Here is a 57671-nt window from a genome sequence, read left to right as displayed (position 1 = left end):
ATCAGGCCCAGGCCGAGGACGTACGCGAAATCGTCGTCGAGCACGTCGCTGTCCGTCAGCGTGCCGGCCAGCATGGGATCGAGCACGCGCCGCACCCGAAGCTCGCGCAGCCGGGCGATGAGCGAGTCGATGTGGGAGCGGCGCTCCAGGATGAGCGTCTCCTTGGCCGCGTCGACGTGCGCCGTCGTGATCGGGACGGCGCGGTCCTCCACGTCGCGTCGGACGATCTGGTCGGCCATCGCGTTGGTCAGCCACGGGTGGCCCTGCCCCAGCTCCCAGATCCGCCGCACCGCCTCGGGCTCGAAGCGCTGTCCGGTCGCGGCGGTGTGCTGCGCGAGCAGCTCGGCGACCTCGGCCTCGGTGAAGGGGCCGAGCGTCGTCGCCTCGGCGGTGATGTTGAACGGCGACGTCGTGCCCAGCCACGCGACCGCGCGCCGCTCCTCCAAGGCGAGCGCGTAGTCGCGCACCTGGCGCTGGCCGATGAGGGCCACGCTCGATGGGAACGGGATCCGGCTCCGGTCGAGGTAGCCCTGGCGGAGCTGGGTCAGCAACGAGACCATCGCCGCCCCCACGAGCCCGTCCGCCTCGTCGAAGAGCACGACCAGCGGCCTGTCGCTGCGCGCCGCGAGATCGCGCAGGTAGCGAAGGACGAAGGTGCTCGCGGGATCGACGCGGCGGACGTCGTCCGCGGGGCGGCCGAGGTCGGGCAGGTCGCGGTCGACCGCGGTATCGAGCGCGTAGAGGACGGCCTCGAAGGCCTTCGCCGGATCGGGCTCTTCGCGGGCGATCTGGACGTCGACCCAGGTGGCGCGGCGGTCGCCTTCGCGGTTCAGGTGCTCGACGAGCCAGCGGGCGCTGGTGGTCTTGCCCGTCTGGCGGCCGGCGTGGAGCGTGAAGTACCTGCGTTCCTCGATCGCATCGAGCGCCGGCCCGAGCCGGCGCTCGGGCGGCAGCATGTGATGCTCGCCGGCGATGCAGGGGCCGGCGATGTTGAACGAGAGCTTCACGGGGAGAAAGCTACCACGCGACGGGCGGCCCCGCGGTCAGGCGGGAGGGCCGAGCGCGGGTCGGTCGCGCCGGCCGCGCCGTCGCCCTCGCTCGTGCCGCCCGTGGCGGTCGGGACTCCCGTGCTCGGATCAGCGGTCCGTGGTGTCGATGAGGCGCATGTCGCGCCCGCTGCGCTCGGGCTCCTCGGGCGGTTCCCACATGTCGCTCGCCAGCTCGAACATGTCCGGTGGGACCACCATGGAGAACGTCTCGCCCTTCTCGCGGTTGCGCTGCTCGACCCGCTCGCGACGCAGCTCGCGGGGCGCGTCGAGCACGTAAACGGTGAGCTCGTACCCGGCAGCGTCCACCCGCTGATACAGCCGCTCGCGATCGCGCCGGCGGATCAGGCCGATCTCCAGCACGACGTTCGTGCCCACGTCGATCGAGCTCCTCGTCAGGCTCCAGATCTGCTCGATGCACCGCGCGGTGCGCTCGTGATACCATTCCATGATCCCGTTGTCGGGCCGGTCGGGGCGGAACAGCCGCGCCATCCATTCATCCAGGTTCAACCGGAGGGCGGCGTGATCTCGGTAGAGCCGCTGTGCGAACGTCGATTTCCCTGCGCCCACGGGGCCGATGATCAGGTGGATTCGCGCCATTTCTCCCCGTCTCCCTGTCTAATTTCTCTCTAAAATGCCGACAAAAATGAGGGACTTGTCAGGTGGGGACGACGCCGCGCCTGGAGCAGCGCCTGGCGAGCCACAGGAAGATCGTGATGGCCACCGTGGCGGCGCCCATTCCGGCCCACGCCGACGGGGGCGCGTCGCGCAGGGCGTCGAAGACCCGTTGACCGAAATAGGCGGTCGCCAGGAGCGGCAGCGCGTACCCGGCCAGCGAGCCCCAGAAATGCGTCCAGAAGCGCACCCCGGAGATGCCGAAGAAGACGTGGAGCATGGGCGGCATCCACAGGACAAGGCGGAGCACGAACACCGTCAGGAACGCCCGCCGCCTCAGGGCCTCGTCGTAGGCGTGGAAGCGCGCCGGCACCCGCGCAGCGACCCAGTCGCGAGCGACGAAGCGCGCGAACGAGAAGCCCACGACGCTCGCCGCCATGGTGCCCGCCATCGAGAGCGCGAACGCCACGGGCCACGGCCAGATGAGCGGCGCCGCCAGGATGAACACCGTGCCCGGTACGCCGAACGGCTGGAGCGCGGCGTACGCCGCCACGAACGCGACATACCCCCACGGCCCGAGCGAAAGGAGCGCCTGCTTGATGCGCGCGGGCTCGCCGACGATCTCGAACAGCCCCATGCGCTGCGCGACGGCGAGCAGCGCGGCGGCCGCGGCGACCACGCCGATCTTCACGCCGAGGCGGCCGCTGGCGGGCGGGAGCGCGGGGTCGGCCGGGGAGGCGGGCTGGCGCACCCGACGTTATTTGCAGTCCGCGTACGCACCGTCAAGCATCCTGTTGACAATTTGGTCTAAATTTGTCAATATTGACCACCGTGAACGAGGGCGAGCCGAGCGCCACCGAGAGACCCGCCGAGGATCTGCGCCGCCGCAAGCTGATGGACGCGGCGCTCACGGTGTTCCTGCGCTTCGGCTTCCGGAAGACGTCGATGGACGAGGTCGCGCGCGCGGCGGGCGTCTCACGGCAGGGCCTCTACCTCCACTTCGCCACGAAGGAGGAGCTCTTCCGCGCGTCGGTGGGGTACTTCCTCGACACCGCGCTCGCGGCCGCCACGGCCGCGCTCTCCGACGCGGAGCGTTCCCTGGAGGAGCGGCTCGTGGCCGCGTTCGACGCCTGGGTCGGTCGGTTCGTTGGCGCGCTCGGGGCCGACGCGGCGGACCTCTCGACCGCCACGAACGAGCTCGTCGGCCCCCTCGTCGCCGAGCACGAGGGGCGGTTCGTCGAGGCCGTGGCCGAGGCACTGCGCGCCTCCGGGCTCGCGGCCGCGTACGAGCCCGCGGGGGTCACCGGGCGCCAGCTCGCGGACACCCTTTATGCCTCGGCGCGCGGCCTGAAGTACGGCGCCGCGACGCGCGAGGCCTTCGTCGAGGGCATGGCCATCGCCGCGCGCGTGATGTGCCTGCCGGAGCGGCGAGACGTGGAGGCGCGGCCGGGGCGACCACGGCAGACCGCGCAATCGAGGCGAGGCGAGCAGGCGGCGTCGAGCCCTGGCCGCGAGGGCAAGGCGCGCGGCAAGGCCCGCAAGACACGCCGTACGTCACGATAGCCGGAAGGCCAGCCGAGCACGGCACGGGCGAGCGCGCGCCGGAGAACGCCGCGCTCGGCGCGCTCTCCCGCGCTCACGCTCGCCCGGACGGCGCGGCGGCCCCGCGCCTCAGCCCCGGCTGAAGCGCAGCCGCGACCGCTCGCGCGCCTTGGTCGCCTCGACCTCCCGGTCCCGCGGCGTGGCGGTCGTGGACAGCGACTCCATCAGCGCGCGGGCGGCGGCCGCGACGTCGTCCACGGCGCGCGCGAACGCCGCCTCGTTGGCCTGCGACGGCCGGTTGAAGCCGCTCAGCTTCCGCACGAACTGCAGCGATGCCGCCCGGATCTCCTCCTCCGTCGCCGGCGGCTCGAAGTTGAACAGCGTCCTGATGTTCCGGCACATGGCGATCTCCCGAGGCTCGATGTCTGCGGGGAACGATCCTAGTCCCGGGCCGCGCCGGCGGTCCAGGCGCTCCGCGCGCCGGAGGCTCCTCCGGCGCACACCGCGGCCGTCGACGGAGCCACCGTGTAGGCAACTCGCGCAACCACGCGACGTGACACCACATGAAGGCGACACGGCCGCATCACGACGTCACCCTTGTTGGCTGCACAACAGTGCGCGCACTACCGATATCAGGAATATCTTGATTCCTTAAGGATAACCGTGCACTTCTAAACTGAGAAGACTTTTGCCTAAACCCCGCTGGCAATGAGGTCCGTATGCGCCCACATCGTGCACTGCGCTCCCAGAATGCCCTGCTCTTCACCGCCGCCACGCTCGCTTGCCTCACCCTCGGATCCCAGGTGGAGGCCGCTCAGTCGTACACCCTCTTCGAGAGTGGTCAGGTCCGACCGCTCGCGCTCTCGCCGAACCGTAACCTGCTCTTCGCGGCCAATACACCCGACGGTCGTCTGGAGATCTTTTACGTTACGCCAGGTGGTCTGGAACACATCTCTTCCGTGAGCGTGGGCCTGGAGCCCGTCGCCGTCGCCGCGCGCAGCAACGGCGAGGTATGGGTCGTCAATCACCTCTCCGATAGCGTCAGCGTCGTCGACGTCTCGTTCCCCTTGCGGCCGCGGGTGGTGCGCACGCTCCTCGTCGGGGACGAGCCGCGGGACATCGTCTTCGCCGGTCCTGGGCGCTCGCGCGCGTTCATCACCGCCGCCCACCGGGGCCAGAACGCGCCTTTCGATCCGCAGCTGACGACGCCCGGCGTCGGCCGCGCCGACGTCTGGGTGTTCAACGCGAACGCCGTCACGACCGATACGTCGCTCGGGGGCACGCCCCTCACGATCCTCTCCTTCTTCACCGACACGCCGAGGGCGCTCGCGGTCAGCCCCGACGGGGAGTCGGTGTACGCCGCCGGCTTCCAGACCGGCAACCGCACGACCGCCGTACACCGCGCGATCGTGGAGGAGGAGAACGGGATGCTGCCGCCGTTCACAAACTACCTCGGCGAGCCGCAGCCGACGACGTCGCTCATCGTCCAGCACGACGGCGCCCACTGGATCGACGCCGCGGGCAACCCCTGGGACGACGCGATCATGTTCTCGCTGCCCGACAAGGACGTCTTCGTCATCGACGCCATGGCCAATCCCCCCGCCCAGCGGCCCGGCAGCGCCGGCTTCTTCACCGGCGTGGGGACCGTCCTCTACAACATGGTCGTCAACCCGGCGAACGGGAAGGTCTACGTCTCCAACACCGAGGCGTTCAACCTCGAGCGCTTCGAGGGCCCTGGCACCTTCGCCGGCTCGAGCGTCCGGGGACACCTGCACGAGAGCCGGATCTCGGTGCTCGGCAGCGGCGGTTCGGTCCTTCCTCGGCACCTGAACAAGCACATCGATTACTCGACGTGCTGCGCTCCCGTGCCCAACGCCGAGAACGCGAAGAGCCTGGCCACGCCGGTCGACATGGCGGTGACGAGCGACGGAACCAAGCTCTACGTCGCGGCGTTCGGGTCGAGCAAGGTCGGGGTCTTCCAGACGGCCCAGCTGGAGAACGACACCTTCACGCCGAGCCTCACGAGCCAGATCCACGTCACCGGCGGCGGGCCGAGCGGGCTCGCCCTCGATCAGCCGCGCGGCCGGCTGTACGTGCTCACGCGCTTCGACAACTCCATCTCTATCGTCAACACGACCACCAAGGCCGAGACGGCGCACATCGCGCTCCACAACCCCGAGCCAGAGAGCGTGACCCGCGGGCGGGCGCTCCTCCACGACGCGAGCTTCTCGTCGGCCCACGGCGACTCGTCGTGCGCGAGCTGCCACGTCTTCGGCGACCTCGACAGCCTGGCATGGGACCTCGGCAACCCGGACGGGGACACCGCGACGAACCCTGGGCCGTTCACGAACATCAACCCGCCGTTCCCCGCCGATACCTCGCTGAAGCCCATGAAAGGGCCGATGACGACCCAGAGCCTGCGCGGGATGGCCAACCACGGGCCGATGCACTGGCGCGGCGACCGCACGGGGGGCAACGAGGCGTCGACCGCGCAGCCGGACAGCGGGGCCTTCGACGAGCGCGCGGCGTTCAAGAAGTTCCAGGGCGGCTTCACCAACCTGCTCGGCCGGCACGCGCCCATCCCCGAGGAGGACATGGAGGCGTTCACGGACTTCATCCTCCAGCTCAGTTATCCGCCGAACCCGATCCGGAGCCTCGACAACTCGCTGAACGCCGATCAGCAGGCCGGGCGCGATCACTTCTTCCGCGAAGGAGGCGCCGGGACCTTCTCGTGCAATTCATGCCACACGCTGGACCCTGACGGGAACGCCGGTACCAGCGAGCCTTTCCCCGGCTTCTTCGGGACGGACGGAGCGAGCATCGGCCAGGAGAACGGCCAGAGCTTCAAGATCCCTCACCTGCGCAACATGTACCAGAAGATCGGTATGTTCGGCATGGCCGCCGTCCCGAGCCTCTTCCACCCGGGAGATAACGATTTCAAGGGTGACCAGATCCGCGGCTTCGGGTTCATGCACGACGGCGTGATGGACACGCTCTTCCGCTTCCATCAGGCGATCGGGTTCGAGCAGAGCGAGTTCTCGCCGAACGGCTTCCCGCCCGGCGCACCCGGGGAGCTCCTCCGCGAGCAGGCCGTGGAGTACATGCTCGCGTTCGACACGAACCTCGCGCCGATCGTCGGGCAGCAGGTCACGCTCAGCGCGAACAACGCGACGGCGGCCTGGCCGCGCATCGATCTGCTCCGCCAGCGCGCCGAGGTCGGGGAGTGCGATCTCGTGGCGAAGCTCCCGTTCCTCCTCGAGGAGACCGGCCTCCTCTATATCGGAGGTGGCCAGTTCACCACGGCGCGCGCCGCGGCCCCGCCCCTGAACGATCTCGTCCTGCGCTCGCTCGCTGCGCTCACCGGCCACCCGGTGACGTACACCTGCGTGCCGCCGGGCGCGGGCGTGCGCAGCGGCATCGATCGCGACAGCGACGGGGTCCTCGACGGCGACGAGTGCGACGCGGGCACGGATCCCGCGGATCCGTCGAGCCACTGAGTGGAGCGAGCGCCGCGCCGCGCCCGCCGTGCGCGGGGCGCGGCGCGGCCGGCGCGGCGCTTCAGCCGCGCTCCACGCGGTAAGGCGCGGCGCCTCAGCGGCGCCGCGCGACCATGCACCAGCGCAGCGCCTCCTTCAGGCTGCGCAGCGTGTGGACCTGCGAGAGATCGAAGCCGAGGCCGACCATCGTCTGCGCGACCGGCGGGCGGATGCCGGTGACCACGCCCTTGCAGCCGAGCAGCGTCAATCCATTGATGATCTTGATGAGGTGCTGCGCCGTCGTCGTGTCGACCGAATCGAGCCCGGTGAGGTCGAGGATGGCGAAGGCCGCTTGCTTCTCCACCACGCGCGCGAGCAGCGACTCCATCACGATCGCCGCGCGGTCCGCGTCGACCGAGCCGATCAAGGGCACGATGAGCACGTCCTGCCAGACCTCGATGATGGGGCTCGACAGCCGCGCGATCGACTCCTGCTGTTCCTGCGTCAACCGCAGCTGCTCCCGCAGCTGCTTCTCGACGTGGAGCTGCTGCGTGATGTCCTCGCAGATGGCGCCGACGCCGGTGGTCTCCCCGAGGACGTCTTTCTGGGGGACGAACCTCGTCCGCCAGATCCTGCCCCACCGGTTCTGCTCGACCTGCGCGATCTCCCCGGAGAGGGCGTGCTCGAAGGCCGCGCGCACCTCCTCCGTGTCGCCGCACAGCTCGCGCATGTGCTTGCCCAGCTCGCCCTGCTCCGTACAGCCGATCTGCGCGAGCGCCCCGCCCTGCGCAACCACGCACCCGCCGGCCTTGTCGAACGCCAAGATGGCGATCGGCATGCTGTCGATGCAAGCGCGGAGCAGCTCCCCCCGCACGGCGAGCCGGACGTCGTCGGCCAGGTTGATGCCGAACGTCTGGACGCCTTCGACCTCGCCGTCCTCGCCGCGGCGGGGCGCGTAGTGCACGATCCAGTGCACGCCCCCGGCCACGGTGTCCGTGCGGACCGCCTCGCCTTCGAGGACGCGCTTGCACAGGCCCATGATCTCCGCGTCCGCGCCGTAGAGGTCGAACATGTTCATCCCGACGAGCTGACCCGGCTTGATCCCCATGCTCTCGAGCCCGGGGCCGTCGGAGACGTGGAGCGTCCCCGCCCGATCGCACCACCACACGATCGCATCCATGGTCTGGAACACGTCGACGAGGATGCGGGCCTGAGCCTCCCACGCCCCGCGATCGGGCGTCACGGCAGCCCAGAGCGCCGTGTCGTCGGCTCGCCACAGCGTCCATTGCAGCGGGGAGATCTTCCCGCGGGCACCCACGACCCGCGCCGCGGCGGAGACGCTGCCCGCGGCGGCGCGCGCGCCCGCGATCCGGGCCGATAGCCCGCCCCGATCGTCCTCGTGGACGCGCTCGAGGACCGGCCCGGACGGGCCCACGCTGCGCTCCCATGCGGCGTTGCAGGCGATCACCTCCCCCGCGCCGGAGAGCAACGCCAGCGGTGTGGGAGTACCGTCCAGCAATGTCTTACATGAGATCGAAGCGAGCCTATCGTCCATTGGGTCCTTGCAAGAGGCCAGAAGCGGCGACCCTCGGCACGCCAGCCCCAGGCCTCTCGTGACGGGTGAACAAGCGAGCGCCGATCGCCGTCAAGACACCCGGTGCGACGAGGTAGGATGCTGCCCTGATCCTTGGCGCTGGTGCGAACGAGCCTGGAACCACGGCGAGCTGTATCCTGGTGATATCATTTGAGGGCGCCGAGGTGCCAGCCTCATCGGCTGGCGCACCGCGGCAGATCGAGGCCCGGCGCCGGTCGGACGGCGAGCGACGCCGCCCCACGACATCGCCCCTCGGCGCTCGGCATGAAGCGATGGCCGACAGCGGTCCTGCCAGAAGGACGGTTCTGCTGCTTGTGCGAGGACGCGAGCGGGCGCGGCGCCTGGGGACGCGCGGGCGTCAGTCAAGAGGTGGGTTCGGAGTTTGTCGCCTGGCGAGCGTCCGCAGCCGCACGGCCGCCGAGCCCGAGGCGGGCGCGCGGGCTCCGGAGACGAGCTGCGATGGAATGGGTCTGGCCTCCTGCCGCGCTCCACCGGCCTGCCTTGTCGCGGGCGAGACCGCGCGTTAGACAGCACTCGGAATGGAACCCGACGGCCATCGGAAGCTCGCTGATCCGGGGAGTCAGGACCCGAGTTTTCGGCAACTCCATCCTTGCGAGCACCTGATCGGCGTCGTGCAGGACCTGTCGCTGGCCCGTGATCTCCAGACGATCATGCAGATCGTCGGCCGGGCCGCCCGGGAGCTCACGGGCGCCGACGGCGCGTCCTTCGTGCTCCGCGACGGCGACCTCTGTTATTATGCGCAGGAAGACGCGATCTCCCCGCTCTGGCAGGGGAAGCGGTTCCCCATGTCGGCCTGCGTCAGCGGCTGGGTCATGCTGAATCGGAAGCCGGCGGTCATCGGCGACATCACGCTCGATCCCCGCGTCCCGGTCGACGCTTATCGGCCGACCTTCGTGCGGAGCATGGCGATGGTGCCGATCCGCGCGCGCTCTCCCCTCGGGGCCATCGGGACCTACTGGGCGTCCACTCGAGCGATCGCGCCGAGCGAGCTGGCGCTGCTCCAGGCGCTCGCCGGGAGCGCGGCCGTGGCTCTGGAGAACGTCGCGCTCCAGGACGGGCTGGAGAAGGGCCGGGCGTGGGCGCGCGAGGTCGAGGCGGCGAACCGCGATCTCGCGCAGAGGCACCAGGCGATGCAGGAGCTCCAGCGGCAGAACGAGGCGCTGAGCGAGTTCCTCGCGCACGACCTGCGGAGCCCCGCCGCCGGCATCATGCTGGCCGCCCAGGCGCGGCTGCAGAAGCAGGATCTCCCGGAGCCCGAGCGGCGCCGATGGAGTGCCGTCCTCTCATCGGCCGAGGTCATCCAGCGGACCGCGCTGAACCTGCTCGACGTCGCGAGCCGCCAGCACGGGATGTTCGTGCTGCGGCTCGCCGAGCTCAACCCGGTGTCGCTGTTCGAGGGGGTGGCGGAGATCATGGAGCCGCTCGCCGCGTCGCGCGGGCAGCGCATCGAGCTCCACCCCAGCATGCCGAGCTGCCTTGTCCGCGCCGATGAGGATCTCGTGCGGCGGGTGCTGCTGAACCTCGTCGACAACGCGCTCCGTCACAGCCCGGCGCACGGCGCGGTGCGCCTCGAGGCGCGGGGGCTCGACCCGGGGTGGGTCGAGGTCAACGTGTGCGACGAGGGCGCGGGGATCCCGGTGCACCTGCGCGACCACATCTTCGACAAGTATGCTCGGCTCGCCGACGGGGGCCCCGCGTCATCGACCGGCCGCGGCCTGGGGTTGACGTTCTGTCGGATGGTCATCGAGGCGCACGGCGGCAAGATCGATGTGACGGACAACGGGGGGCGGGGGAGCCGGTTCTCCATGCTGCTACCGGCGGGCTGAGCGGGGCGCTGCGAGGCTCGATATCGCTCGGGCCGTTGCCTGTCCTGGCGGCCCATGACGCCTCGGCGAAGGAGGGCTTCGACGCCGTTCACGAGGGGACCAGCGCCGTCATCCTGGGCGCGAAGATGGGCAGAAATTAGGGCTTCTGGGCCTGCGATCAGAACCGCAGGAGATGCTCCGACGTGCCGGTGATCTTCTATTCGGCATACCGGGAAGCAGAAGACCGATACGATAGCTCCGCCGCGTCGACGACATCGCTCATGTCGTGTCGTGTCGCCCCCGCGATATCGCGCCTCTCCCAGGGCGCGGGCGTGCACCACCTGTGTTGGCTCGGGCGCGCTTGCGAGGAGACGAGGAGAGCCGCCTGGCTGCCGGGCGACACCGCTCGCGTCTTGCGGATCCGGGGGCGATCAGGTAGCGCAGGATCTACGGTGATATTTTCCGCGGACCTCGTGCACATCGTGACGCGCCCGCCGCGGGCGTGCCCTCTCTCCCTCGTGCTCGTGCCGCCGCCGCGAGGCGCCGCATGAGGGAGCGGCTCGAGAGCCTGCTCCTCGTCTTGGCCGTCGGCTCGGCCGTCGCGATCGGCGCGAAGCGCGTCGCGATTCCCTACAACGTCGCGCTCGTGCTCGTGGGGCTGCTGCTCGTCGTCGTCGACGTGCTCCCGAAGGCGCCGATGGACCCGGAGGTCATCCTCATCGCGTTCCTCCCGGTGCTCGTCTTCGAGGGCGCCCTGTTCGCCGACGCGGACAGCCTGAGGAGCGCGAGCCGGCCGATCCTCGCGCTCGCCGTGCCGGGCGTGCTCATCTCGCTGCTCGGCACCGCCGCGGTGGCGACGCAGCTGCTCTCGCTCCCGTTCGCCGCGGCGCTCCTCCTCGGCGCGCTGCTGTCGATCACCGACACCGTGAGCGTGCTGCTCGCCTTCCGCAGCGTCCGCGTCCCGCACCGGCTGGCGGCCATCATGGAAGGCGAGAGCCTCTTCAACGACGGCACGGCGCTCGTGCTCGTGGTGCTCGCGTCGCGCGTCCTCGGGAGCGGCACCTTCGACGGCGCCGAGACGTTCCGCGCGCTCGCCCTGGCGATGATCGGCGGGGCCGCCGTCGGGGGCGCGCTCGGAGCCGTCGGCGCCAGCCTCCTCCGCCGCACGCCGGATCACCTGACCGCGATCCTCGCCTCCATCGTGCTCGTGTTCGCCACGGCCCTGCTCGCCGAGCGGCTCCACGCCTCGCCGGTCATCGCCGTCGTGGTCCTCGGGGTGATCGTCGGCAAGGCCGCGCGCCGCATCCTCGAGCCCTCGCGCGTGCTCGCGCTCCAGGGCTTCTGGGAGACGAGCGGCTTCTGCCTCAACGTGGTGCTCTTCGAGCTCGTCGGCATGCAGATCCAGGCGGAGATGCTCGTGCGCGAGGCGGCGTCCATCGGCCTCGCGCTGATCGCCCTGCACGGGGGCAGGGCGGTGGCCGTCTACGGCTGCTTCGGCGTGCTCCGGGCCCTCACGGGCGAGGTCGTGCCCCTCCGCTGGCAGCACGTGATGCTGGTCGGCAACATCAAGGGCGCGCTCTCGATGGCCGCGGTCCTCAGCCTCCCGAGCGACCTGCCGTACCGCGACCGCCTGATCACGATCGTCTTCGGCGTGACGTTCGTCACGCTGGTCGCGCAGGCGCTGCCGTTCGCGCGGCTGCTCAAGTTCCTGCGGGTCGCGATCCCGACGGCCGACACCGTGCTCGACGCCGCGAAGGCCACGCTCATCGCGGCGCGGCGCGGCCAGGCCGAGCTCGACGATCTGCTCGCGGCGGGCCTCGTGTCCCGCAAGGAGCACGCCGAGCGCCGCGCCGCGTTCCAGCGGCGGGTCATCCAGGCGGAGGTCGCGCTCCAGACGCCGCAGGGCGAGGTGGTCCGCGATCACCTGACCGATCTCGCCCTCCTCTCGGCTCAGAAGGCGGCGGTGCTCGACGCGGCGAGGCGCGGCCTCATCGACGCCGACACCGCGCACGCCCACGCGAACGAGATCGACAGGGCCATGGTGGAGCTCCCCGGCGGGCATGCCGCGCACGCCGAGAGCCCTCACGAGCACGAAGGAGAGAGCTGACATGCGCGTTCTCATCGCGGGCGCCGGCCGCGCAGGGCTGAGCGTCGCGGTCCACCTCGCGAAGACGGGCCACGACGTGACGATCGTCGATCGCGACGAGTCGATCGCCAACAGCGCCTTCGAGCGGCACGGCCTCGTCTCGCTCGTGGGCGACGCGACCGACGCCGGGCTCCTCCAGGAGGCGGAGGTGGGGCGCGCCGACGTGGTGGTTGCGATGCTCCGCCGCGACGCCGACAACCTCGCCGTGGCGCTCCTCGCGCAGTCCGCGGGGGCCAGGCGCGTGATGGTGCGCATGCGGGATCCCGCCTACCGGAGCGTGTACGTGCGCGCGGGCGTCCACCGGATCCTCTCCGAGATCGACGTCTTCATCGGCGCGATGGCCACCGCCATCGAGCACCCGGGCGTGCGCCACGCGATGGTGCTCGGCGCCGGCGAGTCGGTGGCGTTCGAGCTCGACATCCCGGTCGACTCGGTGGTCGCGGGGCGCACGGTGAGCACCATCGCGGGCAGCGCGAGCTTCCCGGCGTCGTGCGTCTTCGCCGGCGTCTACCGCCCGGATGGCCGCGTCGAGGCGCCGCGCGGCTCCTCCGTCGTCGCGGGGGGCGCCACGGTCCTCCTCGTCGCCGCGCGCGACGAGCTCGCCGGGGTCATCGCGTTCTTCCTCCGGCGCGAGCCGGCGAGCGGCGGGGGCAGCGAGAGGCGCTGAACCGGGGTAGGGGTTTCATGACGAAGCGCGCGGGTACCACGGGCTCATGGGCATGGTTCGGCGCGGCGCTGGCGGTCCTCCCCGCGTGCGGCGGAGATGACGACGGGGCCGCGGCGGGCGGCGGCGATCAGGCCGCCGTCACGTACTACCGGGACGTCAAACCCATCTTCGACGCGCGGTGCGTGGGGTGCCACAGCGACGGCGGCGTCGCGCCGTTCGCCCTCGATCGCCACGAGACGGCGGCGTCCTGGGCCGCGCCCATCCAGCGGGCCGTCGTCGAGCGCACGATGCCCCCCTGGCCGGCCGACGATGCGTGCGCCGAGTACGTGGGCGACCGCTCCCTGTCCGAGCAGCAGATCCAGACCATCGCCGCGTGGGTCAACGGCGGCGCGGCCCTCGGCGACCCGGCGGACGAGGGCGCGCCGCTCGATCCGCCGCCGAGCGGCGCGCTCGCGCGCGTGGACCGGACGCTCGAGATGCCGGTCGAGTACACCCCGGTGGAAGGGCCCGACGAGTACCGCTGCTTCGTGATCGACTGGCCGGAGGAGGCCACGCGCTACGTCACCGGCTTCGGGATCAGGCCTGGCGAGGAGCGCATCGTCCACCACGTGATCGCCTTCATCGCGGCGCCGGAGCAGCTCGCCGAGCTCGATGCGCTCGACGCGTCCGACCCGGGCCCGGGCTATCCCTGTTACGGGGGCCCTGGGCTCAAGCCGCGCTGGCTGGGCGGCTGGGTGCCCGGCGGCGGGAGCATGATCTTCCCGCCGGGGGCGGGCACGCGGATCGAGCCTGGCTCCAGGCTGATCATGCAGGTCCACTACAACACGCTGACGGCGGGCAAGCTGCCGGATCGCACCGCCATCGACGTGATGCTGGAGAGCTCGGTCGAGCGGGAGGGCTCGATGCAGCCGTGGGCGAACCCGGCCTGGCCCGGCGGCGACTCCATGCTGATCCCTGCCCTGGAGCGCGACGTCGTCCACCGCTTCGCGGCCGATCCCGCCCGGGCGCTCGCGGGCAACGAGCCGATCGAGATCCACTGGGCGGGCCTCCACATGCACACGCTCGGCAAGCGCGCGCGCCTCGCGATCGAGCGCGCCGACGGCAGCTCGGAGTGTGTGCTCGACATCCCGCGGTGGAGCTTCCACTGGCAGGGAAACTACGAGCTCGCCGAGCCCAAGGTGCTCGATCCGGGCGACAAGCTCTCGATCGAGTGCCACTGGGACAACACGCCCGAGAACCAGCCGATCATCGATGGACAGCCGCGGGTCCCCAGGGATGTCGTCTGGGGAGAGGGCACGACCGACGAGATGTGTCTCGGCACGTTCTACATGACCGGGCGCTGAGCTCCGGCTTCCCTGGGGCGATCTTCGGGGATCGCGGCGTGATCTGCGGTTAGGACCCCCGTGACCGACGAACACCGGGCAACCGCCGCGCGGCGCGGCGTCGGGCGACGGAGCACACGGGGAACGCTCTGCTCGAGTATATTCGCCGGGCGCACGGCGCGAGGCGGGCCCTCGTGAAAGAGAAGATTGCTCCAACCCTCTCGCAGGCAATCCTGCGCCCCGGCGGCGCAGAGACGCTGCCACGGGCGGGCGATGTCCTGCCGCCGTCGAGCCTAGGCCCGTCGAGCTTCGGTCCGTCGAGCGCGGGTCCGTCGAGCGCGGGTCCGTCGAGCCTCGGTCCGTCGAGCGCGGGCCCGTCGAGCTTCGGTCCGTCGAGCGCGGACTCGTCGAGCGCGGGCCCGTCGAGCGCGGGCCCGTCGAGCCTCGGTCCGTCGAGCGCGGGCCCGTCGAGCCTCGGTCCGTCGAGCGCGGGCCCGTCGAGCTTCGGTCCGTCGAGCGCCGGCCCGTCGAGCGTCGGCCCATTGAGCTTCAGCTCGCCGAGCCTCGCCCCGTCGAGCTTCCACCCGCCGAGCCGGTTCGAGGAGTACCGGCTCCTCCAGAAGCTCGGCAGCGGCGGCATGGGCGACGTCTACCTCGCGCACGACACGCTGCTCGACCGCATGGTCGCGGTGAAGTTCATCCGCGCGGAGACCGCGGACGCGGAGGTGCGCGCGCGGCTGCTCGCCGAGGCGCGCGCGGCCGCCCGCATCCAGCACCCCAACGTCGTCGCCGTCTACCGCGTGGGCGAGCTGCGGGGGCGGATGTTCATCGTCTCGGAGTTCGTCCGCGGCCAGAGCCTCGATCGCGCCGACGTGCCGATGCCCTCTCGTCGCGTGCTCGAGCTCGGCGCGGAGCTCGCGAGGGGCCTCGCGGCCGCCCACCGCCGGGGGGTGCTGCACCTCGACATCAAGCCGGCCAACGCGGTGCTCACCGCGGAGGGCGAGGCCAAGCTCCTCGACTTCGGCCTCGCCAAGCTGCTCGAGCCGGCAGCGCGGCCCGACACGCGCGGAGCGCGACCGGACGTGCGCGAGGCGCGAGCCGACGCTCTTGGAGGGCGACCGGACAGCCCCGGAGGGCGAGCGGACAGCCCCGGAGCGCGATCCGACATGCTCGGCGCGGACGCGCTCGATGGCGAGGCCCCACGCGAGGCGCAGGGCGATGCCGAGGCGGCGATCTCGCCCGGCGATGAGCCGCTCGAAGGGGAGTTCCGCGAGGCGGCCAAGATGGCGGCGCGGCTGCTCGACGCGAGGACGAGCGTCGGCGGCGGCACGCCCCATTACCTGCCGCCCGAGCTGTGGCGCGGCGAGATGGCGACCCGTCGCTCCGACGTGTACTCGCTCGGCGCGCTGCTGTTCGAGCTCTGCGCCGGCGTCCCGCCGCACCACGACGTGCCGATGAACGAGCTCGCGTACGTCGTCCAGAGCGAGATGCCGCGGCCCCTCGCCTCCCTCGCGCGGGGCGTCGACGCGCGGCTCGCGGCCGTCATCGAGCGTTGCCTCGAGATCGAGCCCGCCGCCCGCTTCGCCTCGGGCGACGAGCTGCGCGACGCGCTCGAGCAGCTGCTCGCCAGGAGCCGCCACGCCTCCGTCGCCCCGGAGGGCAACCCCTACCGCGGGCTGCTCGTCTTCGATCTCGAGCACCGCGCCATGTTCTACGGGCGCAGCTCCGAGACGGGGACGATCCTCGATCGGCTCCGCTCCGAGCCGATGATCGTCGTCGCCGGCGACTCGGGCTCGGGCAAGTCCTCGCTCTGCCGGGCCGGCGTGCTCTCGCTCGTGCTCGAGGGCGCCCTCGGCGGAGGGCGCGCCTTCCAGGCGGCCATGATGGTGCCCGGCAGGCACCCGCTCGCCGCGCTGGCCGCCGCGCTCGAGCCGATCCTCGGCACCCCCGCCGAGCGCATCGCCGCGGCCGTGCGCGCCGCGCCCGGCTCGCTCGCGCGCGATCTCCGCGCGCGCCTCGGCGAGCGCGAGGGGCTCGTGCTGTTCATCGATCAGATGGAGGAGCTCGCGACGCTGAGCAGCCCGGCCGAGGCGGCGCTCGTCGGCGAGGTCCTCAGCGCCTTCGCGGCGCGATCGCCCTCCCTGCGCCTGCTGGCCACGGTGCGCGGCGACTTCCTCGCGCGCGTCGCCGGGATCTCCGGACTGGGCGACGACATCGAGCGCGCGCTCTACCTGCTCCGCCCGATGTCGCCGGACAAGCTCCGCGAGGCCATCACCGGGCCGGCGCGGGCCAAGGGCGTCGCGTTCGAGTCCGACGCGGTCGTCGACGCGCTCGTCGAGTCCACCGCGCGCGCCGAGGGCGGGCTGCCGCTCCTCCAGTTCGCGCTCGCCGAGCTCTGGGACGCCCGCGCCGCGCCCGACGCGCCGCTCAGCAGCGCCGACCTCGGGCAGATCGGCGGGGTCGAGGGCGCGCTCGCCCGCCACGCCGATCGCGTGCTCGGCCGCATGCCGCCCGAGGTCCACGCGGCCGCGCGGCGGCTGCTCGGCGCGCTCATCACGCCGCAGAACACGCGGGCGCGACGCGCCGAGGGCGAGCTCGCGGAGCTGGGCGGCGACGGGCCGGCGCGCGCGGCGCTCGACGCGCTCGTGCAGGGGCGCCTCCTGTTCGCCCGCGAAGGCGAGCAGGGGACGGTCTACGAGATCGCCCACGAGGCGCTGATCCACGGCTGGGGGACGCTGCGCCACTGGCTCGAGGAGCAGCGCGAGCAGCGCGCGACGCGCCAGCGCCTCGACGCCTCGGCCGCCGAGTGGGAGCGGCTCGGCCGGCGCCGCGACGCGCTCTTCAGCGCGCGCCAGCTGAAGGAAGCGAGGGGCCTCGACCCGGCCGACCTGCCGCCGCGCGAGGCGGCGTTCCTGAGGGCGTCGCGGCGCGCCGTCCTGACGCAGCGCGTGGCCCGGTGGGCCGTCGCCGTGGGCGTGCCGCTCGTCGCCGCGCTGCTCTACGGCGCGCTGGAGATCAGGGCGTCGCGGCACCTCGCCGCGCGGGCGGACAGGAAGCTCCACGAGGCCGCGCTGACCTCGGCCACCGCGGCGCGCGAGGGCGCCGAGGCGGAGGCGCTCCGCGCGGAGGCCCTCTCGGCGTTCGATCGCCGCTTCCGCGAGGAGGGGGAGGCGCTCTGGGAGCGCGCGCGCACGCGCGCCGCCGAGGCCGAGCGGCTCCAGCTGCAGGTGAGCCAGAAGCTGGAGGCGGCGCTCACGCTCGACGGCGCCCGCGCCGACACGCGCGCGCGGCTCGGCGACGTGCTCTACGAGCGCGCGGTCGCCGCGGACGCGCGGGGCGACGCCTCGCTGCGCGACGAGCTGCTCCAGCGCATGACCACGTACGACCCCGACGGCGCGCGCCGGCAGCGATGGAACGCGCCCGTGGAGGTCGCCATCGAGACCGATCCCCCCGGCGCGGACATCACGCTGGAGCGGTACGAGAGCGACGCGGAGGGGCGCCGTCAGCTGACCGGCCAGCGGATCCTCGGGGCGACGCCCCTCGCGGGCATCGCGCTCGCGCAGGGCTCCTACCTGCTCACCTGCGAGGCGCGGAATCGCGCCATCGTGCGTTATCCGTTTCTGGTCCAACGCGGAGAGTCATTGAGGCTCTCCATCCCGCTGCCGCCCGCAGGCGAAGTCCCTCCCGGGTACATCTACATCCCGCCTGGCCGGTTCCTCTTCGGCGCTGCGCTCGACGACATGTACCGGTGGGCGTTCCTCTCCACCGTTCCCATCCACGAGATCCGCACAGGCGCCTACCTCATCGCGCGGCACGAGACGACGTTCCAGGAGTGGCTCGACTACATCCAGGCGCTGCCGGGAGAGTCGCGCGGCCGCTCTCCCATCCAGGCGGGCAATGGCGCCATGACAGGGGCCCTCGGGCTGCGCCGCCTGCCAAGCGGTGTATGGCAGCTCACGATCCAGCCCACGGTGCAGGCCTATACGGCGCGCGCCGGGGAGCCGCTCGTCTACCCGTCGCGGGAGCTCCGGGCGCAGCAGGACTGGCTACGTTTCCCGGTCACGGGCATCTCCTTCGCTCAGGCGACCGAGTATGCCGCGTGGCTCCACAGGACAGGCCGCGTCCGCGGCGCCCGCCTCTGCACCGACTACGAGTGGGAGCGCGCGGCGCGGGGCGCCGACAGCCGCATCTTCCCACACGGGGACAGGCTATCTCCTGGCGACGCCAACTTCGATGAGACCTACGGCAAGGAGAGCTCCACGATGGGTCCGGATGAGGTCGGCTCGCACCCTGCCTCACGCAGTCCGTTCGGGGTCGACGACATGGCCGGGAACGTGCTGGAGTGGGCCATTTCTTCCATCGAGACCGACAAAGTCCTGTTGCGAGGTGGTGCATATCTCTATGATCAAACCTCGGTCCGAAGTGACAATCGGACCGTCGTTGACGGCACCTTCCTCGACCCGGTGATCGGGCTCCGCATCTGTGCCTCGTTCCCTCCACCTCCGTGAAGGGCGACGAGGCCTGCGGCGCTCGAGCCGCGACAGGCCTCGTCGCTCGCGTGATCGGGGCCCGCCGCCGGAGGGGAGATCGTCGATGCGCAAGGCGTCAAGGCTTTAGCGTCAGCGCTCGGAGGCGATCATGTTGAAGCGGTGGTTTTGGGCGGGAGCGATGGTCGGGCTCGCGCTCCTCGGCGCCGGTTGCGCCGCGGAGATCGACGGCGTCGAGGACGAGGAGGAGCCGGCGGAGAGCTCGCTCGCCCTGCGGGCGCTCAACACCCTGGCGCTCAACGGGGCGAACATCAACGGGGTCCGCTTCAACGGGGTCCGCTTCAACGGGGTCCGCTTCAACGGGGTCCGCTTCAACGGGGTCTCGCTGGACGCGACGACGCTGGTCGGGACGCGCGAGAGCGACGGCGCGCCGGTCGTCGGAAGCGACTTCATCGGCGCGGAGATGGCGGTGGTCCTGGACGATCGGTCATCGGTGGTCGTCCGCATCACGAACGTCGTCGCGCGCGGCGGGATCACGTATTACACGGTGAAGTACAACGGCGGCCCCGGGGTCTGGGTGAACGTCTGCGGCGATGGCCTCGAGGCGATCCCGATGAAGGGGACGTGGGACGCGGCGACGGGGGCCCACTCGGACGACGGGGGCATGTTCACGTTCGCCTGTCAGGGGGCGGCGATCGGGAAGTGCGCCGAGTGGGGCTACAGGGAATGGGCGGCCGAGGCGGAGTGCAATGCGAGCGGCTGCGAGGACAGGGATCTCTCCTACTTCCATCAAGCGTGCATCCGCATGGTGCGCGCGGACTACTGCGGCGACGGCGTGCCGCACACGCGGACCGGGACGGCGATCGACATCTGGGATGCGCTCGGCATCCAGACCGAGACGGCGGGCTCGGGCATGAGCCTGGAGGCCGAGTGGACGGTGGACGGCGCCGCCTGCGTCAGCCACACCCGGTGGAAGGGCTTCGGTGCCAGCAACCCGGATCGCGACTACATCCTGGCGCATTGCCCCGAGCGATGGGCGGGGGGCGATCCGAGCTGCGGCGGGAGCGGCTCGACCTTCCACAAGGAGAACGGCTTCTCGACGCCGCTCGGCCAGCGGCGCCTCCTGCGGAACGCGTCGTCCACGACCAACGTGAGCCCTCTGTAGGCGGCGCCGTCGCGCAGGTCCGGGCGCGGTCACGGTCGCGCCCGGGCCGCGGAGTGCCGGAGTGTGTCAGCGCTGCGGCACGACGATCGAGGGGAGCGCGCCGTGGTTCCCGCAGAGCGCGCAGGTCTCGATGCGATCGCGCCCTGATCGGCGGTGGTACGTGGCTTGCGATAGAGCCTGGCACAAGCCGCCCTGTTCCGAGCTCCTCGCCGTGCTCCTGAGGCAGCGGGCATGGGCTGGAGGTGCACATCATGCTGCTCGACCGATCGTTTCGACAAACGCTCATCGCCCGCCTCTTGCAGAGCGCCGGCCCCGCGACGGCCGCTGCGCTCCTCGTCGCGGCGCCGGGCTGCGCGGAGCCCGAGGCGGAGGCCGCCGATCTCCGGTGCTTCGCGTGGGACGAGGCCCTGGGAGCGTGCCTCGACCGCGCGCAGGCGCTGGACGAGCTCAAGAGCATCTACACGAGGTGCGACGACAGGATCGTGTCGGTGGAGAGCGACGGGGAGCTGCGGAACGGCGGCTGTTGCTACGAGGTGATCGCCGAGGATCAGAGCGATATCTGCCCGATGGAGGGCCGGCCGTTCACGCTCGAGGGGCACCGGGTCAGGGCGGCTCCGCGCGAGGCCGAGGCAGGGTGGCTCGCGCGGGCGACGGCGAGCGGCGCGAGCGGGCAGCAGCCTTCTCTCGCGGATCTGACGGGCGAGGAGCGGGAGACGCTCGCCGGCGGCTGGCTCCGGAGCGCGCTCGAGGAGCACGCGTCGGTGGCGTCGTTCGCGCGCTTCGCGCTGGATCTCATGGCGCTCGGCGCGCCGTCGTCGCTCGTCGAGGCCGCCCACATCGCCGCGCTCGACGAGGTGGGCCACGCCCGCCTCGGGTTCTCGCTCGCGAGCGCCTACCGGGGCGGTCCCGTCGGCCCGGCGGCCTTCCCCATGCCGCCCGCGGTGCCGATCGCCCCGGATCTCGCTGCGATGGCGCGCGCCGCCGCGGAGGAGGGCTGCGTCGGCGAGACCGTGGCCGCGCTGCTCGCCGCGGAGAAGCGCGTCCGCGCCGGGGACGCCGCGGTGCGGGCGGCGCTCGAGGTGATCGCGGAGGACGAGGCCCGGCACGCCGAGCTGGCGTGGCTCACGGTGGCGTGGGCGATCGGAGCCGGCGGCGAGCCGGTGCGCCGCGCCGTGGCCGAGGTGTTCGAGGCCGCCGCGGCGTCGCTCCGGCGCCCGCCCCCGCCGGAGGCCGAGCCGGGGGGCGGCCGCGCCGCGGCGCTCGCGGCGCACGGCCACCTCGGTGGGGCCGACGTGCGCGCGCTGCACAGCGCCGCGCTCGCGCAGGTGGTGCTGCCGTGCGCGCGCGCGCTGGGGCTCTGGCAGCCCGCGGCCGCCGCGGGGGCGGCTCGGCCGGAGGCGAGCGTGTAGAGCGCCGATCGCATTGATCAGCCGAGAAATGAACCGCCAAGTGCGCCAAGAGGTTTGTGGTTTTCTTCGCGTGCTTGGCGGTTCGAAATTCTGCTCTATTCAGGTGGTTTCAATCCGTTTGTCCCTCGAGCGATCTCCGAGGCGCTCGGGGAGGGGAGCTGGTGGTACAGGCGGTAGAGCAGCGCTGGCCAGAGGACAGGGCAAGTCGGTGAGGTGCGCCGCCAGGACGCCTGAAGACAAAGTCTTCTCGGAAGACATCGAGAGAGACGCCCGTCTCCTTGATGGCCCTGGGCAGGCGGCGATTCGGTCGCTCGTACGCCGCGTGACCACGCCGGCGCCACAACCAGGCGAGCAATGCTCTACGTCCTGACCGAAAGCTAAGGTACCACCCGATGCGCAGTCCACGCTATACATGCGCTGGCCATGCGCTGGACACCTGGGAAACGCAGTGCAAACCTCCGAGACCTCCGCGGTACGTCCGGCGGAGCGAAGCTCGGTGTCGGCGGGACGGTGATCCTGCTCGTGCTCTCGCTCGTCTTCGGGAAGGATCTCCTGTCGGGGTTCGGTCAGGGGGCCGCGAGCTCCGGTGCACAGAGCGAGCGCGCGAGCTCGCCCGAGGAGGAGCGGCTCGTCGACTTCGTCTCCTTCGTCCTCGATGACACCGAGGCCGTGTGGACGCAGGTGTTCAGCCAGACGGGGCAGCGCTATCCGGCGCCCCAGCTGACGCTGTTCACCGATTCCGTGAGGTCGGGCTGCGGTGTCGGCGAGTCGGCGATGGGCCCGTTCTACTGCCCGGCGGACCGGACGGCGTACGTCGACCTCGGCTTCTACCGCGAGCTCAAGGCGCGGTTCGGCGCGCCCGGCGACTTCGCCCAGGCATACGTGCTCGCCCACGAGATCGGCCATCACGTGCAGAACGTGCTCGGGATCGAGCGCAAGCTGCGCCAGCTGCAGGCCGCGCGCCCGAGCGAGAAGAATGCGCTCTCCGTGCGGATGGAGCTCCAGGCGGACTGCTTCGCCGGGGTGTGGGCCCACTCCACGGCGAAGCGCGACCTGCTCGACGCGGGCGACGCCGAGGAGGCCCTCCGGGCCGCGTCCGCGATCGGGGACGACCGGCTGCAGAAGGCCGCGACCGGCAGGGTCAACCCGGAGACGTGGACGCACGGCTCGTCGGCGCAGCGGGTCGCCTGGTTCAAGCGCGGCATGCAGGGCGGCCGCGTCGAGGACTGCGACACCTTCGCCGAGGGCTCGCGCTGAACAGGCTGCGCGCGCCGGCCCCCCCGGGGCTTCGCCTCGAACCCCGGCGGGCTGAGCCGTCCGCTCGCGCGCGCCGGGAGAGGCAGGTCCCGAAAACGGCGGCTCGCGGCGGCTCCGCGCGACGGTGTACCCTGCTCGCCCGCCGATGGTCTCGCTGCCCGGTGCCGCTCGCTCCTTGACGCAAGGCCGTACCCTTCGCCCTCGCGCGCGTACCCTTCGCGTTCGTGCGTGCGCGGAGGCGCCGTGAGCTCGCGCGGGGCGCCCGACCCCTGGACCTCCGCGCCGCGGTCGATCGCCGAGGTCGTCGAGGACAGCCTCCCTCAGATCGAGGTGCGGCTGCGCCCGCGCGCCATCGCCACGGTCGTCGCGCGCGTCACGGCCGACCTGGGCGACGACGAGTACCCGAGGCCCGCGCTGCTCGCCGCGCTCGCCCGGTGCGCCGACGGCGCGGTCGCCGAGGTCGATCGGCTGCGCAGCGCCGAGTCCGCGCTCGTGCTCGCCTACCAGTCGGCCGCCACCCCCGCCGAGCGGCGCGAGCTCCTCGCCCGCCAGCTCCGCGTCTGGGCGCGAGAGCCCAAGAAGGGCGGAGCCTCCATGCTCGCCTGGGCCGCCGCGCGCCTCGAGCAGGCCGGCGACCTCTCGGCGCTCGGCCGCAACCTCGACCTCGAGGCGGCCCAGGAGCGCTTCGCCACCGCCATCGCCGATCGCCTCGACGAGGTCGAGATCGCCTACCACGCGCTCACCCACCTCGCGCAGCACCTCGACGACCCGTCCGACGCGCTGCACGTCGCCCGCGACGGCGGCGTCCTGCGGCTCGCCATCGCGCACGCCGAGCCGAGCCGCCCCGCGCCCGTCCGCCGCGCCGCCCTGCTCGCCGCCGTCACCCTCCTGCACCGCCTCCCGGCGCGCGAGCGGCTCGCCCACCTCGGGCTCGACGCGGCCCGCTCCGTGCTGGCGTGGTCGCGCGGCGTCAACGCGTCCCGCTGGGTGCAGATCGCCGCCCTCGAGATCGGCGTCCTCCTCTTCCCCGACGAGGCGTTCTCGCTCTTGGCCGAGCGCCTCCGCGCGCGCGACGCCGCCGACAAGGACGGCCCCATCCTCCGCCGCAACGCCCTGCGCCTCCTCGGCGCGGCGGCGCGCCCGTCCGCCCCGGCGATCCCGCTCGACCGCGCGGCGCGCCGCTCCAGCGCGGCGTGGGACACGCGCCGCTGGAACGGCGCGCACGAAAGCCGCGCCAGCCGGTCCAGCGTCGCGCCCGAGGCCGCCGCCGGAGGCGCCCGCGAGGGCGCCGAGCTGCCCGACGCGCCCGCGCCCGACTCGGCGCCCCGGCTCAGCGCCGATCCCGCCGCCGGCGCGTCGCCTGCGCGCCCGGCGCCCGCGAGCGCGGATCCGCTCGCGATCGCGCTCCTCGCCCGAGACGACCCGAGCGAGCACGTGCGCCAGGAGCTCGTGCGCCAGCTCGTCGCGCTCGGCGGCGCCGAGGCCCTCACGGCGCTCGTCGAGCTCGCCGAGGGCGACGGATCGCCTCGCGTCCGCGGCTACGCGCTGCGGGAGCTCTCGCGCCACGCGGCCGACCACGCGGACGCCGCCCCGTTCGCCGAGCGCGCCGTCCGCTTCGCCCTCACGAAGCCCGGCCCGCCGCTCGCGTCCCGCGCTGCCCTCGAGGCGGTCCGCACGCTCTGCGCCGGGCCTTATGCCCCGCTGCCTCCGGGGACGTTCGTCGAGCTGCTCGCCGAGTTCGCGAGCCGCCCGGCGATCTCGCCGGACCTGTCCGACGAGGCGGCCGCCGTGCTGCGGCTGCTCGAGGTCGAGAGCCGCCCGGTCGCCGAGCGCGTCCGCCAGGCGCTCCTCGCCGCGGCCTCGGAGCTGCTGGAGGGCGAGAGCGCGCCGGTCGAGCTCCCGGCCGACGCCGAGCCCAGGGACGTCGAGCGCGCGCTCGCGGTCGCGTCGCGCGGCGACATGACGTACACGCTCCGGCGCCGCGCACGGGGCCGGTACGTGCTCACGCGCGGCGAGCCGCGCGGCTTCCGCCTGTGGCGGCTCATCCACGAGATGCGCACCCCGATGCCGGACAAGCGCAAGGGGTGGATCCACACGAGCGGCCGCCTGTTCGCGGGCGAGCTCGTCGCGCCGCCGGTCGGCATGGCGGAGGTCACGCCGACGCGCGTGCCGGGCGAGCGCCACGTCTACCCGCCCGTGGGCGGGTGGGGGCCGTTCGTCCCCCGCATCGACGACCTGCTCGCCGCCGCCAGCCTGACCCAGCGCGAGATCCGCCTCATCACGGCGCGCGGCACGGTCACGGTGCGCGGCCCGGCCAAGCTCGCGCACCGGCTGCGCGCCCGCGCCCTGATCACGCTGCGCTACGACCGCTACGCCCAGGCCCGCATGCGCGCGCTCGTGGCGCAGGAGCCGGCCGAGCAGAAGAAGTTCTCGCTGATGACGGGCGAGCTCGGCTTCACGGTCGCGCTCGGCGACACCGGGGGCGAGATCGAAGGCCGCCCGTACGAGATCGAGCCGCACCTGCCCGGCAAGTACCTCGCGATCGCGCTGCCGTCGGCGTTCCAGGTCGGCCGCGACTGGCTCTCTGGCCCGTCGGTGCCCGTCTGGATCGACGGCTTCTTCTCGTACCTCGTCTCGCCGGCGGGCAACGTCCCGACGCAGCTCGCGTGGATCGTGTTCCTCGTCCTCGCGTACATGGTGCTGCGGGCCGCGTGGATCGCGGCGCAGATCGAGCGCGCGCGCCGGGGCATCCCGCTCACGATCGGCGGCTGGGGGACGCGCGGCAAGAGCGGCTCGGAGCGGCTCAAGGCCGCGCTGTTCCACGCGCTCCGCTACGACGTCGTCGTGAAGACGACCGGCTGCGAGGCGATGTTCATCCACGCCATGCGCGACCTGCCGGCGCAGGAGATCTTCATCTACCGCCCGTACGACAAGGCCACGATCTGGGAGCAGCGCAACATCCTCACGGCCGGGCGGAACCTCCGCGCCCAGGTGTTCCTGTGGGAGTGCATGGCGCTCCAGCCGCTCTTCGTGGACACGCTCTGCTCCGAGTGGATGCGCGACGAGATCACGACGCTGACGAACGCCTATCCGGATCACGAGGACATCCAGGGCCCCGGGGGCGAGGACGTCGCCCGGGTGATCGCGCGCTTCATGCCCACGGACGGGCTGTCGTTCACGACGGAGGAGCAGATGCTCCCGCTGCTCAAGGACCAGGCGCAGCGCAAGGGGACGAACCTCGTCGCGATCCCGCCGATCGACGCGGACCTCCTGCCGGTCGATCTCCTCGATCGGCTCCCGTACCAGGAGCACCCGCGCAACGTGGCGCTGGTGCTGGCGCTCGCGGACCATTTCGGCGTCGATCGCGAGTTCGCGCTGGTCGAGATCGCGGATCACGTGATCCTCGATCTCGGCGTCTTGAAGACGTACCCGACGGTGCAGTACCGGGGGCGGAAGCTGACGTTCTCGAACGGGATGAGCGCGAACGAGCGCGCCGGGTTCATGTCGAACTGGACGCGGCTCGCGTTCGACAAGCACGACATGGACGCGACGCCCGGCAAGGCGACGGTGATGGTGGTGAACAACCGCGCGGACCGGGTCGCGCGGTCGCGCGTGTTCGCGCAGATCATCGTGGAGGACATCGGGGTCGATCACGTCGTGCTGATCAACTCCAACCTCGGCGGGATGATGCAGTTCATCACGGAGGGGCTCGACGCGCGGCTCCGGGACATGGTGATCACGGGCGACGGAGGCAAGGAGCGCGCGCTCGAGCGCTTCGACGAGCAGATGAAGAAGCTGGGCGTCCCGGCGCGGGCGGGCGCCTTCGAGGAGGATCTCACCCGGATGCTGCGCGCGCTGCCGGCGATCGACGAGGCGGCGGCGGCGGCGATCGTGGGCGGGCCCGGCGTGGCGGGGAAGAAGGGGGAGCCCGAGGCGATCGAGGCGGCGGTGAAGCAGGCCCTGGAGGCGCACGCGCCGCCGGCCGGGGAGGACGACATCCGCCCGGACATCATCCACCACGCGGCGCGGCTGTCGCGCCGGCTCGCCCGCCGCGACAAGGCGCGCGCCGAGGTGGAGGCGGCGCTGACGCGCGGCGCGGACGCCGAGGCCAACCAGGCGTTCCGCGCGGCGTACCGCGAGCTGTGCCTCGATCGCATCGCGGTCCTGTGGAACGCCGACGCGAAGGGCGACAAGGTGATCGACTTCATCACGCGCGAGATCCCGCCGGGGTTCGACGCGCGGCTGATGGGGTCGCAGAACATCAAGGGGACCGGGCTCGACTTCGTTTACCGGTGGCTCTCGATGGATCGCGTGAGGACCGCGATCGAGCGCATGCAGAGCAACGCGTCGACGCGGCGCGAGGTGCTGACGTTCTTCCTTTCGTACTCGGATTTCGGCCTGATCGATCTGCGCGAGGCGCTCGCCGCGGCGCGCGCGGCCAAGGAGCAGGGCGGCGCCGGGTGGGCGGAGCACGCGAACCTGATCGACGGGGCGATCCGCAGGCTCGAGGCGCTCGACAAGGAGAAGACGGCGGCCCTCGTGGTGACGGGCAAGACGGGGGTAGGGACGAAGGTGCTGCTCCGGATAGAGCAGTTCGTCGATCACATGGACTCGGTGCGCCGGACGCGGTGGGCGAAGATCGTGATGGACGATCTGTTCGCGATGCGCATCGGCCACGGCCAGGCCGCGCTGCTGCTGCGGGAGATCGTGGGTCGGCAGAAGGGCGGCTGGCTGGCGAAGGACCTCGCCAAGTGGGTCGAGAAGCGCAGGGCGTGGCTGGAGAGCCGGCGGAAGAAGCGGCCGAAGAAGGCCGAGCCCGCCGCGCCGCCGGGGGCGGCGGCGGAGCCGGGGTGATGGGGGTGGAAGCGAGCAGCTGGCGAGGGGAGCGCTGCTGCCGCCGGGGGGGGCGAGCGTGCTATCCTCACCAGCCGTGATGGCTGGCGCCGCCGTTGCTCTGGATAGCTCGGACCGCCTCAGCGATGAGGCGTGGATGGAGCTCGCCGAGGACGAGCCGGGCGAGCTCGTCGGTGGCGTGCTTGTGGAGGAAGAGGTGCCGGACTGGATCCACGAGACCGCCGTCATGTGGCTCATCCGGGTGCTCGGCGCGTGGGCGGCCGCCCGCGGGGGCTTCGTGGCCGGCTCGGAGCTCAAGTACCTCCTCCGCAAGGGCAGCGGGCGCAAGCCGGACGTCTCCATGGTGCTGCCCGGGCAGAGGCCCCCGCCGCGGCGCGGTCCCATGCGGCGCCCGCCGGACGTCATGATCGAGGTGGTCTCGCCGCGGCCGCGCGACGTCCACCGCGACCGCATCGAGAAGCTGCGCGAGTATGCGGCGTTCGGCGTGCGCTGGTACTGGCTGCTCGATCCGGCGACGAGGATGCTGGAGATCTACGAGCTCGGTCCGGACGGGCGCTACGTGTGGGCGCAGGCAGCCGCGGGCGGGCGCGTCGAGGCGGTGCCAGGGTGTGACGGGCTGGTGGTCGACCTGGACGAGCTCTGGGGCGAGCTCGACCGGCTGGGGGAAGAAGAGCCGGCCGAGTAACCAGCCCGCGGAAAAGGTCAGCTGCCGGGCTCGATGCGGGAGAGGATCCCCTCCAGCGCCTCGACCGCGCGCATCGGCAGCCGCACCGAGACCGCCGTGGAGACCGCGGTGGGCTCCGGGTTGATCTCGATGGTCGGAACCCCCAACCGCGCGGCCTCCAGGACCGGCCTCATGATATAGGGGAACAGGCTCGACGTCCCGGTCGAGACGACCACATCGAAGCCGTGCGCGAGCTCCCGCCGGAGGACCTCGACCTTCTCCAGGGGGAGCATCTCCCCGAAGAGGACGACATCGGGCCTGAGCGTGGCGGCGCACTCGTGCCCGCGGATTGGTCCGGTGCGCGACCGAGAAGCGCTCCTCGCGAGCGCAGGGCCGGCGGTGGTCGGCCGCGGCCTCGCCGTCCGGGCCCGCGGCCCGGCGCGCTGGCCGCCACGGACCCGGCCAGCCAGGGCGCGATTACAGGCTCTTCCCGTCGAACTTCATGATCTTGACGGCGTCGATATCGACGCCGTCCAGGCAGCGGACGTTGATGGCGCACATCTCCTGCCCGTTGGGAGCGATTCCCCGCGCGAACGACTCGACGCCGCAGACCGAGCAGAACACATGGTGAATGACCTTCTTGTTGAACTGGTAGTCGGTGAGGAAGTCGCCACCCTCCTTGAGCGTGAGCTGGTCCACCGGCGCGAAGGCCAGCATCGCGCCCAGCTTCGAACAGCGCGAGCAGTTGCACACGACCACGGGAGCGCTCAGGTCCACCTTTACTTCGTAGCGAACCTTCCCGCAGTGACAGCCACCTGTATAGGTCTTGAGCTCCGTCATGTGCGCATGGTGCCACAACGAGCCGTCCGCGCGCCGCAAAAACGCGGGGCGCCGTGGCGAGCTGCGCGCGGGCGAGGAAGGTGCCCGCGTCGCAGCGGCAGGTGAGCGGCGCCGGGCTCAGCCGCCGCGCATTGCGTCCTGTTGAAAACTCTTCTCGGTGTATGGACTGCCAGCGTGACCCCGCCTCTCCGTCTCAACCAGGCGGCCGTGTCATGGCTACTGCTCTTCGTAGTTCCAGGTCAGCCCGCCATCGATGAAATACGTCGAACCGGTCACGTAGTCGGCGTCCGCCGAGGCGAGGAACACGGCGAGCCCGGCCACGTCCTCCGGCTTTCCCAGGCGGCCGAGCGGGATCTGATCGAGCAGCGCGCTCACCTTGTCGTGATCCTTGAGCAGGTTGGCATTGATCTCCGTCTCGATCGCGCCGGGCGCGATGGCATTCACGGTGATCCCGGCGCCGCGCAGCTCGACGGCGAGCGTGCGCGTGAGCATGCGGACGCCGCCCTTGCTGGCGCAGTACGACGCGAAGTGGGGAAACGGCAGGTCCTCGTGTACCGAGCTGATGTTGATGATCTTGCCGGGGCGCCCGGTCTCGCGCAGGTGACGGACCATCGCCTGGCTCCCGAAGAACACCGCCTTGAGGTTGGTGTTCATGACCGCATCGTAGTCCTCCTCGGTCGCCTCCCAGAACGGCGCTCGCTTCTCCATCCCCGCGTTGTTGACCAGCACGTCCAGCCGGCCAAAGCGCGCGACGACGTCCCGGATCAGCCCCTGCACGCTTTGGACGGAGGCGACGTCGACGGCGAACAGATGACCTTGCCGTCCGGCGGCCTCGACCTCTGCCAGCGCTGCCTCGGCGCCCTCCTTGCTCTTGTGGTACGTGAGCGCCACGTCGGCGCCTTCCCGGGCGAACCGGACAGCGATGCTGCGGCCGATCCCCCGGCTGCTGCCTGTCACGAGCGCGATCTTGCCTTGCAATCTCATGGCGGCCTCCTGTCTCCATGAGCAGCGTGCCCCCCGCGATCGCCAGCAGAGCGTCGCTCACCGTTCGTCGCGAGCCGCTCGCGCCTTCCAGCACGCTGCTCCTCTCGGGCATGGCCTCTCTCCGGCCCGATCTGCTCTAGCACGTTCGTGGTGCAGGCCAGCGGCACGCCCTCGACGAGGGATGACCTGGGCGCTCGACACCTGCAGCCGCTTTACCGCGCAGCTCGGCCGGTTGCCCTGGCGGCCGTGGACGCCGGAGGGTGCGCCTGCCGTGCCGAGTCGAGCTCCTTGCGGAGCGCCGCGAGCTCACGCTCGAGGGCGGCGATCTGCTTCTGCTGCATCTGGATCGCTGCCACGGCCATGCTCGTGTATCCGTACAGATCGACGTGGTCGCCGTCGCGCGCGACCGCCGGGCTCGCCGGATTGTCGTCGATGATGAACCCGAGGTGCTCGCGGCCGCGCTCGCCCTCGTGGTTGTAACGCCAGGTCGCGAGCGGCGTCGCGACGAGCTCGTCGCGCACGCGCTCGAGCTCGGCCTCCTGCAGATAGCGAATATCGTGTTTGTACCGGGCGCGGGATCTCGGGCAACCCCCTGGCCCCTGCCTCGGATCGTCGCTCGTACAGAGCAGGTGGGCGTTGCAGTCGTTCGCGGGATCGCACGTCGCGTCCGGCGCGGCGCAGGGCTCCCCTTCCTTCTCGTCGGTGCACGGCTTGACCCCGTCGCGGGGGCGGTGACCGCTGCACACCGGATCGCCGCACGTGAGATACCACCTCAGCTCCTCGGCTCCGCCGCCGCTGCCCGCGCCCGCGCCGCCGCTGCCGGCTTCTGTTCCACCGCTGCCGGAGCCCGCGCCGCCGCTGCCGGCGCTCGCTCCGCCGGTTCCTGAGCCCGCGCCGCCGCTGCCGGAGCCCGTGCCGCTGGCGCTCGCTCCGCCGGTTCCCGAGCCCGCGCCGCCGCTCCCGCTGTCCCCTCCGCCGGAGCTGCAGCCTGCCCCTGCGGCCAACGTGAGCGCGCAGAGGAGCGCCATCGTCCCTGTACCGTGAATGCGCATGAGAAGCCTCCTTCGATCGACTGCCCCTGACCGACCAGGGAATGATGTCGAACGAGGGCAGGCGACGGCAAGAACCGTGCGCTGCCGGCCGTGTGCGCATTGAGAGGCCTGCGCGTGGCTCACCGGTCGAGGAGCCGCTCGCCGGGGCCTTCGCGAGGCCTAGACTCAGTGTTTGCCGAGGCGCCTCACCTCGCCGCCCGCGAGCAGCGCGTGCGCCTCTGCCAGCACCTCGAGGATGCGGTGCCGCTGCGGCGCGTCCGCGAGGGCCTGCGCGAGGTCGAGCTCCCGCACGCGATCGGCGCGGTTGCCCGGGAACCAGTGGTCGCCGTTGCCGAGGAGGTTGTACCGCATCTTGCCGTAGGCCGTCATGTCGAGCGCCCGGGCGTAGTTGTACAGCCGCAGGATCTCGCGGATGTTCACGTGCCCGGGGACGGCTTCCCAGTCGGGGAGGCCGACGTGCCATGTGTCGACCCACGCGCGGCCGAGCACCCGCTCGAGCTCTTCGTCGATCCTGCGCAGGATCGGCGCCAGCGCGGCCTGCGCGGCGCCCTCGCCGTCGAGCAGCGGCAGGGCCTTCATGTGCTCGTCGAAGTCGGACGGGCGCGCCGCCCCGACGCTGATCGTGTGGACCTCCGGACGAGCGAGGCAGAAAAGGTCGTTGAACACGATCGGCGAGAGCGGGGCGCAGAGCCGCACCAGCTTGTCGCTCGGCTCGTACAGCTTGCCCCCCTTGTCGGTCGGGCTGATGATGAAGACGCCCATATCGCGCTCGGCGGCGGCCTGGATTGCAGGCCAGGCGATCTGGTTCACGTAGTACCAGTGCAGGTTGACGTAATCGCAGCGGCCGTCCTGCACCATGGCGGTGATCACGCGCGGCGCCCCGTGCGTCGAGAACCCCACCGCGCGCACGCGGCCTTGCCTCTTCAGCTCGAGCGCCGCGTCGAGGCAGCCCCCTTTGCGCACCGACCACGAGAGGCGCGTCTCGTCGTTCACGCCGTGGAGCGCGAACAGGTCGACGTAATCGAGGCGGAGGAGCTTCATCGACCGCTCGAATGTCTCAAGGAACTTCGCTGGATCCGCCTCGGGGCTGACCTTCGTCTGGACGATGATCCGCTCGCGCGGCATCGACGGCAGGATCTGCCCGAGCTGCTCCTCGCTCGTGCCGTACCCTCGCGCGGTCTCGATGTGATTGATGCCGAGCTCGAGCGCCCGCATGATGCACGCCTCGAGGTTGCGCTGGCTCGCGGGCGAGACGGGGTCCTTGTCGTTCCAGGATTGCTGGTACCGCATCCCCCCGCACGAGAGGACAGGCATCTTGATCTCGGTCCGACCGAAACGGCGATAGAGCATGCGTGTTGATCTCAGGCTCGGAAGGGGGGTTACCGTATCGCGCCAGTCTTCCGCAGGCGCCGCAGCGCGAGGAGAGCGAGCGGCGAGAGGAGCGGCAGCTGCCGCCACGGAGACCCGCCGCGGGGTTCGCCGGCGTCGACGGCGCAACCGCCGCTGTTCGTCTCTCCCTCGTCCGGGGCGCCGCCGCCCGCGGAGCCCGCAGAGACAGCGGGGCTCCCGGCGTTTCCGGCGCTTCCGGCGCTCCCGACGCTCGCGGCGGTGCCCCCGCCGCTCCCGCTGCTGCACGTGCCGCTCGGGCAGCCCTCGCCGGGTGCGCAGAGGCCTGGGTCCTCGTCGACCTCGCCGTCGCAGTCGTCGTCGAGCGCGTTGCACACCTCGGGGCTCGGCTCGCCGGGCGTGCACGATCCGGGGGTGCACGCGGTCGCTTCACGCGCGCACATCCCGACGCCGCACACCTCGCGCACGCCCTCGTCCACCCGGCCATCGCAGTCGTCGTCGGCGAGATTGCAAGTCTCGGTCGCGTCCGGGTGGACGTCAGGGGACCTGTCGTTGCAGTCGTTGGAGGTCGGCGCGTACCCCTCGGGGGGGCACTTCGCCGTGACGCTCGCGCCGAAGAACGAGCCGTACCCGTCGCCATCGGCGTCTTCATAATGCGTGGTGACCTCGAGATCCTCGTCGATCTCGCCATCGCAGTCGTCGTCTCTCTCGTTGCAGATCTCGCCCCGGTCGGGATGGATGTCGACGCTGTAGTCGTCGCAGTCGCCGCCGCGGTCGGCGTGATCGGCCGGCCGGGTGCAATCGACCCTCGGCGCGCTGGAGTCGCCGTATCCGTCGGCGTCGCGATCGAGGTAATACGTCGTCCCGGCGCACCCGTAGGCAAACGCGGTGTCGGCGGACGAAGCGCCGTCTCCGCGCGGCCCGTTGTCGCCGTTGGCCGCGAGGGCCCACACCGCGACGACGACCCCGCCCGGCGCGCCCGGCGCGGTCCACTGCGCGTCGAAGCGGACGACTCCGCCGCTCGCCCGCTTCGGCGCGTCGTGGACGAGCTGGTGCTCGTCGATGAGCCTGGTGCCTTGACCGCCGATGGGGGAGAGCCGACCTGCGTCGGTGAGGAGATAGAAGCCCCCAGCGTTGATGTTGGCAGACCGGATCTGCACCTGCAGAGTCACCGTCGCGCCGGCCGCCGGGTTCTTCGGGCTATAGTCGATGGTGATATCCGGCTCCGCGCCGCCGGTGTGGCAGCCGTTGCACCCCTCCACCGCCAGTCCGGCGCGGCGGGCGTGGGCCTGCGACGCGGCCAGGGTGGTCAAGAGGGCCAAGCTCACCGAGAGGACCGGTGAAGAAAGCGATGTACTCCGCATGCGCCTCGCCGCGCAGCCCAGGCTCGCGAGCTCCGCGCGCTCCGCTGCGACGCTCAGGGATAGCTGGGCTCGCCGGGTGCGCAAGTGAGTATGCACAGAGTGTAATGTTGCGACGCGACTGCCCAGGGTGGCTGTTCTTCGACATCGCCGTGACGACGGATGTCGCGAAATGCACTGCCACGCGCTGCGACGCGTTATCCGCGTCCGAACCGAACGTGCTGCGGCCGTGTCACGTCGCTGACGACACCGTGGTACTTGAGGAGCCCTTCGTCGAGCGTCACCACGGTCGCATCCGCGCGGTGGGCCGCCCACAGATAGATGAGGTCGGTCGCGTTGGCGAAGGGCCTGCGGCCGCGCATGCGCCTCGTCAGCTGGTCGAGGAACTCCACGATGGCGCCCGTGTCCGCGGGCGCGACCAGCTCGATCGCGAGGCCTCCCAGAGGGTTCGTGTCCGCGGGCGCGGCCCGTCGCGACGCCGCGAGCCGTTGCTCGGCGACGTACACCTCCAGCCATAACTCGGGCGGCGCGAGCACGCGCGCCGCGCCCGCGGCCACGGCCGCGCGGGCGCGCTCGAGAAAGGCGAGCGCGTCCGCGTGCCCGGGCTCTCTGGGCTTCATCGAGGCGATGGCGACGGAGCTATCGAGCACGATCCGCATAAGGCCTCACCTGCGGCATGGGCCGCGAGCATGGCGACGGGGGACGACGATGGCACACGCTGGCACGGCGGGGTCCCCCCGGCGGCCTAAAACACGTGTGTCCGCTCGGTACATGCCTTGCTTGGCGCCGTCCATGCGAACCTTCCTGCGTCGAATCCTGGTTGCGTCCCAGTGGGGCGCGAGCCTTGCCGTCGTGTGCGGGTCCGGCTGCGGCACGCACGTCGAGTCCGGCGCCAGCGCGACCTCGTCTGAGGGTGGAACGTCGGAGTCGAGCTCCAGCTCGAGCTCGCCTGAAGGTGCGACGTCGGGGGTCGGCTCCGGCTCGAGCTCGTCTGGAGGCGCGACGTCGGCGGCCGGCGGAGGCGGTGAAGTCGACCCTCCCGACGCCTCGGCGCCGCTCGATCCCTATCCGGATCCGACCTGCGTCGGGCCGTTTCACGATGGTGGCTATTATGGCCAGTGCTGTTACGAGGTGCATTGCACGGCGCCGGTCGGCGGCGCCTGCCCTGCGGCCTCCGAGGCTCCGCCGCACATCCAGGACCTGCCGCCCGGCTCGGGGACGTGCACGTGCAGCGCCGACGGCGAGGGCGGGGTCGGGTGGATTCAGGGCCCGTACGCGAACCGCACGGCCTCGGATCCGGCGAGCTGCTGCTACCTCGTCGGCTCCATCGCCTGTGAAGGGCGGCCTCTCCTGGTCCGGGGCGAGCCGCGCGTCGCGCCGCTCGCGCGCGGCCAGAGCGCCTGGTCCGAGACCGCGTGGGAGCGCTTCCAGGGAGCGCTCGCGGACGCCGATCGGAGCGCGCTCTCGCCGGCCGAGCGCCGCGAGCTCGCCCGGCGCTGGGCCGAGCGCGGCCGGAACGAGCACGCCTCGGTCGCCTCCTTCGGCCGCTTCGCGCTCGCGCTGATGGCGCAGGGCGCGCCTCCCCAGCTGCTCGAAGCGGCGCACCGCGCGGCGATCGACGAGGTGCGGCACGCGCGCCTCGCGCTCGCGATCGCCTCGGCGTACGCGGGGGAGCCGGTGGGCGTCGGCCCGCTGCCCCTGCACGGCGCGCTCGACGACATCGCCTCGCTCGAGGCCCTCACGCTCGCCACCGTCGTGGAGGGCTGCGTCGGAGAGACCCTCTCGGCCATCGAGGCGGAGGTCGCGGCGCAAGCGGCGCAGCCTCCGGCGGTGCGCATGGCGCTCCAGGCGATCGCGCGCGACGAGGCGCGCCACGCAGAGCTCGCCTGGGCGTTCATCCGCTGGGCCGTCACGACGGGCGGCGCGGGCCTGCGAGAGCGCGTCGCCGCGGTCTTCGCGCGCGCGCTCGATCAGGTCGGCTCCGAGGCGGCGGGCACCGCAGACCGCGATCTCCCGCCCTCCCACGGGTTCCTCGCGGCGGACGAGCTCCACCGGCTGCGGCAGCAGGCTCTGGCCGACGTGCTCCGCCCCGCAGCCGCCGCGCTCGTCGCCGAGGGGGGCTCATCCGCCGAACGAGAGTTCAACGGCGCTCGCGGGAATGCCGTGCTGCGCGCCGGCGCGACCTCCCTGTCGACGTGAGGTCGCGCCGGGCAACGCCGCTCCTCGGCGCGGCGGGGCCGACCTCGCGGCCGCCCTGCCGAACGCCGGCGCGCGCTGACGGGGCGTCCTAGGGGCGGGGGGCGGCCGGGGCCTCCGTCGCCTCGCCGTCGCCCGCCGCCGCGAGCGCCTCGCGCGCGGTCGCCTCCTCGCGCCGCTCCTGCCAGAGCATCAACATGCCGAGCGCGTAGATCGCGAGCAGCACATACAGGTTCATCGAGAGCGCGAGCTGAGGCAGAGGCCCCTTGAAGCGCGAATAGATGTACGGAAAGTCGACGGTGGCGAGCGGGAGCAGGACCACGAGCGCGCCCATCTCGACCGAGCGCTCCTGCTTCGCCGCGCGGTCCAGCGCGTAGAGCGCGGCCGGGAAGAGGAAGAGCACGTGGTGCACGTAGGTGAACGGGCTCGCCACGATCATCGTGACGAGCAGCGGCAGGAGCATCCGCAGCGAGCGCGACGGCGAGGGGGAGCGGCCGCCCAGCGCGAGCACGCCGCCGAGGAGGAGCAGGAGCGTGATCCACGAGGCCACCTTGATGGCCGTCGCGTGCTCGCCGAAGAGCCGCGCGTAGAAGCCGGCGACCGAGAAATTCGGCGTCGTCCCCGGGTCGAAGAGGCCTGGGATCTTGGCGCCGTGGGACATGCGCGGCAGCCGCCGAAGGAACTCGATCCACGCCGGCGCGGCGCCGAACGGCAGGCTCAACAGGACGAGGGCGACGAGCCCCGCGGCGAGCCCGGTGAGGGCGCGAAAGCGCCGCTCGATGACCCAGGGGATCGCGAGCAGCACCGGGGTGACCTTGATCCCCGCGGCGACCGCGAGGGCGAGCCCCGCGGCGGCGTCTTTGCGTGAGATCGAGAGCGCGAGCGCGGCGCAGATGAACAGCAGGACCAGCGGGTTGATCTGCCCCATCCCGACGCAGTTGCGCAGGTTGAGGGTCCACGCGAGGAAGGCGATGAACGCGATCAGGAGCGTCGGGATCGCCGGCCGGCGGACCGCGCCGAGCGCCGGCGGCGTCGCGCGGCGGATCGCGGCCACGGCGAACGTCGCGGCCAGGCCGTAGCTGCACACGGCGATGGTGGACCAGACCTGCTGGGCGGCGCTCGGGCGCAGGCGGGCGAGCCACGAGAAGGCGTGCGCGAAGAACGGCGGATACAGGTAAGGGTACGTCGGGCCGCGCGGGAGACGCATCTCCGTGGCGATCGCCTCGAGGACCTTGACGTCGTAAACGTCGAGGCCGCGACTGGCCGCGACGGCAGCCGCGTAGAACGACTTGAAATCGACCGCGACAGGCTGCTTGAGCACGATATCGAGGACGCAGAGCCAGGCGGCGCCCGCCGAGAACGCGAAGAGCGCCATGGAACACAGGAGCTCTTTCGAGAACCGCTTTTTGATGGCCGCTGCGTTCGATGACACGGCGCGCACGTTCTGGTGTGTCGGTCCACGAAGTCAAGTGTCTTGGGCGGGGGCCATCGCCGCCGCTTACCCAGGCGCGCTCGCGTGTCTTTGGGCGGCGTCCTCTCGCCCGCGCCCGCGCTCGAGCGAGGGCGTACCGTCGACCCCCAGGCCGGCGTGGCGCGGAGCGGAGCGGCGCGGCGGAGCCTCGTGCGCTCGGGCGGCCGGGCGTCCGCTCGCCCGACCAGGCGAAGGCGCCGCTCGCTGCCGAGGCGGCGCGCCTGCGACGCCCTGGATCACGGCGCGCCGTCGGGCCCTGGGCACGATCTTGCTTGGAGCGTCGCGGCGAGGTGGAACGACATGGCTACACTCTCGACGTCTGCATGGGTGCTGCATGAGCTCGGTCTGGCCGCGGGGTTCGGCGGCCCCCTCTTCGGCCGGCTGGCGTTGCGCCAGGCGGTCAAGGACATCCATTCCGAGGCCGAGCGGGGCAAGGTGCTCTCGGATGCCTGGCAGCGGTACAACCTCGTCAGCGCGATCTCGCTCGGCACCGCCGCGGCGACCTGGTTCATCGGGCGGACGATGATCTCGGGGCGATCGATCGACCGGGAGACCCGCGATCTGGTGCGCCTGAAGGATATCCTCCTCGGCGCGACGCTCGCGACGAGCATCGCCAGCATGGTGGGCGGACGGCAGATGAGCGAAGAGGCGCCTGACCGCGCTGCGCCCCTCCTCGAGGAGGGCGAAGCGCCGGCGCAGCGCCCGCCCGCGAAGGCTGCGGCGCGAAAGCAGCTCCTCGGCGCCATGGGGCCGCTCAACATCGCCCTCACGGCGGGGGTCATCGGGGTGACCACCGTCCTCGCCATGAAGTCCGGTCGTTCGGCGAAGTGGAGCCTCCTCTCTCGGCTGCTGCCTTGAGCCGCGTCCTCCCCGGGCGGGAGGGCGGCCGGTCGATGCCTGCGCGCCGCCCGGGCTGCGGCGCCTCCCCCCGGCGCCCACCCGGGCCGCGCCCGCGCGCGGCGCCGCGCTCGTGATACGCTGGCCCGATGAAGGTGATGACAATGATGGTCCTCGCCCTCGTCGCCCTGGGCTGCAGCGAGAGTCACGGCGAGGAGGGTTGCCCCGAGCTCTGTGAGCAAGCCGTGGAGTGTCCGGGCGACCCCACGACGGAGGAGAGCTGCCTCGCGACCTGCAGCGCCGATACGGAGGCCGCGGAGGACGCTGGCTGCCACGATGCCTGGGAGTCGTACCTCGAGTGTCGCAACCACGCCGAGGACAGCTGCGATCCCGCGAAGTACGACGAGGAGTGCAGCATCCAGAAGGAGTCCCTGAACAGCTGCCTGGACCGCGGCTGAGCCGAGGTGCCCGCGGGCGCCTCGACCCGGTGAGCAACGCCTGCCCGGCCCGCGGCTACTCGAAGTCGTGGACCTCGCGCCCGCTCGGGAGCTCCTCCGGGATGAGCGCCTCGAGCCGCTCCGGGGTCGCGCGCGGGTCGAGCAGCGCCTCCCCCACGAAGGCGCAGAGCCAGCCGATCTCCTCCTCCGTGAGGTCGATCGGCTGCTGCAGCAGCGGGTCGACGGCGGCGAGGACGGGGGCGAGCGGGCCCATCTCACCCTGGAGATCGGGGGCGAGGTGCTCGTTCGTGTACTCCGTGGCCGACGTGTAGACGTCGAGGTGGTGGCGGATGGCGCCCTCGAGCGACGTGAACGAGCCGTTGTGGAAGAACGTGGGCTGGAGGGCGACGTTGCGCAGCGGCGAGGTCCTGAACTTGTACCGGTCGGCCTGGTTGCCCGTGACCTGCTCCAGGCCGAAGTCCTCATCTGCGTTCGGGCCGTCGAACACCACGTTCGAGAGCGCCGGATCGTCGGTCGGCGCGATCTGCGGCACGCCGATGGCGTGCTGCTGGAAGTCGCTGAACATCTCGTTCGACTCCCCCGACACCGCGTGGCACTTGACGCACCCCGCCTCGCCGAAGAAGAGCAGCGCGCCGCGCTTCTGCTCGAGCGTCATCGCGTTCCGGCGGCCCCGGGCGAACCTGTCGATGGGCGCGTTCGCGAGCGTGAGCGACATCTCGAACTCCGCGATGGCGGCCGCGATCATCTCGTAGGTGATGTCGTCGCCTCGCTTCACCGCCCGGAAGCTCTTGCTGAAGCGCTTGCGGTACGCCTTCACGTCGTTCACGCGCGCCGTGACCTCCTCGCGCACGACGTCGTGCGACGGCGGCGCCTTGTGCCCGGTCATCTCGGTGATCTCGGTCGGCGGGATGAACGCCTGGGCGTCGAGGAGGTGCGGCAGGGAAGAGAGCGACATCCCCTCCGGCGCGGTGAACGAGAACCCCTGGCTGTTGTCGAAGGGGTCGCCGGACACCGCGAAGAACCGCGAGTTCCACATCAGCGTGGGATAGAAGGCCGTGTTGACGACGGTGGGCGCGCGGCGCTGGTTGCGCGGCCCTGTGCGGTGCGGCCCGACGACGCCGTTGTTCTCGATGCCGATGGCGATCGACTGCGTGTCGGCGAAGCCCGCAGAAGGCGCGTGGCAGCCAGAGCACGAGTTGTCGTCGTTCAGGCCGAGGAGGCTGTCGAAGAACAGGTCACGCCCGAGCTTCGCGAGCTTCTTGTCGAGCTTCCGGCCGAGCCGCGACTCCAGCGTCGACTCGATCTCTCCGGTGAAGCCGTGTCGGGCGAGCACCTTGGCGAGCCGCTCATCGACGGAAGAGCCCTTGGCGTGCGCCGGTCGCGCCAGGAGGAGCGTGAGAACGAGACATGCCGTCAGGGCGGCGAGCGCGCGCCCGAGGGATCGCAGGGTCATGGTGCCTCCAGGTCCCCCGGCGGGGGAGGCGCGCGTCGGTGTGCGCGCGAGAGATCAACCAGTCCTGCCCAGATCCTGACCGAGCGGTGGTGAATCGGATGATGGGAATCTAACGTCGTGACCTGACGATCGGCAAGGCAAATTAGATGAATATTCCATGATTCAAAGGGCTTACTGAGTGTCCTCGCGTCTCCTCTCGTGCTCTTGCGTGTCCTCGCGTGCCCTCCCGTGTTCTTGCGTATACGGCGGTCTGTTCATCGCGTTATCTGCGGTAGTCGCGCCTACATTCGGCGGGCGCGCCGGGGCGCGCCGCGGCGCGGCGGGCGTGGCGGCGCTGTAGGTGTGTGGCCGGCGCTCCGCGTCCGTGCGGCGCCCTTGCGCAGCGCCCCTCCGACGTCGCGCGACACTGATGCTTTGTGGGGCGCGATGGGCCGTCGTATGCTTGAGCGCATGGGCCGGACAGCACCTCTGGCGGATCCGACGGCGCTCGTTGGGGGCGCGCTCACCGGCGGATATCGGATCGCCCGCGTCCTCTCCGCGCAGGGGTTCGGTGTCGTGTTCGAGGCCCGGGGCCCCTCAGGCCGCCGCGTCGCGCTGAAGGTCTTGCGGCCCGAGGTCGTCACCGAGGACACGCTGTCGCGGCTCACCCGCGAGGCGAGCGTCACCGCGAAGCTCGACAACGCGCATGTCGTCCCCATCGTCGACGCCGGCCACGACCTCGAGCGAGATCTCGCCTACCTCGTGATGCCGCTGCTCGACGGGACCGACGTCGCCGCCCTGCTCGCCGAGACGGGCCCGCTCGCGCCCGAGATCGCCGTGCGGATCGCGCTCCAGGCCGCCGCGGGGCTCTCGGCGGTGCACGCCGCGGGCCTCGTCTACCGCGACGTGCGGCCGCCGCGCATCTTCCTGGAGCACCTCCCGAGCGGAGAGATCCTTGTCCGCGTCTTCGGCTTCGGGCTCTCGAAGGGCTGCGACACGGCCACCTCCGCCCCTGGCAAGGCGAGGAGCACCGGCCCTCTGCGCGACGAGTCGGGGCCGCGGGACCGCTCCGCCGATGTCCGAGGTGACGTGTTCGGCCTGGCGGCGACGCTCTACGAGATGCTCTGCGGCGTCTCGCCGTGGGCCGAGCTCGACATCACGCCGGACACGGCCGAGCTCGACCCGACCGATACGGCGGCGGACGCGGCGGCGTCTTCCCTCACGCAGCTCCCGTCGATCCAAGATCGCGCCCCGTGGATCGAGGCGCGCCTCGCGACCGCGCTCTCGCTCGCGCTGCACAGCGACGTGGACCGGCGTTATCCGTCGATCGAGGCGTTCGCCGAGGCGCTGCGCGCCGTCTCGGGTGGCGAGGAGCGCATCACCATCGACATGCTGAGGCCGCTCGATCCCGAGCTGCGCGAGGCCATCGCCGAGCGCGCCGGCGCCGAGACCGATCCGCTGGTCGGCCGCGAGCTCGGCGGCCGGTACGCGGTGCGCCGGCTGCTCGGGCGCGGCGGGATGGGCGCCGTCTACGAGGCGGAGTCGCCCGAGGGGCGGCGGGTCGCGGCCAAGGTGATCTTCAAGAGCGCCGTCGGGCAGGACGACCACGCCGTGCGCCGCTTCATCCGCGAGGCGCGGGCGGTGACCGCGATCCAGAGCCCCCACGTGGTCAAGACGTTCGAGCTCGGGACGGATCTCACGCTCGCGACGCCGTTCATCGTCATGGAGCTCCTGCACGGCGTCGACCTCGCCAAGCTCCTCAGGATGCGCGGGCCGCTGGAGCCGGCGCCGACCGTGCGCGTGTTCATCCAGGCGGCGCGCGGGCTCGCGGCGGCGCACGCCGAGGGGATCGTGCACCGGGACATCAAGCCGGCGAACCTCTTCCTGCACGTGCCGTACGAGGGCGCGGCCCAGCGACCGTCACCCTCGGTGGCGCCGCCGTCCACCCGGCTCGGCTCGCTCGCTTCGGGGCCGCCGTCCACCCGGCGCGGCTCGCTCGCTTCGGCGCCGCCGTCCACCCAGCGCGGCTCGCTCGCAGCGGCGCCGCCGTCGGGCCGCCGCTCACCCGGCTCCGTCCGCCCGCCGCCGTCGGGCCGCCGTCCGTCCGGATCCATCCGCCCGCCCTCGTCGACCGATCGCCGGATCGTGGTCAAGGTGTGCGATTTCGGCATCGCGAAGCGCACCGGCGATGGCGTCTCGCACGAGCTCACGCGCGCCGGCGGCGTGCTCGGGTCGCCGATCTACATGTCCCCCGAGCAGGCGAAGATGGCGAAGGACGTCGATCACCGCTCCGATATCTGGAGCCTGTCGGTCTCGCTGTACCAGGCGCTCTGCGGGAGCTGCCCCTGGGATCCCGACGCCTCGCTCGCCGAGCTCCTCCTCGCGATCTGCACCGAGCGCGTCCCGCCGCTCGGCGGGGCCGCGCCGTGGGTCTCTCCGGCCCTCTCGGCCATCGTTCACCGCGGCCTCCAGCGGGATCCTGCGGAGCGCTGGCAGAGCATGGAGGAGCTGATCGCCGCGCTCGAGCCGCACGCGGACGGCGCTGGCCCCGTCACGCTGGATCAGCTCCGGGGCATCGACCCGGAGCGGCGCGCCGGCGCCACCCCGATCTCCGCGCTGCGCCGCGAGTCCAAGCTTTTGCGATCGATCGAGGGGGAGGAGCGCTCCATCGGCGGCAGCTCCTTCACGGCGGTGAGCGCGCCGTCCGGCGCGGCGCGGAGGCGCTTCGTCGGGGCGGCTGTCACGGCGGTCGCCCTCGCCGCGATCGGCGGCGGCCTCGCGCTGCGCGCCTCCACGGGCGATGGGGGTCGCGCGACGCCCGCCGCGCCGAGCGAGCCCGCGCTGCCCGTTGCGCCTGCGCCGGCGCCGACGCCCGCGCCTTTCACCGCGGTCGTGACGCTCCCCAAGGAGGCGACGGCGCGGGTCAACGGCGCGGCGCGCCCGGTCAACGATGGCCGGCTCGACCTGACGGGCAAGGCCGGCGACACGTTCGAGATCGAGGTGAGCCGCGGCGGCGCCACCACGAAGGAGACGGTGTTCATGCTCAGCGACGGCAGGCTCCGCCCGGATCGCATCGATCTCCCGTCGCTCGCGCCGGCCGCTTCTGCATCGGTCGCGGTCTCCGAGCCGGCCCCGCGCCGTGACAAGAAGAGCCGCGCCCCGCGCGGCGCCCCTGCCTCGGACGACGTTGCCACGCCCTCCTCCACGGGGGCGCCTGCAGCTTCGCCGGCTCCGACCGCGGTGGTGCCGGTCGACCGGTGGTGAGCCCGAGGCCGCGCGCCCGTCGCGCCATCCGGCGCGCCTTCGCGGCGTGCGCGCTCGCCGCGGCGAGCGCGGCGCCCGCGTCGCCGGCCCGCGCGCAGCCCGCGCCGGCGGCGGCGCCTGCCCCGGGCGCGCCACCCGAGCCGCCCGCCTCCGCCGCGTCGGCCGACGAGGCGCTCGCCCGTGCCAAGGCGCTCTTCCAGGAGGGGAACGAGCTGCGCAAGATCGGCGACTTCCAGCGCGCGCTCGAGCTCTACCTGAGGTCGCGTGAGATCGTCGCGTCGGTGCCCAACACCCTCAACGCGGCGTTCTGTCTCGATCAGCTCGGGCGTTACGACGAGGCGCTCGAGCTCTACGAGGCGCTGCTCACCGAGCTCCGCGCGGACCTCGGCGAGCCGGAGCGCCGGAGCGTCGCGTCCGCGATCGCCGCGCTGCGGGCGCGGATCGGCAGCGTCGTCGTCTCGTCGAACGTCGACGGCCTGGTGCTCATCGACGGGAGGCCGCGCGGTCGGCTGCCGCTCGCCGGCCCGATCCGGCTGCTCCCCGGGGGTCACACGCTCCGCGTCGTCAAGGACGGCTGGCACACGTTCGAGAGGATCCTGACCGTCAGGGTCGCCGAGACCACGTCGGTGGACGCGAAGCTCGATCCGCTCGCCAGCACGGGCCGGCTGAAGATCGAGGACGAGCGGCTCGTCGGCGCCGATCTCACCATCGACGGCGCGCTGATCGGGCAGCTGCCGTGGGAGGGCGCGCTCGCGCCTGGCCCGCACTTCTACTCGGTGCGCAAAGGTGATTTCGGCTCTGCGCCCCGCGAGGCGAACGTCATCGCGGGGCAGCTCGCCGTCGCCACCGTCGAGGCGGGGCCGCTGGGCGACGAGGTCCGCGTCGTCGCCCAGCCGCTGAGCGCGGATCTGACCATCGACGGCGTCCCGGTCGGCAAGGGGCAGTGGCGGGGGGCGCTGCCGCTCGGGCGCCACACCTTCGAGGCGCACGAGCCGGGCTATTTCGCGCGCACGCTCCGCGCGACCGTCGACAAGACGACGAGGGGCGACATCGTCCTGCCGCTCGCCATCGACGACGCGCACCCGCGCTGGGGTCGGAGGGTCGGCATCTTCCGGCTGGAGGCGACCGGCGGCTACGCCTTCGCCTCGTCGCTCGAGAGCGACGCCGAGCGGAGCTGCGGCAGCTTCAGCTGCTCGGGCATCTCGCGCCCGTCCGGCGTCCTCGCCGGCGTGCGCGGCAGCTACGAGTTCCCGATCGGCGCCGCCATCGAGCTCACGGCCGGGTACCTGAGCCTCCACACGTCGCTCGATCGCTCGCTCGACGCGACGTACGCCGCTCCGGGCGGGGGCGACGTCAGGCTCCCCATCCGGTACAGCTTTCACGACGACATCGGTCTGGCCGGCGTGACGGTGATCGTCGGCGGCAGCTATCACTACGGGCTGTCGTCATGGCTCGACGTCGGCGGCGCGCTCGGGCTCGGCGTGGTGCTGGCCGAGATGCGCGACGAGGTGACCGGCACGGCGTCCGACGCGCAGAGGACCGTCGGCGTGGCCGTGCAGAGCGCGGGCAGGGCCGTCCGCTCCGCCGCCCCGTTCGCGATGCCCGAGCTCCGGCTCCGGCTGAAGCTCGGGCGCCTCAGCGCCAGCGCGGGCCTCGGCGTCGGCTTCTTCCTTGTCGACGGCCCGCCGCTCGAGACGGGCAACACCTACGTGGTCGGGGCGGCCGAGTGCGACGAGGCGCACCCCACGGTCGACTGCGCGCCGGGCAAGAAGGTCGTGTTCGAGGAGCTGGCCCACGGCACGTTCACGATGTTCTTCCCGAACGTCGCCGTGGGATACCGGTTCTGAGCGGCGCCGCGCGCGGCGCTCACCGGTTCGCCTGGTCCCTCGCGGCGCGCGCCTGCTCGCGCACGAGGTCGAAGAGGCTCGCCGCGTCGAGCAGCGAGGTCGTGAGCCGGCCGAACTGGATCACGTCGCCCACCGCGACCTCCTGCGGCTCGCCCTCGGAGAGCAGCTTGCCGTTCACGCGGGTCCCGTTCTGCGAGCCGTTGTCGACGAGCGCGAGCTGCCCCTGCTCGTTCCGTCGGAAGTGCGCGTGCAGCTTGGACACCGAGGGGTGGCGCAGCACCACGTCGCAGTTGCGTGTGCGGCCCACCGAGATCTGATCGAGATAGGGATTGCCCTTCGCCTTGACGATCTGGAGCACCTCGCTCGCTGGACCGGGCGGAGGCGGCGGCTTCCGGTGTGCCGCCGGCGATGCAGCGACCGTCCTGAAGGCGATCTGCTGGTTGTCCGGACCAGCCTCGGACACCACGAGGAGCAGGTTCGTCACCTGGCGGACGAAGCGGTCCCGAGGCATCACACGCGCTAGCTCGATGATGTCCCCTGAATCTTCCACGATGCGCCGAGTATAAGCGGATCCGGAGCCGCGGACCGTCCACGGGGGCACTTTTGCCGCAGCGTCTCGCGCACACATGCGTCCCGGCGAACGTGGAACGGCGAGCCCGTGCGCCCATCGCCGCAGCGCAGCGCGCGAGGCACCCTGAGCCCCGGGCCGCATCCCGGCACGGGGCGCGAGGCCGCGATGTCGCGCAGCGTCCCAATTGCCGTGCGGCAGTAAATCTGTGGCGTTGCTGCGGGGTCGGCGGACAGCTTGTGCTCGAAAACGGCGGGATCTGACGTACCTTCGGCGGCTATGCACGCACCCGTTCGTGGACGCATCTCGGTCAACCCCCGTGGCTTCGGGTTCCTGAACATCGAGGCCTCTCCGGAGAAGGCGGGGGGGCCGGGCAGGCCGGGCTGGGCTGCCCTGGGCTCGGCGACCGCCTTCATCACGCCGCCCGATCTGAACCCGTTCCTTGACGGCGACGTCGTCGACGCGGTGGTCGTCGAGGCGGAGCCGGGCCGCTTCAGCGCGTCGCAGCTCGCCCTCGTCCATCGCGATCGCACCGAGCTCTTCGGGACGGTCGTATCGCACGCGAAGCGGCCGCACCTCCGGGTCGATCGCCTCGTCTCCAACACGGACTGGCCGTTCAAGCCGGGCAGCGCCGACGACCTCCCCGAGGGCGCCGCGGTGGTCGCCGTCATCGAGGGTGCGGCGGTCGTCCCGGCGCGCGTCGTCGCGTCGAGCGCCGACCTCGGCATCGAGCGTTGCCTCGCCCGCAACGGCGTGCGCGCCGTGTTCGCGGGCGAGGTGATCGAGGCGTCGCGCGCGGCGGCGGCGGCGGTGTCGGTCGAGCGTGAGCTCGCGCGCGGCCGCCGCGACCTGCGCGACGTCGTCACCGTCACGATCGACGCGCCCGTCACCACGGACATCGACGACGCCGTCTCCGTGTTCCCGGCCGGACCCGACGGGGCGCTCCGCGTCCTCGTCTCGATCGCCGACGTGGACGCGTTCGTCCCCGAGGGCTCGCCGCTCGATCTCGAGGCCCGCGCCCGGGGCACGAGCGTCTACCTGGCCGGCCGCGTCATCCCGATGCTCCCCGACGCGATCTCCAGCGAGGCGGCGAGCCTGCTCCCGGGGGTCGATCGGCTCGCGGTCACCGTCGAGCTGCGGATCGACCCCGAGGGCGGCATCACGTCGATCGATCTCCACGAGAGCGTGATCCGCTCGCACGCCCGCCTCTCGTACGACGCCGTCGAGGAGTTCCTGACGACGGGCCGCTCCGCCGGCATCCCCGAGGCGGCCCGGCCGGTCGTGCGCTGGCTCCGCACCGCGGCCGCGCGGCTGTCGACGGTCCGCGCGGCGCGCGGCGGCGTCGAGCTCGATCGCGAGGAGGCGTATGTGACGCTGGACGCCGAGACGCGCGAGCCGACCGGCGTCTCGCCGCGCGCCGACACCGGCGCGCACCGCCTCATCGAGCGGCTGATGGTGGCGGCGAACGAGGCCGTGGCCCGCTGGCTCGTGGCGCGCGGGCTCCCCTGCGTCTTTCGTGTCCACGACGAGCCCACCGAGGATCGCGTCCGCGCGCTCGAGCAGTTCGCGCACAACTTCGGCGTCGAGGCCGGCTTCGGCGCGCGCTTGAGCCCGCTCGGCCTCGCGGCGTTCGAGGCGCAGTACCGGGGCTCCGAGCTCGCGCCCGCCATCCGCACCGTGCTCGGCAAGGCGCTCGGCCCTGCCCGCTACACGGCCGTCCCCAGCCTGCACTTCGGCCTGGGCGCCCCGCTGTACCTGCACTTCACCTCGCCGATCCGCCGCTACGCCGACCTCGCGGTGCACCGCGTGGTCAAGCGCTACCTCCAGGGCCACCGCGACCAGCGCGTCGACTCCGAGGCGCTCGCGTCGCTCGCCCCTCACCTGAACGCGCGCGCGCGGAGCGCCGCCAAGGCCGAGACGGAGCGGCACCGGATGCTCGTGGCGCGCCTGTTCGCCTCCCGCGTCGGCGAGGAGATCGAGGGCAACATCGTATCCATCAAGCCGTTCGGCCTCGTCGTCCAGATGGTCGAGTCCGGGGCGACGGGCACGATCGCGCTCGACGCGCTGCCGGGCGGCCCGTATCGGATCGACGTCGCCGCCCAGGCGCTCGTCGGCGCGAGCCGTCGCTACGGCGTCGGCGAGCCGATCCGCGCCGCCATCGCGGCGACAAACGAGGAGCTCGGCCGCGTCGACCTCGTCCCCGCTGGCGCTCGCGGCGCTCCGTGACCGGCGCCGCGGCTCCGGTCTACGGCGACAGGAGCACGACGAACGCGTCGGAGCCGTTCGCCGCGTGCTCGCCGAGGCCGAAGTCGATCTTCCCCTCGGCGGCGCCGCAGAGCGCGATGGCCCTCGTGCCGGGGGCCACGGCCGCCGCGTTCGACTTCTGGTTGCCGGCGGCGCCGAGCACCTTCCCCCAGAGGTGGTTGCCCGCGGGGCCGAGCTTCACGACGAAGGCGTCGAAGCCGCCGCCGCTGGGCAGCGGCCCGCCGCCGAGGTCGATCACGCCCTGGACCGAGCCGGTCACGACCACGTTGTTCTCCGCGTCCGTGACGATCGACGTGCTCTCCTGCGCGCCGTCTCCGGCGAACCACCGCGCCCATACGGGCGAGCCGTCGGGGGCGAGCGACGCCACGAACGTCGTCTGCACGTCGTTGGCGGGGAGCCTGCCGGCCGGTCCGAAGTTGATCTCACCCATGTACGTCCCGGTCACGAGCACCGCGCCCGAGGGAGCGACGGCGATCCCGGTGCCTGTCTGGGACGACGTGTCTCCGTAATCCGAGAGCCAGGCGCCGTTTCCGCCGCTGTCGAGCTTCAGGACGAACAGGTTCGGTCCGAGCCCGGTGTTCTTCACCTGCCGGGAGCCGACGGCCAGGGTGCCGTTGTACCGGCCGGTGACGAACACGCTGCCCTCGCCGTCGACGGCGACGCCGGTGGCGAACTGGTTTCGATCGTCTCCGTAGATCTTGGTCCACTGGACGGCGCCGAGCGGATCGTACTTCCGCACGAAGATATCGGTGCCGCCTGCGCTCTCGGCGCAGACCGGGACGGGCGGCGCCGAGCAGAGCAGCTTTCCGCTGAAGTAGCCGGCGATCACGATGTTTCCGGCCCTGTCCACCGCGATCGATCGCAGCGTCTGATCGGCCGCGTCGCCGATCTGGCGTGCCCAGCCCTGCTCGCCCTTCTCTCCGCTCATCGTGACCACGAAGCTGTCGAGCGCGTTGACGCTGCTCAGCGTCGTGCCGCCGAACGCGAACGAGCCGTAGAACGTCCCGCCGAGCACGAGGTTGCCCTCGGGCGTCACCGCGAGCCCGTTGAGCGTCTCGGCGCCGCTGCCGCCGAACCTCGCGCTCCAGCGGTGCTGTCCGGACGCGTCGAAGCTCGCGACGTACACGTCGGAGGTGCCGATGCTGACGAGGGTCCCCGTCTCCTTGCCGGTCAGGTTGATGGTCCCCGAGAAGGTGCCGCCGATATAGATGTTTCCCTGCGCGTCGACGCCGACGCCGGTCGCGCTCTGGGTGTTCGGGTCACCGTAGAGGGCGGCCCAGAGCGGCGCGCTGCAGGCGAAGCCGTCGCAGTCTTCGTCGATCTCGTCTGTGCACGTCTCCGTTTGCGGGGTGACCTCGCCGCTGCACGGCCGCCACGAGGTGCCCGAGACGTCACACATCTGCAGCCCTGCCGCGCAGAGCCCCACGCCGCTCGTCCGCTCGGGGCCGCTGTAGCAAGTCCTGACCTGGCCCGGGGTACACTCGCAACCTGCGTCGGGCTCGTTCGTCGCGCCGTCGCAGTCGTCGTCCACCGGGGTGCCGCAGTCCTCGGGCCCAGGGACCACGGCCCCTTCGCACTCGCCGAAGCTCTGGCCGTCTGGCTGGCACCTCCGCACGCCCGGCGCGCACACGCCGACTCCCTCGGTCTCTTCGGGGCCCGGATAGCAGGGCTGCACCTCGCCGACGCTGCAGAACGGCGCGCCGCCGCCTCCGCCTCCTCCTCCGCCACCGTCGCCGCCGCCACCGTCGCCGCCGGCGTCGGGGCGTGGCCTGATCGGCACCGGGTCCGAGCACGCTCCCGAGAGCGTGAGCACCAGCGCGGACCCGACGAGCATCGATCGAGCGCGCAGGGTTGTCCTCGTCACCATGAGGGGGCGGAGCTCCATGTTCGGCGATTCTGGCTTCAGTCCTGGCGTGATTTTCTCGTGCGCTGCTTCTTATCGGTCAAGTCGATGTGCTTCTTGTCGGTCAAGTCGATGATGAACGTGCTGGCGGGCGGCGCGCTCGCAGGAGCGCGCGGCGCGTCCGGGCGCGTCGTCTCTGGCTCGTTCACGTTGCTCCGCGATTCGTCGGTGCTCTCCGACGGGGAGAGCTGGGTCGGCCCGGCGCTCGCGCTCTGGGCCGGCAGCAGATCGTGTTGAACCGCGTCGCTCTGGGATCCGTCGCGGAGCGCCAGCCAAACCGCGATCACGCTGACGAGCACGAGCGCCACGCCGCCGAGCGCGAGCGGGATCACGAGCTTCGACGGCAGCTTCGGCTGAGCGTGGCGCGGCGCCCACGCGGCGGCCGGCTGCTCGCCATAGGGCGCGCTGGCGCTGTGCGGGGCCGAGCCGGTGTTGTGGAGCGATGCGGGCGCGCCGTAGGACGGGCCGGTGTTGTGCAGGCCCGAGCCGGTGTTGTGGAGCGATGCGGGCGCGCCGTGCGGCGCGCCGGCGCTCTGCCGGGGGCCAGGCGCGCCGTAGGGCGCGCTGGCGCTGTGCGGGGCCGAGCCGGTGTTGTGGAGCGATGCGGGCGCGCCGTAGGACGGGCCGGTGTTGTGCAGGCCCGAGCCGGTGTTGTGGAGCGAGACAGGCGGCCCGTGGGGGGCGCTCGCGCCGTGCGCCGATGCGGGCGCGCCGTAGGACGGGCCGGTGTTGTGCAGGCCCGAGCCGGTGCTGTGGAGCGACGCGGGCGCGCCGTAGGGGGCGCTCGCGCCGTGCGCCGATGCGGGCGCGCCGTAGGACGGGCCGGTGTTGTGCAGGCCCGAGCCGGTGCTGTGGAGCGACGCGGGCGCGCCGTGGGGCGCGCTGGCGCCCTGCCGAGAGGGGGGCGCGCCGTGCGCTCCGGCATGGCCAGCGCCGGTGTGGTGCAGGGCCGACGGCGGTCCGTTCGGAGCGCCGGGGACGACCTGCGCCATGCCGGGGTGACCTCCGTGCGCCTGGGCCGCATCCATGGCGCTCCCGCCCGGAGCGCGGGGCGCCGCCATCGTGGCGGCGTCCCACGAGGACGCTCCGCTGTTGCCTGGGCCGAGCTCCGGCCCGGTCGCGGGCGCCGAGCCCACCTCATTCCATCTCGCGCCCGAGGGGGCGGCGGGCCGCGGCGGGGGCTCGGCCTGCACGTCCGCCGAGGCAGCAGCCGACAGCAGCATCGGGGAGAGCTGCGGCGCGCCCGCCGACGGCACATCGCCCGCCGCGAGCCGCGCCGACGCGTGCGGCGGCGCCGCTCCGTGCAGGAGCGCGCGCACGTCGGTCTGCATCGTGCGCGCGTCCGGGTAGCGCCGGTCGCGATCGAACGCGAGCGCCCTGTCCACGACGAGGCACAGCCCCTGCGGCGTCTCCGGCGCGACGCTCGCGAGCGGCGGCGCCGCCACGGTCGCCATCTTCACGAGCAGCTCGGACTCCGTGCGCGCCTCGTGGATGCGCCGCTTCGCGATCACCCGGAACATGGTCGCGCCGACGGCGAAGAGGTCCGCCCTGTGGTCGACCGAGATGCCGCGCACCTGCTCCGGGGCCATGTACGACACCGTCCCGAGCGTCGCGCCCGTCCGGGTCCGCATCGCCGTCTTCACGCCGTCGCGCATGCGGGCGATGCCGAAGTCGAGCACCTTGAGGCGCCCGGTCCTCTCGACGAAGAGGTTGTCGAGCTTGATGTCGCGGTGGATGATCCCCTGCTCGTGCGCGGCGCCGAGCACGTCGAGCAGCTCGTCCATGAACCGCAGCATCTCGCCCGGCTCGATGTTGCCGAGCCGCTGGAGCCGGTCGGCGAGCGACTCGCCGTCGAGGAGCTCCATCACGAGGAACGGCGCGCCGTCCTCGGTCACGTCCATGTCGCGGATCTCGACCACGCCGGGGTGCTGGAACCGATTGACCGCCTGCGCCTCCCGCTCGAACCGGGCGCGCAGGTCCTTCGAGCGCGCCACCTCGGGGTGCAGGATCTTGATCGCCTCTCGCCGCCCGATCTTGTGGGTCGCGGCATAGACGGCGGCCATCCCGCCGATCCCGAGGAGGCGATCGATCGTCCACTTGCCCCGCAGGGTGGTCCCTACGCGCCTTTCGCAGGCCGCCCTCTCGTCGTCCATGCCCCGATCGAATGTCACAGCGTGCGGGATCGAGGTCAAGGTAAGAGCCGCGGCGGAAGCGACCTCGGCGCGCCTCTCCGCGCCGACGAGCCTACCAGCGATCCTCGCTCAATCGGGGATCGGGTACACCCCGCCGCGCACCCAGGGATCGATGGTCCTCCGGAACGCCGCCTCGGTCCGGAGCCCCGCCAGCACGGACGCGAGGCCCCACTGGAGGCGATTCACGAACGTGAAGTCCTGCGGCATCTTCGGCACGTGGGGGATGGTGGGCATCTTCTCTCCCTCCTTGAGGGCGAGCCCACGGATGCCGCGGGTCAGGTACGCCACGGTCTCGCGCGCCTTCTCGGGGGAGCACTTCCAGGTCCCGTGCGTGCACAGCGGGACCATGAGCTCCATCGTGTAGCTCCTGTAGAGATCCCAGCTCTCGTCGGCCGGGTCGTAGCCGAGCACCTCCACGCACGCCCGGTCGAACTCCTTCCAGTCCGCGTCCATGGCGGCGCGCATGTAGCGCTTCATGCCCTCCACGAGGTCGGGCGGGAGCTGCTTCACGCAGCCGAAATCGAGGATCGTGACCCGGCCATCCTCGTGGAAGCGGTAGTTGCCCGGGTGCGGGTCGGCGTAGAGCCAGCCGTACCTGAGCATCGAGCGGAAGGTGAAGCGCCAGATGGAGAGGCCAGCGCGGTTCTTCGCTTCCTGGCTGCCGCGCTCGCAGAACTCGGCGTAGCTCATGCCGTCGACGAGCTCGAGCGTGAGGACCCGCCTCGTGGTGAGGCTGTGGTGGATCCGGGGGATGTTGACGTCCTCGTCCCCGGCGTTCATGCGGCGGAACAGGTCCGCCATCTCGGCCTCGCGGGCGTAGTCGAGCTCGGACAGGAAGACCTTGCGGAGCTCGTCGACGGTCTGCCGCGCGTGGAGCTTCTTCGCGAGGGGCGCCATCATCGCCTCGAGCATCGAGACGCTCTTCAGATCGTTCTCGATGGCCCTGTCCATGCCGGGGTACTGCACCTTCACCGCGACCCGCTCCCCCGACTTCGTCGTGGCCCGGTGCACCTGCCCGATGCTCGCCGCCGCGAACGGCTCGCGCTCCCACGCCGCGAACACGTGCTCGGGCGGGGCGCCGAGCTCCTCGCGGATCATCTGCTCCGCGGCCTCGGGCGACAGCGGCGGCGCCTTGTCGAGCAGCTTCTTCAGCGTGGCCTGGAACTTCTCCTCGTATCCCGGCGGCGCGAGCCCGTCGATGTAGCTCGCCATCTGGCCGAACTTGAGCGGCAGGCCCTTCATCTCGCCGAGCGTCTTCAGCATCGCCTCGGCGGTCTTCTTGACCTCCTGGGCCATCCTCCGCCGCGCTTCGGCCTCCTCCTCCTCGGTCCGGGTCCCGCCGAGGACGCGCTTCGCGCCCTCGATGGCGAAGGGGATCGTGCGGGGCGCGAGGCCGGCGAGGCGCGCGAGGCGCCCCAGTTTGGAGGTCGGCGGATTGTCTCGGGGGTTGTCGTCGGCCATGCGGGACTGACTCGCTAGGGTGGAAATGTCGGCGCGAAGGGGGTCATGCGCCCACGCGGCGCCTCGGGGCTGCGCGGATCTTCGGAACCGGCCACATGGAGACGGTGTTCCTCAGCTGCTGAGCCTGCTCTGGGGAGATATCGCCGTCCACGTGGACCCGGGCGCGCCGATCCTCGACGACGACCCGCACCGCGCCCCGCCCGACCGGCGCTGCGCGGAGGACGTCCGTGATGTCGTCGAGCAGCCGCTGCGGCAGCCGACCTCGGAGCAGCCGGACGTTGCGCCCCTCGACGCGCACGCAAAATAGCTCATTCGCGCGGAGGAGCGCCACGACGAGCGGGACGACGAGGGCGAGCAGGGCGACGGGGATCAGGAGGGACATGCATGGCCGCCCACGACGAGAGCTCCTTCCCCAGGCCCACCGCGGGCCTCGATCGTGAACCGGTGCCGGCCGTTGTCAACGATGGATGCGGCGAGCTCGGGGGCGCCGGCGAGCGCGGCTCGGTTCGGGGGCGCCGGCGGGCGCTGCTCCGGCTCGGAGCGCCGGCGGGCGCCGCTCGGCTCGGGGCGTCGGCGGGCGCCGCTCGGCTCGGGGGCGCCGGCGGGCGCCGCTCGGCTCGGGGGCCCTGGCCAGCGCGGCGTGCGGTGCCTACCTTAGGGAGCCATGACGAGCGCCGCGCCCCAGCCTGCAGCCATCGATCCGCGCCTGGATCTGCACGACGAGATCAGCCGCCTGAAGCGGGAGAGGAACGCCGTCCTCCTGGCCCACTACTACCAAGACGGTGAGATCCAGGATCTCGCAGACTTCCTTGGCGACTCGCTGCAGCTGGCCCAGCAGGCGAAGAAGACGACCGCGGACGTCATCCTGTTCGCCGGCGTGCACTTCATGGCCGAGACGGCGAAGATCCTGAACCCCGAGCGCATCGTCGTGGTCCCCGACCTCGCGGCGGGCTGCTCGCTCGCCGACGGCTGCCCCGTCGACCGCTTCCGCGCCTGGCGCGCCCGGTACCCCGGCGCGGTCGCGATCTCGTACATCAACTGCTCCGCCGACGTGAAGGCGGAGAGCGACTACATCTGCACGTCGTCGAACGCGGAGAAGATCGTCCGCGCGATCCCCGAGGGGCAGGAGATCCTCTTCGCGCCCGACAAGAACCTCGGGCGCTGGCTCGTGGAGCGGACGGGTCGCCCGATGCGCCTGTGGCAGGGCAGCTGCGTCGTCCACGAGACCTTCAGCCTGCGCAAGATCGTCGCGCTGCGCGAGCGCCACCCGGACGCGAAGCTCATCGCGCACCCGGAGTGCGAGGAGCCGATCTTGCGGATGGCCGACTACATCGGATCGACGACCGCGCTGCTCAAGTACACGATCGCGGACGACGCCACGAAGTACATCGTCGCGACGGAGAGCGGCATCGTGCACCAGATGCGCAAGGCGTCGCCGCAGAAGGAGTTCATCGAGGGGCCGCCGGAGGGCAACTGCGCTTGCAACGAGTGCCCCTTCATGCGGCTCAACACGCTCGAGAAGGTCTATCTCGCGCTGCGCGATCTCGCCCCGCGCCTCGAGATGGCGCCCGAGCTGCGCGAGCGCGCGCGCGTCCCGATCGATCGCATGCTGGCCCTCAGCTGAGCTCGCCGCGCGACGCGGCTCACCGCACCGGGCCCGCGTGGCGGCGCAGGGGGCAGTGATCTGTCTGTCCGCGCGCGCATCGGGCTGTCCGCGCATCGGGCTGTCCGCGCGTCGGGCTGTCCGCGCGCGCGGATGAGCGTCGGCGCTCTGGCGAGCGCGGCGGGAGGAAGGGCCGCCTGCCACGCCCGCGCGCGGCGGCGATCACAGCACGAGGGAGAGGCCGAGGGTCTGGACGAACGAGCCTCGGGTCTGCGGCAGCGCGCCGACGTTGCGCCGCCGCCCCTGGGCGTCGATCGCCTGTCCATCCCGCGTGGCGTCGCCGCCCCCGCCGAGCAGGAAGGCGCCGGAGGTCTCCAGCTCGATCGTGAGCCAGCGGCGGATGATGTCGAAGGACACCCCGAGCCCCAGCGGGATCTCGACGTACGAGGCGCCGCGCTCGCGAACGGTGAACTCCCCCCGGGGGTCGGAGACCCGCATGCGGTCGAAGTCGAACCGGTCGTAGCCGATGCCCACCGACAGCCACGAGCGGGCGCGCTCGCTGAGCGGAAGCGTGGGCGCGAGGCGCGCGCCGAGCGCGAGCGAGCGCACCGTGGGCGCGCCGTCCTCGCGTGGCTCTGCCGTGAGCGGGCCGTGCTGGCCGAGCGCGCCCGCCTGGAGCGCGAGCTCGTGCTCGGCGTGCACGAAGAAGGCGGAGAAGCGCAGGTAGTCGAAGATTTCCCACCGCGCGTGGAGCCCGAGGCCGACCGCGGGCTTCAGCCGAACGCCCGTCGGCTGGCCCGCGGCGTCGTTCGAGCCGACCCGGCTGACGAGGGCCAGGTCGGGGCCGATCTCGATGTGCCTGGCCCACGGCAAGCGCGTCCGGGCGGGCGCGGGCGGCAGCGGCGGTCGCGGAGGTCCCGGGGGCTCGTCGGCGGAAGCGGCATCCTGGGAGGCCGCGGCGCCTGCGGGCTCCTCGGCGTGCGCGGTGGCGGCGCAGGCGAGCGCGATCGCGCACGCAGCCATGCCTCGTCCCGCGCGGGCGCGAGCGGTTCGCATGCCCGCCCTTGTAGCAGGCTTTGTGAGCGTCCGAGCCGCCAGCTGCGCCCGTGCGCCCCTACCAGCTGCGCCCGCGCGCCCCCGCCAGCCGTGTCCGCGCGTCCCCGCCAGCTGCTGCGCCCGCGCGCCCCCGCCAGCTGCCGCGGGAGCGCAGGACGTGCTCTGTCCCCGAGACGGCACGTCCCCCCTGGGCCAGTGGCAGGGGCTCGTCCGGTCGGGCAAACTCGTCTCCATGCGCGCCAAGCACATCGCCTCCCTCTTCCTCCTGGTCCTTGCGCAGCTCGGCTGTTCCGCCGAGCGCAAGCCCGACGCCGAGCCGGCCCCCGGGGCCGCGGCTTCCCCTGCCGTCGAGGGCGCATCGCCGATGCAGGCGTCCGCTGCGGGGATCGCGCAGCTCGAAAAGAAGCAGTTCGGCGCGCCCATCACCGAGAGCTCGACGACGCCGCTGCCGGTGCTCCTCCAGGAGCCGGGCAAGTTCAGCGGAAAGACCGTCCGGACCGAGGGGGTGGTGTCGGCCGTGTGCAAGTCGATGGGCTGCTGGATGGAGATCGCCGACGAGTCGGGCAGCGCCCACATCAAGATGGCGGGCCACAGCTTCTTCGTCCCGAAGGACGCCTCCGGTCACCGAGCGGTCGTCCAGGGCAAGATGGTCCCCGGGGAGGCCGAGGAAGGCGCGGCCTGCGGCGCGAAGGACAACTGCCGCGGCGAAGCGGAGAAGCAAACGGGGCGGGTCGCGAAGATCGAGCTCGAAGCGACCGGCGTGCAGTTCCTGGACTGACGGCGCGGACAGCAAGGGGGCTCGTCGCGCCGCCGCGCGGCCGGGGCTCTCCGGGTGAGCCTGTGGCCGTCCGAGCCCCCGAAGCGGCTCTCCAGGCAATCTCCAGGCAAGCCAGTCGTTCCCAGAAAAAAGTCCTTGCGCATCTCGGCGATGGGACGTAGAAAGCGCGCCCTGTTCGGGACGCGCTGCTTCGGCGGCGGCCCGAACGCGAAGCGCTGGGAGAAAGCTCGTTCAACGAGCTGAGCGACCGGCGTCGTGCGCAACGGGCGATGTTTCAGGTCGCCAGGCGGACGGTTTCAGCGAAGCGACGCTTCAAAGAAATTTCGAAGACGGGTTGACTAAGGACGGAAGCGGTAGCATATACCGCCCCGTTCTCCGGACGGAAGTCGGTAGCAAATACCGGACGCCGACCGGGCTCGGTCCTTGAAAACTGGGTTGTATGCCTACGAAGTGACGTGGGTCCCAAAGGCGAGCGTAAGCTCGACCTCGCACGTCATACAATGACGAGCAAGTCAGGCGGTCTTAGCCACCGTCTGATGCAACAGGATTTAACTGGAGAGTTTGATCCTGGCTCAGAACGAACGTTAGCGGCGCGCTTAACACATGCAAGTCGAGCGAGAAAGGGCTTCGGCCCCGGTAAAGCGGCGCACGGGTGAGTAACACGTAGGTAATCTGCCCCCAGGTGG

Annotated in this window: 41 protein-coding genes and 1 rRNA gene (2 of these 42 running past the window's edge); 22 read left to right on the top strand and 20 right to left on the bottom strand. The window is 72.0% G+C overall.

What is annotated here, in order from left to right:
• From WME90_RS39050 to WME90_RS39040, 3 genes are all read right to left on the bottom strand, one after another.
• Positions 1-1007, bottom strand: the 5' portion of a protein-coding gene (locus WME90_RS39050; protein WP_437277159.1) for an AAA family ATPase. It extends 547 nt beyond the left edge of the window; the window shows 1007 of its 1554 coding nt (coding positions 1-1007); its start codon is at positions 1005-1007; its stop codon lies off the left edge, out of view.
• Between the two features lie 129 nt (positions 1008-1136).
• Positions 1137-1646 (bottom strand): AAA family ATPase, encoded by a 510-nt coding sequence (locus WME90_RS39045; protein ID WP_437277158.1) that lies wholly within the window; start codon positions 1644-1646, stop codon positions 1137-1139.
• 58 nt (positions 1647-1704) lie between these two features.
• Entirely contained in the window at positions 1705-2412 is a 708-nt protein-coding gene (locus WME90_RS39040; RefSeq protein WP_437277157.1) for a TVP38/TMEM64 family protein, read from the bottom strand.
• A gap of 80 nt (positions 2413-2492) precedes the next feature.
• Between WME90_RS39040 and WME90_RS39035 the strand changes: the two genes are divergently transcribed.
• Positions 2493-3224 carry a TetR/AcrR family transcriptional regulator gene (locus tag WME90_RS39035; protein ID WP_437277156.1) on the top strand — a complete coding sequence of 244 codons (732 nt, stop codon included), beginning with the start codon at positions 2493-2495 and terminating at the stop codon, positions 3222-3224.
• 108 nt (positions 3225-3332) lie between these two features.
• Here WME90_RS39035 and WME90_RS39030 read toward each other — a convergent pair whose 3' ends face one another.
• Positions 3333-3605, bottom strand: coding sequence for a DUF2277 domain-containing protein (locus tag WME90_RS39030; RefSeq protein WP_437277155.1), 273 nt, complete (start codon positions 3603-3605; stop codon positions 3333-3335).
• Between the two features lie 317 nt (positions 3606-3922).
• On the opposite strand from WME90_RS39030, the gene WME90_RS39025 reads away from it, so the two are divergent.
• Positions 3923-6700 (top strand): YncE family protein, encoded by a 2778-nt coding sequence (locus tag WME90_RS39025; RefSeq protein ID WP_437277154.1) that lies wholly within the window; start codon positions 3923-3925, stop codon positions 6698-6700.
• 94 nt (positions 6701-6794) lie between these two features.
• On the opposite strand, the gene WME90_RS39020 is transcribed toward WME90_RS39025, so the two are convergent.
• Positions 6795-8198, bottom strand: a complete 1404-nt coding sequence (locus tag WME90_RS39020) for a PAS domain-containing protein (RefSeq protein ID WP_437277153.1) — start codon at positions 8196-8198, stop codon at positions 6795-6797.
• Positions 8199-8905: 707 nt separating this feature from the next.
• On the opposite strand from WME90_RS39020, the gene WME90_RS39015 reads away from it, so the two are divergent.
• From WME90_RS39015 to WME90_RS38970, 10 genes are all read left to right on the top strand, one after another.
• Complete coding sequence (locus tag WME90_RS39015) at positions 8906-10120, top strand: sensor histidine kinase (RefSeq protein ID WP_437277152.1); 1215 nt, start codon at positions 8906-8908, stop codon at positions 10118-10120.
• Positions 10121-10646: 526 nt separating this feature from the next.
• Positions 10647-12206 (top strand): cation:proton antiporter, encoded by a 1560-nt coding sequence (locus WME90_RS39010; RefSeq protein ID WP_437277151.1) that lies wholly within the window; start codon positions 10647-10649, stop codon positions 12204-12206.
• A 1-nt stretch (position 12207) separates the two neighbouring features.
• Positions 12208-12912: a potassium channel family protein gene (locus WME90_RS39005; protein WP_437277150.1), complete on the top strand. Its 705-nt coding sequence runs from the start codon at positions 12208-12210 to the stop codon at positions 12910-12912.
• A gap of 17 nt (positions 12913-12929) precedes the next feature.
• Entirely contained in the window at positions 12930-14255 is a 1326-nt protein-coding gene (locus tag WME90_RS39000; protein ID WP_437277149.1) for a monooxygenase, read from the top strand.
• A gap of 173 nt (positions 14256-14428) precedes the next feature.
• Complete coding sequence (locus tag WME90_RS38995) at positions 14429-18742, top strand: nSTAND1 domain-containing NTPase (RefSeq protein ID WP_437277148.1); 4314 nt, start codon at positions 14429-14431, stop codon at positions 18740-18742.
• 130 nt (positions 18743-18872) lie between these two features.
• Positions 18873-19886: an ADYC domain-containing protein gene (locus WME90_RS38990; RefSeq protein WP_437277147.1), complete on the top strand. Its 1014-nt coding sequence runs from the start codon at positions 18873-18875 to the stop codon at positions 19884-19886.
• Positions 19887-20137: 251 nt separating this feature from the next.
• Positions 20138-21295, top strand: a complete 1158-nt coding sequence (locus WME90_RS38985; protein WP_437277146.1) for a hypothetical protein — start codon at positions 20138-20140, stop codon at positions 21293-21295.
• A gap of 423 nt (positions 21296-21718) precedes the next feature.
• A complete protein-coding gene (gene ypfJ, locus WME90_RS38980; protein WP_437277145.1) occupies positions 21719-22552 on the top strand; it encodes a KPN_02809 family neutral zinc metallopeptidase in 834 nt (277 codons plus the stop codon).
• 243 nt (positions 22553-22795) lie between these two features.
• On the top strand, positions 22796-27406 hold the full coding sequence (locus tag WME90_RS38975; RefSeq protein WP_437277144.1) for a capsule biosynthesis protein CapB: 4611 nt from the start codon (positions 22796-22798) through the stop codon (positions 27404-27406).
• 136 nt (positions 27407-27542) lie between these two features.
• Positions 27543-28091: a Uma2 family endonuclease gene (locus WME90_RS38970; protein ID WP_437277143.1), complete on the top strand. Its 549-nt coding sequence runs from the start codon at positions 27543-27545 to the stop codon at positions 28089-28091.
• Between the two features lie 17 nt (positions 28092-28108).
• Here WME90_RS38970 and WME90_RS38965 read toward each other — a convergent pair whose 3' ends face one another.
• The 3 genes from WME90_RS38965 to WME90_RS38955 form a co-directional block, all read right to left on the bottom strand.
• On the bottom strand, positions 28109-28363 hold the full coding sequence (locus tag WME90_RS38965; protein ID WP_437277142.1) for a hypothetical protein: 255 nt from the start codon (positions 28361-28363) through the stop codon (positions 28109-28111).
• Positions 28364-28547: 184 nt separating this feature from the next.
• Positions 28548-28910 (bottom strand): GFA family protein, encoded by a 363-nt coding sequence (locus WME90_RS38960; RefSeq protein ID WP_437277141.1) that lies wholly within the window; start codon positions 28908-28910, stop codon positions 28548-28550.
• Positions 28911-29126: 216 nt separating this feature from the next.
• Complete coding sequence (locus WME90_RS38955) at positions 29127-29894, bottom strand: SDR family NAD(P)-dependent oxidoreductase (RefSeq protein ID WP_437277140.1); 768 nt, start codon at positions 29892-29894, stop codon at positions 29127-29129.
• Positions 29895-29911: 17 nt separating this feature from the next.
• Between WME90_RS38955 and WME90_RS38950 the strand changes: the two genes are divergently transcribed.
• Positions 29912-30034, top strand: coding sequence for a hypothetical protein (locus tag WME90_RS38950; protein ID WP_437277139.1), 123 nt, complete (start codon positions 29912-29914; stop codon positions 30032-30034).
• A 72-nt stretch (positions 30035-30106) separates the two neighbouring features.
• Here WME90_RS38950 and WME90_RS38945 read toward each other — a convergent pair whose 3' ends face one another.
• From WME90_RS38945 to WME90_RS38930, 4 genes are all read right to left on the bottom strand, one after another.
• A complete protein-coding gene (locus WME90_RS38945) occupies positions 30107-30946 on the bottom strand; it encodes a tail fiber domain-containing protein (protein ID WP_437277138.1) in 840 nt (279 codons plus the stop codon).
• A gap of 165 nt (positions 30947-31111) precedes the next feature.
• The gene (locus WME90_RS38940) at positions 31112-32296 is read right to left on the bottom strand and encodes an aldo/keto reductase (RefSeq protein ID WP_437277137.1); all 1185 of its coding nucleotides are present in this window, start codon (positions 32294-32296) and stop codon (positions 31112-31114) included.
• A gap of 29 nt (positions 32297-32325) precedes the next feature.
• Positions 32326-33606, bottom strand: coding sequence for a putative metal-binding motif-containing protein (locus WME90_RS38935; protein ID WP_437277136.1), 1281 nt, complete (start codon positions 33604-33606; stop codon positions 32326-32328).
• Between the two features lie 245 nt (positions 33607-33851).
• Positions 33852-34313 carry a PIN domain-containing protein gene (locus WME90_RS38930; RefSeq protein ID WP_437277135.1) on the bottom strand — a complete coding sequence of 154 codons (462 nt, stop codon included), beginning with the start codon at positions 34311-34313 and terminating at the stop codon, positions 33852-33854.
• 133 nt (positions 34314-34446) lie between these two features.
• Here WME90_RS38930 and WME90_RS38925 point away from each other — a divergent pair, with 133 nt between their 5' ends.
• Complete coding sequence (locus WME90_RS38925; protein ID WP_437277134.1) at positions 34447-35853, top strand: hypothetical protein; 1407 nt, start codon at positions 34447-34449, stop codon at positions 35851-35853.
• A gap of 88 nt (positions 35854-35941) precedes the next feature.
• Here WME90_RS38925 and WME90_RS38920 read toward each other — a convergent pair whose 3' ends face one another.
• On the bottom strand, positions 35942-37282 hold the full coding sequence (locus tag WME90_RS38920; protein ID WP_437277133.1) for a glycosyltransferase family 87 protein: 1341 nt from the start codon (positions 37280-37282) through the stop codon (positions 35942-35944).
• Between the two features lie 339 nt (positions 37283-37621).
• On the opposite strand from WME90_RS38920, the gene WME90_RS38915 reads away from it, so the two are divergent.
• Positions 37622-38179 carry a hypothetical protein gene (locus tag WME90_RS38915; RefSeq protein WP_437277132.1) on the top strand — a complete coding sequence of 186 codons (558 nt, stop codon included), beginning with the start codon at positions 37622-37624 and terminating at the stop codon, positions 38177-38179.
• A 128-nt stretch (positions 38180-38307) separates the two neighbouring features.
• Positions 38308-38616 carry a hypothetical protein gene (locus tag WME90_RS38910; protein ID WP_437277131.1) on the top strand — a complete coding sequence of 103 codons (309 nt, stop codon included), beginning with the start codon at positions 38308-38310 and terminating at the stop codon, positions 38614-38616.
• A 55-nt stretch (positions 38617-38671) separates the two neighbouring features.
• Here WME90_RS38910 and WME90_RS38905 read toward each other — a convergent pair whose 3' ends face one another.
• The gene (locus tag WME90_RS38905) at positions 38672-40069 is read right to left on the bottom strand and encodes a cytochrome-c peroxidase (RefSeq protein WP_437277130.1); all 1398 of its coding nucleotides are present in this window, start codon (positions 40067-40069) and stop codon (positions 38672-38674) included.
• A 450-nt stretch (positions 40070-40519) separates the two neighbouring features.
• On the opposite strand from WME90_RS38905, the gene WME90_RS38900 reads away from it, so the two are divergent.
• Both WME90_RS38900 and WME90_RS38895 read left to right on the top strand, forming a co-directional pair.
• Positions 40520-43312 carry a protein kinase domain-containing protein gene (locus WME90_RS38900; RefSeq protein ID WP_437277129.1) on the top strand — a complete coding sequence of 931 codons (2793 nt, stop codon included), beginning with the start codon at positions 40520-40522 and terminating at the stop codon, positions 43310-43312.
• On the top strand, positions 43309-45159 hold the full coding sequence (locus WME90_RS38895) for a PEGA domain-containing protein (RefSeq protein WP_437277128.1): 1851 nt from the start codon (positions 43309-43311) through the stop codon (positions 45157-45159). The genes WME90_RS38900 and WME90_RS38895 overlap by 4 nt, the downstream gene beginning before the upstream one ends.
• A 19-nt stretch (positions 45160-45178) precedes the next feature.
• Here WME90_RS38895 and WME90_RS38890 read toward each other — a convergent pair whose 3' ends face one another.
• Positions 45179-45670: an FHA domain-containing protein gene (locus WME90_RS38890; protein WP_437283721.1), complete on the bottom strand. Its 492-nt coding sequence runs from the start codon at positions 45668-45670 to the stop codon at positions 45179-45181.
• Positions 45671-46006: 336 nt separating this feature from the next.
• On the opposite strand from WME90_RS38890, the gene WME90_RS38885 reads away from it, so the two are divergent.
• On the top strand, positions 46007-47953 hold the full coding sequence (locus tag WME90_RS38885; protein ID WP_437277127.1) for a ribonuclease R family protein: 1947 nt from the start codon (positions 46007-46009) through the stop codon (positions 47951-47953).
• Positions 47954-47972: 19 nt separating this feature from the next.
• On the opposite strand, the gene WME90_RS38880 is transcribed toward WME90_RS38885, so the two are convergent.
• The 4 genes from WME90_RS38880 to WME90_RS38865 form a co-directional block, all read right to left on the bottom strand.
• A complete protein-coding gene (locus tag WME90_RS38880; protein ID WP_437277126.1) occupies positions 47973-49877 on the bottom strand; it encodes a hypothetical protein in 1905 nt (634 codons plus the stop codon).
• 17 nt (positions 49878-49894) lie between these two features.
• Positions 49895-52048, bottom strand: a complete 2154-nt coding sequence (locus WME90_RS38875; protein WP_437277125.1) for a protein kinase domain-containing protein — start codon at positions 52046-52048, stop codon at positions 49895-49897.
• 108 nt (positions 52049-52156) lie between these two features.
• Positions 52157-53548 carry an ABC1 kinase family protein gene (locus WME90_RS38870; RefSeq protein WP_437277124.1) on the bottom strand — a complete coding sequence of 464 codons (1392 nt, stop codon included), beginning with the start codon at positions 53546-53548 and terminating at the stop codon, positions 52157-52159.
• 43 nt (positions 53549-53591) lie between these two features.
• Positions 53592-53930, bottom strand: coding sequence for a DUF3634 family protein (locus WME90_RS38865; RefSeq protein ID WP_437277123.1), 339 nt, complete (start codon positions 53928-53930; stop codon positions 53592-53594).
• Between the two features lie 282 nt (positions 53931-54212).
• On the opposite strand from WME90_RS38865, the gene nadA reads away from it, so the two are divergent.
• Positions 54213-55172, top strand: a complete 960-nt coding sequence (gene nadA / locus WME90_RS38860) for a quinolinate synthase NadA (RefSeq protein WP_437277122.1) — start codon at positions 54213-54215, stop codon at positions 55170-55172.
• 201 nt (positions 55173-55373) lie between these two features.
• On the opposite strand, the gene WME90_RS38855 is transcribed toward nadA, so the two are convergent.
• Positions 55374-56174 carry a hypothetical protein gene (locus WME90_RS38855; protein WP_437277121.1) on the bottom strand — a complete coding sequence of 267 codons (801 nt, stop codon included), beginning with the start codon at positions 56172-56174 and terminating at the stop codon, positions 55374-55376.
• A 190-nt stretch (positions 56175-56364) separates the two neighbouring features.
• Between WME90_RS38855 and WME90_RS38850 the strand changes: the two genes are divergently transcribed.
• Both WME90_RS38850 and WME90_RS38845 read left to right on the top strand, forming a co-directional pair.
• Entirely contained in the window at positions 56365-56985 is a 621-nt protein-coding gene (locus tag WME90_RS38850; RefSeq protein WP_437277120.1) for a DUF4920 domain-containing protein, read from the top strand.
• Between the two features lie 549 nt (positions 56986-57534).
• Positions 57535-57671, top strand: a 16S ribosomal RNA gene (locus WME90_RS38845) (it continues 1420 nt past the right edge of the window).

This window comes from Sorangium sp. So ce375 (genome assembly GCF_051473855.1).
Classification (GTDB): Bacteria; Myxococcota_A; Polyangia; order Polyangiales; family Polyangiaceae; genus Sorangium.
Note: the sequence above shows the minus strand (reverse complement) of the source record. Positions and strands in the feature narration are given on the sequence as shown.

Excerpts from the sequence above, each read along its gene's own strand:
- WME90_RS39045 (WP_437277158.1), bottom strand. The coding sequence starts at position 1,646 with ATGGCGCGAATCCACCTGATCATCGGCCCCGTGGGCGCAGGGAAATCG.
- WME90_RS39030 (WP_437277155.1), bottom strand. The coding sequence starts at position 3,605 with ATGTGCCGGAACATCAGGACGCTGTTCAACTTCGAGCCGCCGGCGACG.
- WME90_RS39025 (WP_437277154.1), top strand. The coding sequence starts at position 3,923 with ATGCGCCCACATCGTGCACTGCGCTCCCAGAATGCCCTGCTCTTCACC.
- WME90_RS39010 (WP_437277151.1), top strand. The coding sequence starts at position 10,647 with ATGAGGGAGCGGCTCGAGAGCCTGCTCCTCGTCTTGGCCGTCGGCTCG.
- WME90_RS39005 (WP_437277150.1), top strand. The coding sequence starts at position 12,208 with ATGCGCGTTCTCATCGCGGGCGCCGGCCGCGCAGGGCTGAGCGTCGCG.
- WME90_RS39000 (WP_437277149.1), top strand. The coding sequence starts at position 12,930 with ATGACGAAGCGCGCGGGTACCACGGGCTCATGGGCATGGTTCGGCGCG.
- WME90_RS38990 (WP_437277147.1), top strand. The coding sequence starts at position 18,873 with ATGTTGAAGCGGTGGTTTTGGGCGGGAGCGATGGTCGGGCTCGCGCTC.
- WME90_RS38985 (WP_437277146.1), top strand. The coding sequence starts at position 20,138 with ATGCTGCTCGACCGATCGTTTCGACAAACGCTCATCGCCCGCCTCTTG.
- ypfJ (WP_437277145.1), top strand. The coding sequence starts at position 21,719 with ATGCGCTGGACACCTGGGAAACGCAGTGCAAACCTCCGAGACCTCCGC.
- WME90_RS38970 (WP_437277143.1), top strand. The coding sequence starts at position 27,543 with ATGGAGCTCGCCGAGGACGAGCCGGGCGAGCTCGTCGGTGGCGTGCTT.
- WME90_RS38965 (WP_437277142.1), bottom strand. The coding sequence starts at position 28,363 with ATGCTCCCCCTGGAGAAGGTCGAGGTCCTCCGGCGGGAGCTCGCGCAC.
- WME90_RS38960 (WP_437277141.1), bottom strand. The coding sequence starts at position 28,910 with ATGACGGAGCTCAAGACCTATACAGGTGGCTGTCACTGCGGGAAGGTT.
- WME90_RS38955 (WP_437277140.1), bottom strand. The coding sequence starts at position 29,894 with ATGAGATTGCAAGGCAAGATCGCGCTCGTGACAGGCAGCAGCCGGGGG.
- WME90_RS38950 (WP_437277139.1), top strand. The coding sequence starts at position 29,912 with ATGAGCAGCGTGCCCCCCGCGATCGCCAGCAGAGCGTCGCTCACCGTT.
- WME90_RS38945 (WP_437277138.1), bottom strand. The coding sequence starts at position 30,946 with ATGCGCATTCACGGTACAGGGACGATGGCGCTCCTCTGCGCGCTCACG.
- WME90_RS38940 (WP_437277137.1), bottom strand. The coding sequence starts at position 32,296 with ATGCTCTATCGCCGTTTCGGTCGGACCGAGATCAAGATGCCTGTCCTC.
- WME90_RS38930 (WP_437277135.1), bottom strand. The coding sequence starts at position 34,313 with ATGCGGATCGTGCTCGATAGCTCCGTCGCCATCGCCTCGATGAAGCCC.
- WME90_RS38925 (WP_437277134.1), top strand. The coding sequence starts at position 34,447 with ATGCGAACCTTCCTGCGTCGAATCCTGGTTGCGTCCCAGTGGGGCGCG.
- WME90_RS38915 (WP_437277132.1), top strand. The coding sequence starts at position 37,622 with ATGGCTACACTCTCGACGTCTGCATGGGTGCTGCATGAGCTCGGTCTG.
- WME90_RS38910 (WP_437277131.1), top strand. The coding sequence starts at position 38,308 with ATGAAGGTGATGACAATGATGGTCCTCGCCCTCGTCGCCCTGGGCTGC.
- WME90_RS38905 (WP_437277130.1), bottom strand. The coding sequence starts at position 40,069 with ATGACCCTGCGATCCCTCGGGCGCGCGCTCGCCGCCCTGACGGCATGT.
- WME90_RS38900 (WP_437277129.1), top strand. The coding sequence starts at position 40,520 with ATGGGCCGGACAGCACCTCTGGCGGATCCGACGGCGCTCGTTGGGGGC.
- WME90_RS38890 (WP_437283721.1), bottom strand. The coding sequence starts at position 45,670 with ATGCCTCGGGACCGCTTCGTCCGCCAGGTGACGAACCTGCTCCTCGTG.
- WME90_RS38885 (WP_437277127.1), top strand. The coding sequence starts at position 46,007 with ATGCACGCACCCGTTCGTGGACGCATCTCGGTCAACCCCCGTGGCTTC.
- WME90_RS38880 (WP_437277126.1), bottom strand. The coding sequence starts at position 49,877 with ATGGAGCTCCGCCCCCTCATGGTGACGAGGACAACCCTGCGCGCTCGA.
- WME90_RS38875 (WP_437277125.1), bottom strand. The coding sequence starts at position 52,048 with ATGGACGACGAGAGGGCGGCCTGCGAAAGGCGCGTAGGGACCACCCTG.
- WME90_RS38870 (WP_437277124.1), bottom strand. The coding sequence starts at position 53,548 with ATGGCCGACGACAACCCCCGAGACAATCCGCCGACCTCCAAACTGGGG.
- WME90_RS38865 (WP_437277123.1), bottom strand. The coding sequence starts at position 53,930 with ATGTCCCTCCTGATCCCCGTCGCCCTGCTCGCCCTCGTCGTCCCGCTC.
- nadA (WP_437277122.1), top strand. The coding sequence starts at position 54,213 with ATGACGAGCGCCGCGCCCCAGCCTGCAGCCATCGATCCGCGCCTGGAT.
- WME90_RS38855 (WP_437277121.1), bottom strand. The coding sequence starts at position 56,174 with ATGGCTGCGTGCGCGATCGCGCTCGCCTGCGCCGCCACCGCGCACGCC.